This is a genomic window from uncultured Oribacterium sp. (assembly GCF_902481605.1).
Lineage (GTDB): Bacteria > Bacillota > Clostridia > Lachnospirales > Lachnospiraceae > Oribacterium > Oribacterium sinus.
The window spans coordinates 1-57671 of record NZ_CABSXI010000008.1 but is presented as its reverse complement, the minus strand read 5'-3'; the positions used below and the strand labels follow the sequence as shown (position 1 = coordinate 57671).

Sequence of the window (57671 nt, the reverse complement as noted above, 5' to 3'; positions counted from 1 at the left end):
TTTGAGGAAAGACAATGATGTGTATTCTTCTCCGACCGCATCTATTTTATCTAAGGAAGGGGGTAAAGTCTAATTTTGAATTCTTATAAAACTCTCTTTTTTATGCCTTTTTACTATAATTAATCTTTAAGGGAAATTGCATAAAATCTCCTTCCTTATGCACAGGAGCTTTTTCTTTTCTTTCCGGCTCCTTTGGGGAAAATCCTTGTATTTCCTTATAGATAGCAAAAAACCCGGCGTCTCCGTCGGGTTCTCTGCTGTATAGAGTAGTAAGGGTCGATTAAACCTGTTCGCCAATTTTTAGGTCGAATCCTTATCGATTCGAGTAAAGCAATTCTACCCCATTTCTCCCGGCTTGTCAATTCTTTTTCAATCCTATTTGGGCATTTTATCCTGTTTTCTTCATTAAAATAATTATCAATTTGAGCTTTTTGCATAAATCGGTTTTATGCATAGATATAAATGAAATATACCGTCCTTTTTTTCGCTTTAAAAGGGTATATTTTTTCGTTGCTTGCCGGCTCATTTCAAAAGTCGGTTCAGCCGGTTTTTCATCTGCCCTTAGGCATTTTCAGAAGGAGAATTAGCCAGCTTTTACCTGCTTTTAGGCATTTTCAGGGGAAAGCTTTCCGTTTTCCTTCTTCTTATACCAATCCTTTCCCAACATGATTCTACTAATCAGCATGGAAGCTACCGTATCGCCGCAGGAGTTCAACAGGGTACATCCGGCGTCAAAAAGCTGAGTCAGCATCAGCATCATAGGCAGGGCCTGTGGAGGAAAACCGAAGGCGGCAAGAATCATGGTTTCCATAGCCGCTCCACCGCCGGGGACGGAGGAAACCGCCACGCTGGCCACTACAGACACCACTATCGCATAGAGGTAATCTCCTATGCCGTGGAAGGAATGACCGAAAAGAGCGGAAACCAATAAAATCTCATACACTGTCGCAAGACACGCGCCATCCATGTGGCAGGTGGCTCCGGTGGGGATAACTACAGAGGAAATTTCTCTGGGTACCCCCAAATCATCGCAGGATTCCAGCTGCAAAGGAATGGCTGCTGCTGAGCTTCTGGTTCCCAATGCGGTTAATGCCGGAAGGAAAATTACCCGGAAGAAATTTTTCACTCCCCAGGGACCTGCTGCCAAAAATGCATAGAAGCCAAGGAAAAGGAAGAAATATACGATAACCGTGGGGTAAAAGGTAAGTAAGGCTCTTCCATAGGTTTTAATCAAGTCAATGCCGTAGGTTCCGGTTAAATCCGCAAAATAGGCTCCGATTCCAATGGGGGCCAGCTTCATTAAAAGAGAAACCATCTTATAAAAGACCTTGGACCACTGGTTCAGAAAATTGGCTACATACTCTCCCTCTTTTCCCATTAGGGATACTGCCATTCCGGTAAAGATGGAAAAGATAATCAAAGGCAGGATATGGGCACGGCTGATGACCAGGGGAAAATCGGAAACCGTAAACATATCTACGATCTGGCTGGCCATATCCGTTTTCTTCACATCCTCCACCGCTTCCGCCACTAAGTTCAGCCGGGTATCCAGCCCCACGAAGTGTACTACGGTAAACATCAAAACCGCCGCTATCGCCGCCGTACTGACAAAAATCAGAATCAGGCAAAAAAGCAATTTTCCTACCTTATTGGTATCCGATACGTTGGCAATGGAGGCGGAAATAGAGAAGAAAATCAGCGGTACCAGGAGGGTAAACAAAAGATTTAGAAAAATCTGTCCCACCGGCTTTAAAAATGCCACCTTCTCCCGAAATACCAATCCTAAAACAGCACCTATCGTTACACACAGCAGGAGAAGCAGCGGTTCCTTATAGGCTCCAAGCCTTCCCTTATTTTGCGGGTTCTGTTGCGAGCTGCCTTCTCTCTCTACATCTGCGCTGTTCTGCGACATCATTCCACTTTCCTCTACTATCTCTTTGTTTTCTCCCATAGACTCTCCCTTCTTTCAACCAATCACCCTTACACTCCACACTTACGACATTTCCGCCAAAGAAATCCTGTATTTTACTGATATGATTAGTGAAATCATTACAATTTTATACTACTTTTAATATTTTATTCAAAAAGCTTTTTTTTGCAAGATAAAATTTTCCAAAGCTTTTTCAAACATTTTCCTGCTCTTCTGCTCACAATTCTTCTCACTCTATTTCTTTTTCAAAAAATGGAGTAAGATAAGTATCGCAGTGTAAGAAAGCTAAGCACCGGCAGCAATGAAAGTAATGGCGGTAATGCTATAATAGCTTTAATGAAAGTAATGGCGGTAATAAAAGTAATGGCGGTAATGAAAGTAATGAAAGTTATGACTGTAGTGAAATACAAAAAGCGTTGAAAGGAGTTTCTATGAAAAAGGTACTTGCATTTTTTGCGGAAGGCACGGAAGAAATTGAATGTTTAATGGTGGTGGATATTTTACGAAGAGCAGGTGTTTCGGTGGAGCTTATTGCAGTTGCTCCGGATAAGCTCGTGAAGGGCTCCCACCAGATTACCGTGCTCTGTGATAAGAATATTTCCGAGCTTACGGAAAATGATTTTTCCTCCGCGGATTTACTTTTCTTACCCGGTGGAATTCCCGGAGTTCCCCATTTAGAGGAAAATAAAAAGTTGCTGGAAGCTTTGCAAAAGCAGTTCCAAGCAGGAAAGGATCTGGCCGCAATCTGTGCAGCCCCCGGCATTTTCGGGCGTCTGGGATTTTTGAAAGGGCAACACTTCACCTGCTATCCGGGCTTTGAAGAAGGCATCTCCGGCGTAGACGGCGCAAAATGGAGCGGAAAAGCCGTGGAAGTTGGAAAACAGATCATTACCGGTAGAGGAATGGGCGTCGCTTTAGACTTCGCTTTGGCACTGGTGGAAAGACTGGAAGGCGCAGAAAAAGCTGCACAACTGAAGAAAGGGGTACAGCACCCCGAATGCATTTAGACTACATTTAGAATGCGTTTAGAGCTTTCAAGTATCGTAAAAAGGCGAAGCAATAAATTCACCTAGGTTTTCTATAGGATAGGGATGAAATGAGAAAAGACACTTAACCCGCTCTACTTACTAGGTATCCAAGAGTGGAAGCAATGAAAAAACAGTGCAGTTACAGGGGTAAGCTTTCCTATTAGAGGTTCGGAATAAGGGGTAATCTGAGCCCGTCAGTTCTTAGCTTTTGTTTTGTAAAAGCTTAGAACTGCTACGTGGCGAGGTTAGCGAGAGCGTGCCCCTGTTCCGAACCTCTAATGAAGAAAGCGACTCATGAAACCTCTTTTTTCTTTGCTTCCCCCTTTTCTATCATCCGATCCACCTGTAACTTAATCAGGCTGGCGATGGGGGCGGCCAGGAAGATTCCCAAAACTCCTCCCACTGCGCCGCCGATAATTAAAGAGATAATTACCAGTAGAGGATGAATGTCTATACTATTGGAAAGGAGTCTTGGGTTAATCACGTTTCCATCAACGGTCTGAATCGCAAACAGGGCTAAGACAGCCGGTAATAATTTAGAAAAATCCCCGTAAAGGGTGCATACTAAAATGGTAGTGCCATAGGCTACAAAGGGACCCACATAGGGTATTAGATTTCCAATCCCGGTAAGAATTCCTATGGCTACGGCATAGCGTACCCCTATAAGACTTAGGCTAAAACTAACCAAAATAGCCATAATGATGCCGTCAATCATCTGTCCACGGATATAACCGGAAAAGGCTCTATCCGCATCCTTTAGAAATCCGCGAAAGGCTAAAACTCTCTTTTCCCCCAAGATTAGGCGAAAAATTCTTTCCCAATATAGCGCAATCTTTACCCCATCTGCCAGAAAATAAATAGAAAAAATAATACCAAAGAGCAGAGTGCCTATCAGGCTTCCCATATTTCCCACAGAGGATATGAAATTACTGCCCAGGTTTTGTACAAAGCTTAAAAGCTTTGCTAAAAAAGTTCGTATTCCCTCCTGCAAATCATTTCCCGCAATAGGAATCTCTGAAACTCTTTGGTTCAAGTCCTCATAAAAACTTTTTAAAAGAAGCAGTACGCTCTCCAATCCCTTAGCAAAATCTTCTCCCTGAATCAGCTGAATATTTTTGGTCAGGACGGATACAAAAAGAGAGGCAAGCAGTACCAGAAAAAGTAATATCAAGAGATAGCAAAGCAGAATGCCCAGATTTTTCCGTAGTTTCTCTTTCTTCTGAAAAAGAGGAATTTTCCCTAAGGCCCTCTCCAGTATGGTACAGAGAGGACTCAGCAAATACGCCAAAGCAAATCCCAAGAGCAAAGGAGAAGTCACTTGGGACAGCCAGGAAAAGTGCCTTGTCCATAATGAGGGAATCCCTTCCAGATGATCCACCAAACGGCTTCCCAGATGATACAGGAGTGCCGTCAGCAATACATATACCGAAATCATCAGGTATTTTTTATTCCATAAATCTTTCCAATTCATTTCTTTACTTCCCTACTCTTCTACTATCTTTGCTTTAACCGCAGTTATTGCCCTGACCGGTTGTTTTACTTTCATCGTTGTCTTTATACTCGCTACTCTTCCTTATCTCGTCCGAACAAAGATTCTGCCGTTTGCCTTTGGTACATGTCCTGCTCCTACAAAGAATACCAAGGTCAGGATGGTTACCACATAGGGAATCATGGAGAGCAAGTGAGGAGATACCATATTTCCGGATCCAAGCAATGCACGAAGACCGTTACACAGTCCGAAAATCAGGCAGCCCAGGAAGGTTCCCTGGGGCGTGAATTTTCCAAAAATCACCGCCGCAATGGCGATAAATCCCTGTCCCACGATAACGGAGGGGCGGAATTGGGATACGGTAGCCAAGGTCACAAAGGCTCCTCCCAGGCCGGACAAAAAGCCGGAAAGAATCACCGCAATGTAGCGAACCTTATAAACATTGATTCCCAAGGTTTCACAGGCCCAGGGGTGTTCTCCTGCTGCTCGGAGCCGCATACCGTAACGGGTTTTAAAGAAGATAAACCAAAGCAAAAGCACCAAAAGAAAGCTAAGATAAGCCACGGAATAGGTGCTTACCACATTATACAGGAAGGAACCTGAAGCAAACTTTCCTTCAAACATCTTCGGAAGCTTTGCGGATAAATCCAAAGCCGGTGTGTCCGAAGAATTGTCAAAAATAGCTTTGCAAAGGAAAACTGCAAAGCCCGGTCCGACAAAGTTAATGGCCGTCCCCGCAATGGTTTGATCCGCATGAAGGGACACACAAACCACCGCATGAATCAAACCAAGAAGGGCTCCGGCACAGCCTCCCGCAAAAAATCCCAGCCATCCGTTTCCGGTAAAATAGGCCACACAGGCTCCTACAAAGGCGCCCAGAGTCATCATTCCTTCGATTCCGATATTTACCACACCGGAACGCTCGGAGCAACAAGAACCAAGCCCTGCCAAGAGGAGGGGTGGCGTAGAAATCAAAACCGCATTTAACAGTAATCCCAGATCATTCAGCATGGCTCTCTCCCTTCTTTTGGAATCCTCTCTGTACAAGATTTTTAATCACCGGCGTGATGGCGATGAAAATGATGATGGTTCCCATGATAATGCTTACCACTTCCGCAGGAACATCCACCGTTGTTAATTTGTTTCCGCCATACTTCATGGCGCCATAGAAAAGACCGGAGAAAATGCAGCCAAGGGGATGGGTTCCTCCAATCAGCGCCACCGTAATGCCCTGGAAGCCATAGCCCTCCTGGGCGGCAAACATGGAGACACGCTCAGACATACCAAGGATTTGCACTGCTCCACCAAGACCTGCCAGAATACCGGATAAGGACATGGACAAAAGGAAAACTCTCTTGGAATTGATTCCCCCATACTCCGCAGCACTGCGGGAATAGCCCACCGCCCGAAGCTGATAGCCAAAAGTGGTTTTGCTCAGAATGAACCAGATTAGAAAGGCAAAAAGCAAAGCCAAAGGCACTCCGGCATGAAGCTCTGCTCCTCCCGCAAAGGGGATCAAAGCCTGGGGAATCTTCATGGAGGCGGTCGCTAAAATATTCTTACTGGCCTCTGCTCCCTGGTCGGTATGAATCGTCTTTAAATTCACCACGTAGTTGGAAAAATAGAAGGCAATCCAGTTAAACATAATATAGGAAAGCACCTCATTGATACCCTTTTTCACCTTGAGAAGGCCTACCAGAAAGCCCCAAAAAGCGCCGGCAAGAGCCGCTACCACAAGGCAGAGAAGCACATGGAGGGGCGCAGGCAAAGGAAATAAAATGCCCACCACAACAGCTACCAAACTGCCCATCACAAACTGGCCCTCTGCGCCGATATTAAAAATTCCGGTACGGAAGGAGAAAGCAACGGACAGACCTGTGAAAATCAGGGGTGCTCCGTAAATGATGCTGTAAAACATAAACTTAGGCTTACCAAAAACACCCTGGTACAATTTTCCGTAGGCCTTCACCGGGGAAACCCCGATGGCCTGCAACAAAACAGCCCCTACCAAAAAGCCGATGGCGATGGAAAGAAGGGTGTAAAGCAAGGAACTCTTTAATATTTTCTCTTTCATACTTACTCCTTTCCTCCTGCCATATATAGTCCCAAGGTATACTCATCCGCCTCATTCCCGGCGAAGCTCTTCTGAATATTTCCGGAGAAAATAACGCCGATTCTATCGGACAAGCCCATAACCTCTTCCAACTCAAAGGAAATCAAGAGAATTCCCCTGCCCTTATTTCTTTGTTCCACCAGATATTTATGCACAAACTCAATGGCTCCCACATCCAACCCTCTGGTGGGGTTAAAGGCAATGAGGAGCGACTTGTCATTTTCCACCTCTCTGGCAATAATCACCTTCTGCTGATTTCCGCCGGAAAGCTGTCCTGCTGCACGGCTTTCGCAGCCCTTCGGACGAATGTCAAATTTCTCAATCATCCTGGAGGCATGCTCTTCTATAGCTTTCTTCTGTAAAATTCCTCCCTTAGAGTAGGGCGCTTCCCCGTAATTTTGTAAAATCAGGTTCTCCGCTACGGAGAAGTCCAGTACCAAACCGTGCTTCTGCCGATCCTCCGGAATACTGGAAAGGCCCGCATCAAAGATTTCTCTTGGGCTTTTGCAGGAAATATCCTTTCCTAAAAGCTGAATTTCTCCCTCTGTAGCATGAGCCAGTCCGGTTAGTATTTCCACAAGCTCAGACTGCCCGTTTCCGTCAATGCCGGCAAGTCCCAGGATTTCTCCCGCCCGAACCTCCAGATTTAGTCCCTTTAGGATTTCCACCCCTCTATAGTCCTTGGCATGGAGATTTTTCACGGAAAGCACCACTTCTCCCGGCTCCTGAGTCTTCTTTTCCACTACTCGATTCACTTTTCTTCCCACCATCATGGCTGCCAAATCGTCCTCCGAGCAGGAACATACATCCACGGTATCAATGTACTTTCCCTGTCGGATAATCATACATTTATGGGCAATGCATTTGATTTCCTTTAATTTGTGGGTAATAATCAGGATGGACTTTCCGGCCTTGGTCAAATGGGAAATAATTTCCATTAACTCATCAATTTCCTGAGGAGTAAGGGAGGCGGTAGGCTCGTCTAAAATCAAGATGTCCGCACCTCGGTACAAAACCTTCAAAATCTCCACTCTTTGCTGCATGCCTACGCTGATGTCTTCCACCTTGGCATCCACATCCACCATCAAATGGTACTGTTCGGAAAGCTCCCGAATCCTTTTCTTCGCTCCGTTTAAGTCCACGGTAAGCCCCTGCATGGGCTCCGCCCCCAGAATAATATTTTCCGCAACGGTAAAGGGAGGAATCAGCATAAAGTGCTGATGCACCATACCGATTCCCAAGGAAATAGCCTTTTCCGGGCTGTCCATCTCTACCTTTTGTCCACGAACCAGAATTTCTCCGGAGCTTGGGCGAAGCATGCCGTAGAGAATATTCATAAGGGTAGACTTTCCCGCTCCATTTTCCCCTAAAATCGCAAGAACTTCTCCCTTATGAAGCTTTAATTGCACATGGTCATTGGCCACGAAATCTCCAAAGCGCTTCACAATGTCCCGCATTTCAATAACCGGTTCCTTCTCCCCGATTTCCAAAGAGCTTTCGGCTTTTTCGGAATCCTTCGCTTCTCCGGCATTTTCAAAATTTCCGGAAGCCTGCCCGTCTCCCGTTACTGCATTCGGAGTCCCTTCCCATGCCTTTGTCTCTTCATCTCTTTCCATCTTCCAAATGCTCTCCTTCCTCGATTTCCCTTAACTGTCTAATTAAATCAAGATAATGTCCTGCATCCCTTCCTGTTCGGCCAGCTCCTTCAAAGCCTTCAGTTCTTCCTCACCGGGACTCTCATACTGCTTATATTGCTCCCGTACCCCAAATTCTCGGTAGGCAATGATTTTGTAGCGGATTTTCTGTCCCTTCCTTACATAGGGAGACAGCTCTTTGGATACCTTCTCCACCGTATCCTTTCCGGAAAAAAGTCCCGGCACCACTACCGTCCTTACCTCAACGAGTTTATCATATTCTGCCAAAATTCGCATATTTTTTAGAATTTCCTCATTGGAAAAACCGGTAACCCTTTTATGCTCTTCCCCATTATAGGCTTTAATATCCAACATCACCCCGTCAATGTAGGGCAATAAATCTTTTTCGTCCTTGGAAAAATCATAATAGCCGTTGGAGTCCAGTAAAAATCCTATGCCCCTCTTTTTACAGAGCATCCCCAATTCTCGTAAGAATTCCGGATAAAGGGTACACTCTCCCCCGGACACGGTGATTCCCCGGATAAAGGGAAGGTTCTTGGAAGCCTCCTGAAACACCTCCTTCGCACTCATCCGGCGGATTCTGGGGCTGGCGTTATGTGTGCAAGCATGGATACATTGGTCACAGCCGATACATTTTTCCGGAGAAAAGGCCACCCTTCCTTCTTCCCAATAAATAGCCTTGGTGGGACAGCCCGGAATGCAGTCTCCGCAGTGAATACACAGGGCTCTGGTTTCCGGATTATGGCAATACTTACAGTCCAGATTGCAGGCCTGTAAAAATATTGCGGTTCGATTTCCCGGACCGTCCACAGAGCTGAAGGGGATAATCTTGTTTACCGGGACTTTGATTTCTGCCTGTCCCCCCTCGACTCTACTTTCCGGCTTTTCTCTATCTTCTTGCTTCTCTTTCTTTACTGCTAATTCTTGCATGGTACGAAATTCCTCTCTTCTCCCAGTATAACGAAAAAGAGGAAGCTTGAATACGCCTCCTCTTTCGTAAAAACATAATACAATCCATGAATGTTTAGCGAACCTTACGCTCCAAAATCTTTCCGTTTTCGGCTGCTCCCAAACCTAAAGCCACGGTGTCCTGCAAAACACTCTTTCCTTGCTTCAGCTTGTCCATCTCGGATTTCTTCACCAGATATCCGGTAATACGAATCACGTCGGAATCGTTGGAATAGAAGGAAAGGTAGCGAAGATTCTTTTGGAAAGCCCCCTTCATAATATCCAAAACATACTCCGGGTTTTGGTGAATGGTTCTGTCAATGGGGAAAAGGTCTCCTGTTCCGGAGGGGAAGTAATGGTGGAAATGAGACAGAACTTCCATTTGGTCTGCCAGATTCTCCGGTTCCTCTCCGATGGGGATTCTGGTTCCCGGGCTGATTTCCACATCTGTGGAGATCCCTACCTGGGCATGGAGGAGGAAATGTCCGTTGCTGACCTCACAATAAGGATTCTTGTGGGCTTCGTTAAAGGCAGAAATGCAATCCATAATCTCTACCCCCAGCTCCGTTGCCTCCTTGCTGTGGCCAAAGCGACAATCACCCTTTCCTTCCTTTTCCAGAAGAATATTGACCGCCTCGGCAAGTCCCACCAAGCCGAACATAGCGGAAAAACGGTCTCTATGGATAAAGCCTTCTTTCGCCAGGAAGTTATTCTCGAAAAAGCCGGACTCTTCCACGATAAAACGAATTCGCTCATCCATATAGCGCACACAAAGATCCATGATATAGGGGAGCTCTTTCTCCAGAAAATCCTTTCTGCCCTTGGCCCTCTTGGCAATATTACTTAAGATCAGGCGAACAAGGGTATAGGCTCCCCCTCCGTATGCCAAGCCGTTGTAGCAAGAAGCAATCACATAATTTCCGGAAAAATCCTTGGAATACATCCGGTGGTTGCAAAAGCTTGGCTTGGCACTGGCCATAGCACAGCGAATGGCTTCAATGGCAAAGTCATCCTCGGTAAGCTCCTCATCATATTTCAAGGTAAGATTCGGGACTGCATCCTTGGTTTCCGCCATAGCCCGAAGCAGAAGTCTTCCGGCCTTGGTAGCCTTGGGGCCAATGTTGGCATGGGCGAAGGAGTCCAGAATCGTTCTGTCCATCTGGATACAGAAAAGCTTAATCATTTTAAAGGCAAGCTCTTCGTCCATATCCTGCACAAAAGGATCCAGCAGGGTGTCCAGCTGTCCCACGTAAACCGGATAATTGGTTACGGATGGAACATGCTTATAAAAGATTTGCAGAGCGTTAATGGCTTCATACAAATCCTTGGGAGGCTCTACCTGCAAGAAAGCAGAGCCCTCCCGAAAGAATTTCTCATAATCCGGGATGATATAGCGGGGACGCATAGGAGCATTTCCTTCGAAAAGGTCGCAAATGCACTGCTTCTCCGGCTCACAACGTAAAACTTCCAAAAGTCCTTCGGGAAGGTTCAGAACAGAGAGAAGGGAGTCCGCATGATTGGCCATTGTGGCTACCTTCTGCTCGTGGGTCAAGCTCTTTGACTTTACTGTTTCCAGCATAGCCTGCCGAGCCGCTTCAACTTTTTCCATGGATATTTCTTTCATTTTCTGTCCTTTCTATTCCCCTGTCTTACTCTTTCAGAAAATTCACATCCCTGTAGTATTTTCTCTGTACCTAGTTGTCTAACTCGTAAACATCTCCGTACTTTGCTTCAAAGTCTGCCTTGTTGTTTGGCACCTTCAGCTCGCCGGAAACAATCTTCTTCTTTATTTCTTCTACTTCTTTAACCACTGCAGGATCAATGTTCTCCGTACCGGGAGCAAGGTCTACACCTTCATCAGCCAAAGTATAGGTCTTTACACCGCCCTCAACTTTTCCGTCTACCAATTCCTTAGTTACATCAAATACCGCATTGTCCACTCTCTTCATAGCAGAGGTCAAAATGGTCTCAGGAGCGATAGAGCTCTGATCACTGTCTACACCGATAGCCCAGATTTTAGCTTCCTTACAAGCATCGATTACGCCCAGTCCGGTTCCGCCGGCTACCTGGAAAATAACATCAGCTCCATTGGTTACCATGTTGTTTGCTGCAGTCTTTCCTGCTGCAGTATCTGCAAAGGAGTTGGCATTGGCCTGTAAAACCTTAGCACTTGCATTGGCATCCAAAACACCTGCTGTATAGCCGTATCCGAACTGGTTCATCATGTCGGTTGCCATTCCCAAAACGATACCTACGGTATTCTTCTTAGTGGTCTTTCCTGCAACATATCCTGCAAGGTAAGAAACCTGTGCCTGCTCGAACATCAGGGAAGTAACATTGGAAACATCCGCTAAGGAAGCATCATCCACGATGGCAAACTTTACATCCGGGTTGGAAGCGGACTCTGCCTTTAAAGCATCTGCCAAAGCATAACCGATACAAATAATTAAATCATAGTCCTCATCCACAAAGGTCTCGATATTGGGCTTATAGTCCGCATCGGTCTTAGACTCCAGATACTTTGCCTCAATACCAAGCTCCTTCTGTGCTCTCTGTAATCCTTCCCAAGCAGACTGGTTGAAGGAACCGTCATTTACTCCTCCTACGTCGGTAACAATACCAACCTTCAGACCCTTGCCGGAAGAAGCATCCTTCTTTTCCGACTTGCTCTCCTCCACCTTCTCGGAACCGGCCTCTGTACCCTTCTCGGAACCCTGCTCGGTAGCCTTTGCACTTTCTTTCTTCTCTCCGCCGGAAGCACCGCAAGCCGCTAAGCTGAATGCCATGGTCAAAGCCAGGAATGCCGCAAAGATTCTTTTCTTCATTTCTCGTCCTCCTTAGATGAAGTCTTTTCTATTCGCCGTTTCCCTCCGAAGCCCTCGGCAAATAATAAAAGACTTGTCACATGTACTCTCCCATTATAGGGAAGAAAGAATACGGTGACAAGTCAGTTCCTTTGTTTATTTTGCTTGAAAAAATAGAGAAGATGAACAAAAGCCTATTCCGGAAAATGAGAAAGCAAAAACTCTAAAAATCCTTTCAGGTTCAGATTCCCTTCCCATAAACGCCCCAGAATATAATTTAGCAGACTAAAGCCCACGAAGCAAAATCCGAAAAACAGGAATAAGCTTAGGGCGAAAACGCTGTATAAAAAGCAGATTTTCAGCACCTTTCCGCTTTGACCGTACTCTATTTTCAGAGCTGTATAATCCAACACAATGCCCAAGGGTATGCCCAAAAGAAACAGAAACAAAGAAAATAGGGGAAAGCCCAAAAGCAGGGAAAAGAAGGATAGACTTGCTAAAAGGTAGAGTGCCAACCTTCCCCTGGTAAAGAGATAAAACAAGGAGGAAAAGCTTCTTCCCTCTGAAAAAAACAGAACCAGGAAGAAGGGTAAGAGCAAAAAGCTTAAGGCATAGAGCAGGGAAAATTGAAGAGAAGCTGCCGGATTTCCGTTGGAAAGGTATAAGCCGATGAAAAACATCAGAAGCAGGCTGATAGTAAAAAGCAGAGAGGTACTTTTATGTCCTGTCTTTTCCTTCTCCTTCAGCATGGCCTCTTCCGGATCCGCCAAGTACTCCCGGATTTCTCCCCGTAAAAGCTTCGGTGCCTGCAAAAATTCCTTGATTGCTCCGGAGGAAGGAAGGGCCGGAGAAAAGAAGGAAGAACGAGCCTCTACAAAGACCGGTATCCCTTTCCTTTCGGAAGCTTCTTCAATAACAACGGTCTCCGAATCTTCTGAATGAATCGGTTTTTCCTCTTCCGAAACATTCAAATTCTCCTCTTCTAAGGCTTCCTCTTTTGCATTACCCGGGTTCTCCTTTTCTAAAGCTTCCTGCTCTTGTTCCGTATATTCTTCCGAAGCTTCCGGCAGCGTTTCACCCGCTTCTTTTACGCTCTTTTCTTCGAAGTTCGTTTCTCTTGTTCTCTCTTGTTTTTCCTGTAAAGCCATTTCTAAAGCCGCAATCCTTGCCTCCAGCGCCTGCTCTCTTTCCTGCCTTTGCCGCTTTTTCTCCGCCTTCTTTTCCGCTTTTTTAGCTAAGCTTTTTTCATGCTTAGCTAAAACTGTTTTTCCTTCCTGTTTTTCTCCTTTTTTCTTCCCCATTACAGTAAAATCCCTTCTTCCGCTCTTTTCCCAAAACTTTCTGCCCCATATTGTAGCCTAGTTCTTTTGTCTTGGAAAGAGCTTCCTCCGCCTAATCCCGGATTTCCCATTCTTCCCTTGACTCAATTTTTTCATTCAAAGGAATAGAGAATAGAATATCAAGAATCAAGAAGCAACTTTGCATTCCTTTAGCTTTCGAAACAGCAATTCATCCATTTCAACAAAAATGTGGATAAGTCCTTTGTACATTTTCCCAAAAATGGGATTTTAAGAGGACTTATCCACAAAAATTACACTTTTACACATTGCCAAGCTCTTTTTCTGCCTTTTTGCTTTTGATAAATTCAAAAAATCCGGAAAAAAAGTTACGATATTCTTACTTTCCCCATTCCATTTCTTTTAAGATCATCTCTTAGGAAAGAAGATTCTGATAATTTCCCAGGAAGCTTTTCATTCTTTCCTGCTCCGAAGAAAAGACCTCCTCCGGACTTCCCTCACAGATAACTTCTCCATCCGCCATAAAAAGGATGCGGTCGGAAATATCTTTGGCAAAGGTCATTTCGTGAGTAACAATCACCATGGCCATCTTCTGTCCCTTTAGGGAGCGAATCACGGAAAGCACTTCTCCCGTAAGCTCCGGATCCAATGCAGAGGTTGGCTCATCAAAAAATAAAATCTTCGGCTCTAAGGCCAGGGCTCTGGCAATGGCCACCCTTTGCTTTTGTCCGCCGGAGAGGGAATCGGGATACTGCTCCGCCTTTTCCAAAAGTCCCATTTGGGAAAGCACTGCTTTAGCTTTTTCTTCCGCTTCTTCCTTTGTTTTTCTCTGCACGTGAATCAGGGGATCCATCACATTTTTCAAAACCGTCCAATGGGGAAAAAGATTGAAGTTCTGAAACACCAGGCCGAAAAGCTTCTTGGCCTCTTCCTTTTCTTCCTTCGTTGCCTGCTTTTTTTGCCCTTCCGTCAACGAAAAAATCGCCTTTCCGTCATAGAAAAGCTCTCCTCCCTCCGCCTTTTCCAAGAGGGTGGCAATGCGAAGCAATGTGGACTTTCCGGAGCCGGAGGGGCCGATGATGCTGAGCACCTCGCCCTCCTTACAGGATAGAGAAATTCCTTTCAGAATTTCCTCTCCTGAAAATGCCTTTCGGATATTTTTCATTTCTAAAATCGCCATTCCGCTCTCCTATTGATTCCTCAGATGGACACTCCCACATCTGCTTTTCCATCCAATTCTATTGATAATACGCCATCTTCTTTTCCATCTGTTCCATAATAAAGGCTACCACAAAATTGAAAATGTAGTAAAGCACTCCTGCCATAATCAAGGGGAACATGGAGCTCTGGGAGGAAGACAGGGCCTTGGCCTGGGTAAACATTTCCATCACGGAAATGGAAAAGGCTAAAGAAGTATCCTTTACCAAAGAAATCACCTCATTGGTAATAGAAGGAAGAATCTTCTTCCAAACCTGGGGAAGGATAATACGGAAGAAACACTGCATTTTGCTGTAACCGAGAATTTCCGCCGCCTCATACTGCCCCCGGTCCATGGATTGAATTCCGGAACGATAGATTTCCGCAAAATATGCCGCATAATTCAGAATAAATCCGATATATACCGCTGTCATGCGGTAACCCGGATGGAGACTTACTTTGAAAATGTAATAGGGGCCGTAATACACCATAAAAAGCTGTAGCATTAAAGGTGTTCCCCGCATAAAGGAAATGTAGATTTTGATGATTCCCGATATCAAGGGGTTCTTATGCATTCTCCCAAAGGCCACCAAAAGACCTAAGGGCAAAGAAAAAAGGAGGGTTATGGCGAAGATTCCCAAACTCACAAGCAATCCTTCTCCCAGCTTCCACAGCACCACAGTCCATTCCATTTTTCTCCCCTTTTCGTCTTTCTTTTTTCTCTACTACTCTATTGATTTAGTCTTATTCTACCGATTTAGTCTTGCTCACTTGGAAAAATTCACTCTATTGCATTAGTGAATTTTCCTTACTATTTTCTTCAAGACGCGCTTTTTTGCCGTCTTAAAAATTTGTCTTTTCTATTGTAAGATAAAACCTTCCGTTGTATCAAACCATTTTTCATTGATTTTATCAATCACGCCTTCTTCCTTCATTTCCAAAAGGGTTTTCTTCACTTTATCTGCCAGTTCGGTGTTCCCCTTCTTGAAGCCAATACCGTACTGCTCCTCAGTCAGGCTTTCGGAAAGAACCTTAGCCTTCTTTTTAAAGGTCTTAATCTGATATTCCGCCACTACGGAATCCATGCAAATGGCATCACAGGCACCGGATTCCAAATCCATCATGGCATTCTGGTAGTCTCCCACCTCGGTGAGGCTGCCGAAGCTATCCTTTAAGCTCTTATTTTCCTCTCGATTTAATGCGGTAAGTCCGGTGGAATCCTTCTGCACCTCTACCGCCTTCCCTTTTAAATCGGATAGACTGCTGATATCGCTGTCCTCTCTTACCACAAAAACCTGCTTATTGGCTAAGTAAGGTCCCACAAAGGTATAGCTGTCCTCACGGCCTTCCATACCGAAGCCGTTCCAGATGCAATCAATGTTTCCGGAATTTAATTCTAAATCCTTGGCATCCCAGTTAATGGGCTTGGGTACAAAGGTCAAATCCAATCTCTTTGCCACTTCCTCTGCCAGCTCCAGGTCATAGCCGGTGTAGTTTCCATCCTCGCCTACAAAGCCCATGGGAGGGAATTCCTGGTCAAAGCCCACGGTGAAGCTTCCGTTGCTTCCCTCCACCTTGGCTTCTACCTTTTCTCCTGCCTTCTCGGTACCGGCCTGCTCGCTGCCTGCCTGCGTACTGCCCTCTTCCTTGCTTCCGGAGCTACTTCCGGTAGTGCTCTTTCCTCCGCAAGCCACCATTCCCAGTGCCAAAACTCCTGCAGTTGCCATCCATAAAAGATTTCTTCCAAACTTTTTCATACTCTTCTCCCTTTCCTTCTCTATTTTTTACTTTGATTTGCTATCATGCTAATACGTTACTATGCTAAAGTATTTTTGTCAAGATTTTTTTAGAAGCTATTACAGAGTTTCCGGCTATACGTCCGGGGCAAACGAGATATCCCACACTGGGAAAGTGGTACTCATTACGCATAAAAAAGGCCTGAAATCGGGAAACTTCCCTTTTTCAGACCTTTTTCCATAAAGCGAAACAAATTTCCGCCGCTGTCTACTACTCTTTTGCCTTGGTTTCGATGGTAGCCATTACAGAGCTTTCCTCTGTAGAAGCGACGGTCTCTTCCTTCTTCTTGGAATCGTCCTTAGCCTTGGAGGATTCTTTGCTTGCAGAGGACTCCTGCTCCTTTGCAGCCTCTGTCTCGGCTTCGCTTGCCTTGCTCTCCTTGCCCTTATCGCTGTCCTGCTCCATGATTACGGAAGGCTCTTCATTCTTAACGGTAATCTGAGACTCAATGTATTCCATTACTTTATTACGGATTGCAGCCTCTTCTACCAGCTCCTTACCGTACTGCTCAATCAGCTTCACACGGTTAGTCTTTTCTCCGGTTAAGGAAGACTCCGCCTCAGCCAGCTCATCTAATAAAGCATCCGTTACCTTAATGCCCTGATCGTCCGCCAGCTTCCGCATTAAGAAGAGCTGCTTTGCGTAATCCTCCGCTCTGGCATAGGCATCCTCTTTATACTCTGCAACGGTCTTTCCGGACATGTTGATGATATCCGCAACGGACATACCGTAGCTCTTCATCTGTTTAAGTGTTGCATCTAAAAGGTAAGCCTTTGCGTACTCCATAAGCTTCTCGGAAGGCTTAATGGTGGCTTTTTCACTAATCGCCTGAATTGCCTGATCCTGAATGTTGGAGTGGTAGTTAAAGTCTTTTCTGGCCTGAAGCTGCTCACGAACCTGATCACGGTAGCTCTCTACGGTTTCCGCAGTGGTGCCGTCATAATTCTTTACCCATTCATCCGTTAAGGTAGCGGGACGCTTTACTTCATGAATCTTTACCGCAAATTCCGCAGCCTTACCGGCAAGCTCTTCATTGCCATAGTTCTCCGGGAAGGTAACCTTAACGGTAACGTCTTCTCCGGCCTTCTTACCAATCAGCTGATCCTCAAATCCGGGGATAAACTGTCCGGAGCCAAGCTTCAAATCCTGCTTCTCCGCCGTGCCGCCGTCAAACTTCTTTCCGTCAATGGATCCGCTGTAGTCGATATTTACGGTATCTCCTTCCTTGGCAGCATCATCCACCACTGTAGGATTCTGATCCAAGGTCTGCTGGATAGCATTATCCACTTCTTCCTGGGTTACATTCTCCAATGGCGCTACCGTAACGGTAATGCTCTTTAAATCCGGGAGAGTGATGCTTCCCATCTCGGAAAGCTTGGGCTCAGCAGGAACCTTTAAATCCTCCAGCTCTTTAATCTCAGGGCTATCCTCGGTTAAAGTAGAGGAACTTACCCCACTTCCGGAAGCCTTCTCGGACTCCTTGGTCTCTGTCTTCTTGCCACAGGCTGCTGCCATAATCGCCATAGCCAGAATGGCTGCCGATGCAAATAATTTTCTTTTTCTCATAATACTCCTTAGTGTATTGGAAAAATTCTTTCCATGGTTTTCGATATTTTTGCTAACAAAGAGTTTACTCTCTATTGAAAGCTAAAAATGCCTTGTAAGTATAATAAACATCCAGCTTAGCTGTCAATTCAAATGGAGCATGCATGGAAAGAACCGCTACCCCTAAATCCACGGTGTCCACATTCATATTGCCCATATACATGGCAATGGTTCCTCCGCCGCCTTCGTCTACCTTACCAAGCTCTCCCACCTGCCAGCAAACCTTGGCATCTTCCATATAGCCGATAACCTTCTGCATGGTTTCTGCGGAAGCATCATTGGAATAGCCCTTTCCTCTGGAACCGGTGTACTTGGTGAGAACCGGACCATGGTTAAAGAAACAGGAGTTCTGCTTCTCATATACATCCGCCCAGGTCGGGTCATAAGCTGCATTTACATCGGAGGAAAGACAGATGGAATTTCTCAGGATATCCCGTACTCTCTCTCCCTCGCACTCCGCCAAATCCTCTACAAAGTGGAGAAGCGCATCGGACTGCATTCCGGTATTTCCGGTGGAACCGATTTCTTCCTTATCTACCAATGCGGTAAGGGAAGTAAATTCCGGAGTCTTGCACTCCAGCTCCGCCATCAAAGCGGTATAGGCACAAACCTTATCATCCTGTCCGTAAGCACCTACCATGGAACGATCCAGTCCCACATCGCAAGCCTTCTGTGCAGGAACCAAGGTAAGCTCAGCCCGCATAAAGTCCTGCTCCACCATGCCGTACTGCTCATGAAGAATAGAAAGAATCTTCAGCTTAAAAGCTTCCTTTACTTCCTTGTCATCAATGGGGGTAGAGCCCAAAAGGATATTTAACTCCTCTCCCCGGATACCGTCGCTAAGCTTGCGGTCGTCCTGCTTCTTGGAAAGGTGGGGAAGCAGGTCGGTAATCACCAGGATTGGATCTCCTTCTTTCTCTCCAAGGTCAAAATCCACATGCTTTCCATCCCGGAACATTACTCTTCCGTGAAGAGCCAGAGGAATGGTACTCCACTGGTACTTCTTAATTCCTCCATAGTAGTGTGTCTTAAAATAGGAAAGCTCCTCCTGCTCATAAAGAGGATTGGGCTTTAAGTCGATTCTCGGGGAATCAATGTGGGCAATGTTAAAGTGAATTCCCTGATCCAGGGGCTTCTTTCCCATGGTTACCAGGAAAATGTTCTTGCCTCTATTGATAAAGTACAGCTTATCTCCGGTCTTATATTTCACACCTCTTGTAAATTCCTTATAGCCTGCCTTCTTCGCCAGCTCCTCGCTGTACTTTACGCATTCTCTTTCAATCTTGGAATGGTCTAAGAAGGTCTTGTAGCCCTCCGCAAAGTCCATAGCCTTCTGCAAATCCTCCGGTCTTTCCTTCGCGATATGCTGAGGCTTAAAACACAACTTCTCTTCTAACTTCTGTCCCTCTGTCTTTCCCATAAAGACACCTCCTTCAATGCGTTTTTTAAGATTCTACTGTGTTCCTGTGTTGAAAATGTGAAAAAAAGCGGAGTTTCACCGCTTTTTTACTCTACTGTCTGTTCTGACTTAATGGATTAATCCTGCGCGGTTTAAAGGCCAATAGCAAATGTATACCTTTGCCAGCATTTTCTCCCGCTTTACAAACTGGTTTTCTCCCCAGAAACGGGCATCCGCAGAATTGTTTCGGTTGTCTCCCATCATAAAGTAGCAGCCCTCCGGCACGGTCACATCCACCTCGGGGAATTGGTTGCCGTCCACAATCATGGGCTCCGGCAAATAGCTTTCCGTAATGGCTTTTCCGTTAATGTATACGGTACCCACCGGCACTTTTCCGGAGGAAGACTGCACCGCAAGCTTCTTAATCATGCCGGCATCCACCTCTCCGGTCTTCTTTACTTCCACATGGTCTCCGGGCATGCCGATGACTCTCTTTACATAGTAAATAACCTGGTTTCTCTTATCCTCCCGGCCGTCATAGGGGCAGACTCCCTTATCATTTTCCCGGTAAATCTGATGGTCGTTTCGACATTGGTAGCCATACAAAAAGATAGCCACATCCCCTCTTTCCACCTGTCCGAAACGGTAATGAAGCCGGGAACCGAAAACACGACTTCCCGCCATAATGGTGTTTTCCATGGATCCTGTAGGAATGGTGGAATTGGCAATCACATAGTTGTTCAATATAAATGCGGCAATTCCCGCCACCAAAAGAATCTTCACCCACTCAAAAAGCTCTCCCAAAAAGCTTTGGGGCTTCTTCCGACTGCTCTTTTTCTTATCCTGCTCTTCCTGCATAGCTTCTCCCTTTTTTTATTTCAGTTCATGAACCGCTAAGGAACATTGATTTTACTATGGTTTTCCATAAACCGTTTATAATGAGTGCTCTTCTTTATCAATTCCTAAATAGTTCTATTGTATTTAAGAAGACTTCTCCTCATTCTGCTGCTCTTGTCTTCTCGCGGTCATATACCGGTGCTCTTCCTCCAGCTCCCTATACAGCTGCAAAAGACTCCAATCCCTATTATGCTCCGTTTCCATACATTTTAAATCTACCCGGATTCCCAGCTTCTTTAAATCCGTCAAAAATTCTCCCACCTCCTTGGGGGAAAATCCGATGAATTTCAAAAGCTCCGCATCCTCCGGCAGACTCAGTATTTCCTCTTCCGGTGCAGACAGCAGCCGAATCTTTCGGATGATGGCCACACCCCGGACCTTATTTACTTTATCGACATCTTTTCGATGGATATAGAGTATCTTTTTCTCCATTTCCTCTCCTTCCCGGTATTTTCATTCGCTTTATTTTAATTAATAAAAATCTTGTCTTCTATCCTAGTTACGTTCTTGTCTTACCTCTTCCATAAACGCCGTCATTTCCTGTAAAAGAATCGGACGTACCTCTTCATTCAAGACTTCATGCCGTAATTTGGGGAAAATATGAAGCTTAAGCTTGGGATTTCCCAGTTGCTTTAGCATAGCATAAAGACTTGCCGGACCCTTGCCGTATTCTCCCACCGGATCCGCACCGCCGGAAAAAATAAAGCAGGGAATATCCTTCAGCTTTTTGATTTCCGCATATTCATTAACCCTTACCAAAGCAGCCAAGAGGTCGGCATAGGCTCCCAGGGTAAAGCCCACTGCCAAAGGATCCCGACCATTTGCCTGACTCACCTCTTCCTTAGTGCAAATCCAAGCTGATAAACTCTTGGGATTCGGAATATGTCTGTTGAAATACTTCGCTAGTAGAATGCTTTCCTTTAGCGCATCATCCTTAGCTCCTCGAAGCTTCTTTTGAACAGCAATATAGCCCTGCACCGGAAGCAGTAGAGGGCTTCCCCCTGCCGTTCCGGAAAGTAGTAAGCCCTTTAAGTCCGCCCCATAGCTTGCCGCATAATCTCTTGCCAGGAAGGACCCCATGGAATGGCCAAAGAGAAACACAGGCAGATTCGGAAACCATTTCTTGATCTGCAAGAGGCTTCTGTGAATGTCATGAATCATACTTTCCCAGCCGGAGCTGTCCCCAAAGTAGCCGGGGATATTGGCACTTTTTCCATGCCCCTGCATATCCATACCGCAAACCACATAGCCCTGCTTCGCCATATACTCAAAAAGGTAACGATATTTTCCGATATGCCCCTGCATCCCGTGGAGCACAAAAAGAATCCCTTTCTTTTCAAGACTTTCCTCCTGCCACAGAACATTATAAATTTTCCCAAGCTCGTTGCTGGCTTCCCTTTTCCACTCTCTTCTTTCCATCCTTCTCCTTTTGCTTTCTATCGGCCTTCACGAAAACTTCATATCGACCTTCACGAAAACCTCCTATCAGGATTTTCAATATTCCCCATAATATCATGCTTTCCGCAGGAGATACAAGAAAAGAGCATCTTATCTCTTTACAATTTTTATAATTTTTTCTAAGGAAGAAAGGGGCTGTAATAAAATGGAAAAGGATAAATAAGTTTTGGAGGCATAGGTCTAGTTGGGGGCACGCTCTCGCTAACCTCGCCTCCTAGCAGTACTAACTTCAAGCATCGCCTTGCTCGCTTTCAGTAAGTACTGAGGGGCTCAGATTACCCCCTTTTAGACCTATGCCACCAAAACTTGCACCAAAATCCGATTTTATTACAGCCCCTTTCTTCCTTTTCCGCTTCTCTCTGTTCTTTTTTCTTCCTTTATGATATATTTAAAAGGTTACATTTGTTGAATTTTTTAAGACTAATGAAAGGAGGGTTTATGCTGATTTGTCCGATATGTGATTCTACCTTAGTGAATCGTGTTTGTCCGATTTGCAAAAAGATTGTGAAGAATCCCTGGGTTTTGGATGACCGGGTATTTATTAATCGTTCCCATTCTCTTCCGGATGATTTCTGTGAATATCATGGAAATGGGCGAAAAATCACCTTGCTGAATAAAGTGGATCACAAAGGTTCCTCGGTGATTTCTGCAAAGCAAAATCCCTTAAAGCAAAAGCACGATCCCAGTCAATCTCAAATGGTAGATACGGTTATGAAGAAAACAAATGTTCCGCCGAAACCAACATTTTCCTATAATAAAAAGAAAGGATAAAGAATATGCCATTTATTGTTTTTTTGGTTGTTGTAATTGTGCTGATCAGCACCACCATTCGTATCGTATCGGAGGCCTGTGCCATGGTTGTAGAGCGTCTTGGACGCTTTCATACCGTATGGCGTCCGGGTATTCACTTCCTGATTCCCTTTGCGGATCGTATCGCCAAGAGAATTAACTTAAAGGAGCAGGTAGCGGACTTCCCGCCCCAGCCGGTTATTACCAAAGATAATGTTACCATGCGAATCGACTCCGTTGTCTTCTTCGTCATCACCGATCCTAAGCTTTATGCCTACGGTGTGGAGAATCCCATCGCAGCGATTGAAAACTTAACCGCAACTACCCTTCGTAACATCATCGGTTCCATGGACTTGGATACCACTTTAACTTCCCGTGATGAAATCAACACCCAGATGCGTTCTCTTTTGGATGTGGCTACCGATCCTTGGGGTATCAAGGTGAACCGTGTAGAGTTAAAGAACATTCTTCCTCCTGAGGCTATCCGCGAGGCCATGGAGAAGCAGATGAAGGCGGAGCGTGAGAAGAGAGAGGCTATTACTCTAGCAGAGGGTAAAAAAGAAGCCGCAATTCAAACTGCACAGGGTAACAAGGAGGCTACAATCCTGAATGCAGAAGCGGACAAGAAGAAGACCATCCTTGCCGCAGAAGCCCAGAAGGAAAAAGAAATTCAAGAGGCTGAAGGTCGTGCCCAGGCGATTTTGAGTGTGCAAAGAGCGGAGGCGGAGGGTATTCGTCTTCTGAAGGAAGCCGGCGCGGATGATGCGGTACTTCGCATTCGCAGCTTAGAGACCTTTGCCAAAGTGTCCAATGGAAAGGCTACCAAAATCATCATTCCTTCCGATATCCAAAACATGGCAGGATTGTTAAGCAGTTTGAAAGAGACTCTCGTTTCCCCTTCCGCTCCGGTGACCGACTCTGCTCCGGAAGCTAAGACGAGCTCAAGCTCTACCTCTGATGCTCCTGAAGAGGTAAATGGAAATGAGGAAGTATGATAAAAATCATCTTCTTTGATATCGACGGCACTCTTCGTCCCTTTGAAACCGGAATCATTCCGGAGGATAGCAAGGCTGCCGTCAGAAGAGCCCGGGAGGCAGGAGTGCTTTGTGCCATTGCCACCGGAAGGCACTGGGTGGAAATCTATAATGAAGGTTTGGTGGAGGATATGTATTTCGATGCCTTTGTCACTTTAGACGGAGGCTATGACTATATTCTGCATCCGGAAAAGGCAAGACCTGTTTTCCAAAAGCAGGGAGCCAAGAAGCCTAAGGACTACCACTTCCTGATTGATGAGGCAGGGATTCCCCTGCCTTACTTTGACCCCAAAAACGGAGAGGTACTTTTACAAGAAGCCATCCCCGGAGAAATGGTGGAAAATGTCCTTGCTATGGCGGAAGAAGAAAGCTTCCCTATTCTGTTTTTGGAAGAGAGAAGACTCTACGCCAACTTTGTAAATGATGCCTTATTACGTTGTCTTTCGGAAATCAAATCCGGCCTTCCTCCCATTCTTCCTTTGTCGGAAGCCAGGAAAAATCCTCTTTTTATGCTGATACCGGTGCTCAATGAAGCACAAGTGGAAGAGTTGGAAAGAAGAATTCCGGACTGCCATTTGGTTCGCTGGTCCGACGGTCTATCCTTTGACGTGACCAAAAGAAATATTTCCAAGGTTTCCGGCATAGAAGCCATTTGTAAAGCTTTAGGCATTCAAAGAGAAGAATGTGCCGCCATCGGAGACGGCTGGAATGATGTGGAAATGCTCTCCCATGTAGGAATGGGCATCGCCATGGGCAACGCCAAAGAAGAATGTAAAGCAGTAGCAAACTACATCACCGCCCCCATATTGGAAGGCGGTCTCCCCCAGGCGGTGGACTACATTCTAAACTATAACGAAACGCAAAAGAAATGATGTGAAGTAAAGTCATTACTTGCTAACAAAATAGCGTATAGGGAGGCACGCTCTTAGTCCCCACCTACACGCTAAGCATAAACTTTAAAAGAAACACGAAAGAAGTGACGGTAGAACGATATCCATTAGCTTTCGCGCAGTATAGCTTGTAATAAGGGGCAATTTGAGCCCGCGGGTTCTTGGCTTTTGTTTTTTAAAAGCTTAGAACCCCTGCGAGGCGAGGTTAGCGGGAGCGTGCCCCTGCTACAAGCTATACTGCTCGAAAGCGACTATACCATTGCATTGTTTCATCACTTCCTCTGCGTTTCTTTTATTTTTTTGCTTTGCTCCTCCACCTCCTTCTTTTTCTTCTCCTCTTTTTCCTTCTTCTTTTCTTCTTTCTGGATAAAGGCGGATTCTTTGTCAATCTGTCCCAGAGAAATCATAAAGTCGGAACGTTTTTCCAGTTCTTTTTTCACGTGCTTCAGACCATACTCTTCTATAAGAGTTGGGGTTTTGGAAAATAAATTTCTGCCCAGTCCCAGCTTATCCCCCGGAATTTCTACCCCCATGGCTGCCAAAGTGGTGGGGAAGTCGTCAAAGGTACTGTATTCCCGATATTTCTTTTCTTCCACCCTGGGAACGGCATTTAAATAGGTGGTAAAAACCTTTCTTTGATAGCTTTTTTCCACATCATTACAAAAATCGTGGTCCATGGTGGGGTGATCCCCGGAAATGACTATGGTTGTATTTTCATAAAAAGGCTGCTGCTGTACCCAGTGAACAAAGTTGGATACCTGCCGGGATGTACATTGGTAAACATCCGCATACTGATTTTTCGGGTGCTTTCTTTCGCAAAGTCTGCACACATAGCCGTCCGGAAAATGAGTATCCACTGTAAGCAGAGTTAAATTAAAGGGTTGTTCCGCCTTCCCCAGATTTTCCAATTCTTCCTTCGCGTACAGAAAAAGCTTCTCGTCCTCAAAGCCCCAGTTCACCCAATAGTTTCTGGGAAATTTGCCTTTTCTCTTCCAATAAGAAAAATCCTCCACGGCTACGTTTCCATGATCCTCCATGAAAAGCTCTCTTCCGCCAAAATAGCCTACGGAGCCTAAGAGGAACTTTTGATTGTAGCCTTCCTCTTCCAAAATATCGCCCAGGGCGGTTACAGAAGGGAAAAAATGCTTCTGGCTGTCCATGGAATTTTGCTCAATAGATATTTTCAAAGGAAGACCGGTGCTCTCTCCGAAAATCGCTCCCATGGTCCAGGTGGCTCCGGGAAGGGCAATGCCCCCATTCCTTTTTTCTCCTTCTCCGGCAAAGTCCTCACCCTCTTCTCCCAAAGCCATCAGCTCGGGCAGAAGATTTTCCGGAAAATCTCCGCCGTGCTCCTTGTCCATAAAGGTAAGCTCTGTGGACTCCATATAAATATAGACAAGATTTCTTTTCTTCTCCGGAAATTTCAAGTCCACATTCTTCGGATCCACATAATGTTCTTCAATAAACTTGGAGGATTGAAACTGGGAGCTTAAAAAGGAACCGAGAGAAATGCCGTCCCAAGCTTCTGCAATGGTCACTGCCACAAGGAAAATGCTGAAAAAGCCGCAAAGAGGCAGGAAGGCCTTCTTAATTTTGAGAAGGAAATTTCGCTTCTTTTTCTTTTGGTAGAAAAAATAATAAAATACAGAGAGGGATAGCCATAAAAGAATGGCAGGGGCCAAGGCTGTGGTAATAAAAAGCTGTACCAGATGTCCGTTGGCTCCACCCATAGGAGCGAAAATATGAAAGAGAATCTCATCTACCGTAAGCTCTTCCCAGTTGCTGACCAAAAAAAGATAGGACAAGCGAAACAGGCAGCATAATCCCAGCAGAAAAAATAAAAGATAGGGAAGGAGCATTTTCCCTATTGATTTTTTGTTGTCCTTATTTTGTTCCATGAAATATTCACCTTCTCACGCAGGAAGCAAATAATCTTCTTGCTGTATAGTATTCTTTTGACGATAGAATTGTTATCCGACAATATAATATTTCTCTATGCGTATAAAAACTTTTTTCCAGAAATAAAAATACAACTTTTCCCTCTTTAGCACAAGGGTATAGCATAAAGCCGCGAATCAAAAAGAGAGTCATCGGGAAAAATTTGAATATGGGCTATAAAAAAGTCGAAAATATGGATCCATTAGAGAAAATAAAAAAATAGAACGACCTCGAAAACCGAAAGTCGCTCCATTTTTATAGCAGGAGAAAAATCTCCGAAAAATATTATTCTTCATCCTCTCTGTTCCGTACATAAACCGGTGCCTTCTTGGGAGAAAGATGCAAGATCTCTCTGAATCTGGCAAAGGCATCCACCGCATTTTGCCAAGACTCCTGCAGGGCTACGGTCTTGTCGGATAAGGTCAACAAATAGGCTATCTTGCTGTTGGGAATACGGGTAGAAAGAGGGAACATATGGGTTAAAATCGCTCTCTTCTCTGTCTCCGTTAAAGCAAAATTCTGTGCTTCGGAGTTCTCCACCGCATCCTCCGGATGATAAAAGCAGTACCAACGTCCGTTATGGGTGGTACCGTCATCCTTATGATAGTCAATCATACAAAAATCATGAAGGAAACCGATTCTGGCAGCGCTGTCCGCATCCATGCCCCAGCTTTTTGCCAAATGATACGCCATATAAGCTACTCGAACACTATGGTCGAAGGTATTGGTACTTCCATGCCGAGGCACCGCCTTTAACTTACAATATTCCTTATTTTCCGTAATTTCTTTAAACTGCTGAATAAATTCAAGATGCTCTTTCTTTAAATCCATCTGTTCCCTTTCTATCTATTTAAAATTAAGAAACGTTATTACTATACTCTTTCCCCCATGCTACTGCAATACTCTTTCGAGAATTTTAAAAAAAGAGTAGGAAATCTATACCCCATATTTCGGCGCGGAAGCAGAGATGCATAAGGCTTCTCTTCTTACTCCCTTCTCTGCAAATATCATAAATGACTTCCCTCTTTGCGCCGCTTTCCACAAAAAGTAAATCATTCTTCTTTTCGTCTCTCCGTTTTCTACAAATATCCATCAGGACTTTCTACAATGAAAAATATAGAAATACAAAGTTCTCTTAGAGCTTTTCCCGTACTTATGATAAAATAACTTTGGTCTATTTAGAAAAACTCTCCTATTTTTATAGGAAGAGTCTGGAAAAAATCACTGATTCAGGAGAAAGAGAGGACAGATTATGAAGTGGAGAGAGCTCATTAAGGAACGGAGTTCCATCCGTAGCTATAAGGATAAGAAGGTAGATGAAAAGTTGCTGGAGCAGGTACGGCAGTATATGAAGGAGCTGTCCCCACTCATTCCGGAGCAGAAGACAGAGATTCTTCTATTGGGAAAGGAAGCAGGTCCCCGTTTGGAAGGCATCGTAGGCTATATGGGCAACGCTTTTTTTGCTCCCAACTATATTCTGCTTTTGGGAGAGGATAGCGAAGAAGGCTACATTCATGCAGGTTATCTGGCTGCACAGTTAGAGTTAAAGCTTACAGAACTGAAATTAAATACCTGCTTTTTATCGATTAACGAAGCAAAGGCGGTAAAAACCGCTTTAAATATTAGTTCTCCCCTTACGGTTACCACCTGCATCAGCTTTGGACACGGTAATCCGGAGAAGGACAGCAATCGTATCGATATTAAGTCCAGATCCGATGTACGCATGGAGAAAATCAAAGGACATATTGCACCTAAGATAGCCATGGTTGAACTGGTTTCCCAGTCTGTTTTCGGACAGAGCTGTGATTTTGCCGAGGATGCCATGGATCCGAACTGGGAGAAGGCATTTTATGCCTCAAGTCTTGCACCGGCTGCATTGAATCGCCAGACCTATCGTTTCTTAATAGAAGACAATATGCTCTATCTTCTGGATCGGGAGGTTAAGCATATCACCAAGGAAGATCGGTATTTAAATGACGGTATCGTTATGTTTTACTTTCATACCGTTCTTACCGCCCACTTCCATAAGCCCGATAGCTGGACCGTGGGCACCGTAGAGAAGAAGCCTGAGTGGAAGGTTCCTGAGGAATATTTCGTAGTGGGAACATACCGCTTGTTCTAAATCACTCAGACTTGAAAGCGCTGCACTTTGCTTGCACTGGAGTTACGAGTCGCAACTCAACTTTGCTTGCGCTAGAGTTACGAATCGCAACTCAACTTTGCTTGCATTAGAGTTATGAGTCACAGCTTAACTTCTCTTTTTCTATAGTCCTTTCTCTAAAAAGCTTTTATAATAGAGCTATCTGTATATATGTCTTTAATAGAAAGGAAACTCCTATGGAAAAAGAGATTCAGATTGTTCGGGAAAATATTCGTAAGGCATGTGAAAGGTCCGGAAGAAAGCCGGAGGAGGTACTGCTCATAGGGGTTTCCAAAACAAAACCCTACGCTGCTGTGCAGGAAGCCTATAGCTATGGTATTCGGGACTTTGGAGAGAACAAGGTACAGGAAATTCGGGATAAGTTTGCTCTCTTGCAGGAGGATGCCCTTTTACAAAAGGAAGCTCCTTCTTTTCATATGATTGGTTCTCTCCAAAAGAACAAGGTAAAATATCTTCCCGGGAAGGTAAAGATGATTCATTCCATTGACTCCCTTCCTTTGGCTTTAGAGGTGGAAAAGGAATACGCCAAGAAAGAGGAAATTGCCTCCGTTTTATTGGAAGTCAATGTGGCCAAGGAGGAAAGTAAGTCCGGCTTCTTTTTAGAAGAGGTGGAACAAGCTTTGGAGGAATGTAAATCCCTCCCCCATGTCAAGCTCTGCGGTTTGATGACCGTTGCTCCCTTTACGGAGAATCCGGAGGAGAACCGGGTACATTTTCGAGCATTAAAAAGTCTCTTAACGGAATTGCAAAAAAAATACCCCGCCCTTCCCCTTAAGGAGCTTTCCATGGGGATGAGCGGAGATTATGAAGTAGCCATCGAAGAAGGAGCTACCATGGTGCGTATCGGCTCCTTTATTTTTGGGGCGCGGGACTATGGAAACGCCCATAAGTCCTAAGCAAGTCCGAAATCACAGCCTTCTTTTCTTCACTAAAGGCATTTTCCGGAAGACGCCACTGCCAGTTTCCTTCCGCAGTTCCCGGCGCATTGATTCTTCCCTCTGCCCCGCATTCCATATAGTCTCCTGCAGGGATGATGCATAAATAGGAAATGCTGGAAAGGGCAGTCTTAATCAAAAGCTCTGTCATTGCATTCCAGTCATTTTGGGAGCGGGAAAGGTAATGGTATACATTGCCCCTCTCCCAATCTGACAGAGTTTCAAACCAGTTTCTCAAAGTATCATTATCATGGGTTCCGGTATAATACACGGAATTACTATCCTGTAACATATGAGGCAGGTAAACATTTTCAAAGTCGGAAAATGCGAACTGCAAAATCTTCATACCGGGGAAGCCGGTTTTTGCAATTAACTCTTCCACTTCCTTAGTGATTACCCCCAGATCTTCTGCAATAATCGGCAGTTCTTCCTTCTGAAAATGTTTCTGAATCGCCTGAAATAGACCGAATCCCGGTCCCTCACGCCACTCTCCTACCATAGCGGTTTCCGCACCGTACTCCACCGCATAATAGGATTCAAAGCCACGGAAATGATCCACCCGCAAGAGGTCAAATTGATTCAAGCAGTATTCCATCCGCTTACACCACCAAGCGTAGCCTTCCGCCTTGTGCTTCTCCCAGTCATACAAGGGATTTCCCCAAAGCTGTCCGGTCTCGGAAAAGGCATCGGGCGGTACTCCTGCAACAGAAGAGGGGTATCCTGTTTCATCAAACTGGAACAATCCCCGATTTCCCCAAGCATCCGCACTGTCCATGGCACAATAAATGGGAATATCGCCAAATATCAGGATATCCTTCTCATGGGCATAGGCTAAAAGAGCCTGCCACTGCTTATCGTACTGCATTTGCAAAAAGGCATAATAGCCCACTTCCTGCTTGTGCTCCTCCAAAAACTTCTCTATAGTCGCCTGATCCTTATCCCGGTAGGGCTTCTCAAAGGAAAGCCAGGGGATGCCGTTAAAAAAGTCCTTCAAAGCCATAAAGAGGCAATAGTCAAAATTTTCCTTGCTTCTTCCCTCCAAAAGCACAGAAAGATTCCCCCCCTTGGAAAGCCAGTTTTCATAGGCCTTTCGGAGGATTTTGTGCTTTAGCTCATACAAAAGTCCGTAGGAAATCTTCTCTTTGGATTCCTTAAAGCGTTCCTTTTCCAAATCCGCCTCTTCCAAAAGACCTTCCTCTTTCAGGGTTTCCAAATCAATAAAGTACGGATTTCCCGCAAAGGCGGAAAAGGACTGGTAGGGAGAATCTCCGTAACCTGTTGGCCCCATGGGAAGAATCTGCCAAACCCGGTTTCCCGTCTCCGCCAAAAAGTCTACAAATGCTCTGGCTTCCTTTCCCATGGTTCCGATTCCCTCTTCTCCCGGTAAGGAAAATAAGGGAAGTAATACCCCTGCTTCTCTGTTTTTCATTTATTTTTTCTCCTTTCAAAGGACTTAATGCTTTGCAGTAATAAATGCTCTATTTTATTTCGGCGTTATTATACAGTATATATCTAAAAAAGCTGAGTTTGTTTTCTCTGCTAGTTTCCCCTGTAACAAAACAAAATTGCATTTAAATTTTTTTCACTTTACATGGAACTATGGAATCTGTCAAATAAAATGAGATTGATAGGCTTTTCTTTTTCGCCGATATACCTTTACAAGACTGCATAGGGGATTTTAAAAAGTATAAAACGGAAAAAGCTTCTCAAAGCATTTTTTGAGGACATAAATTTTAAGAAAAATCCTTCTGAGATAAAGGAGTATTGGAGACAGCATGGACTTAAAGAAATTAGAACATATCCTAAGAATTGCAGAGGAAAAAAATATCAGCAGGGCGGCAGAACGACTTTTTATCTCCCAGCCGGCTTTGAATTTACAGCTTTTAAATCTGGAACGGGAGCTGGGCACAAAGCTCTTTGTCCGTAAGGGAAATGAATGTAGCGTCACAGAGGCGGGCAGAATCTATGTGGAAACAGCCCGGAAAATGATGAATATGAAGAAGGACTGCTATGCCAAGATTGCAGAGCTAAGCCAGCTTCATAACGAAGAAATCGCCATCGGAGCCTCAGGACTTCAGGGAGACTATATGATGTGCTACATTTTCCAGAAATTCCATGAATACCATCCCAATGTAAAATTACAATTTACCTCTATGAAGGGCTTAAAAGCACAGGAATTGGTGAAAAACGGCACCATTGATTTAGGCATTGTCCTCATGGGAGACAAGCAAAGCTACCGCATGGAGTATAAGCTACTGGGAAAAGTCGAACTGCTTTTAGCCATTGCCAAAAATCATCCTTTGTTAGAGGTTTTGGAAGAAGAAGGCGAAATTACTGAAATTGATTTGGCTAAGCTTTCCGAGCTTCCCTTTGTGCTGGCACCCAAGGATTCTACAGAACGATCCGTTGCGGAAATGGCCTTCGAAGATGCAGGCATTGACCCCTATGTGCCTATGGATGTGGAAGGAATCCATTACCAGATGGCTCTGGTGGAATCTTCGGATTACTGCTCCTTTATCAGCAGCAACAACCGTGCCCATGTACCGGACAGCATCCGCCTGATTCCCTGTAAGACACATCCGAAAATGAATGCGGTGGCGGTGTATCGAAAGGACAAGCCCCTAACGAAGGCCCTGGTAGAATTGATTTCCTTAGCGGAGGAGTATTGGTCCTCCTTCTCAGAGGAAGAGTCATTCTAACTATCGCTCTACTCTTCCGGCTATGGAAAGGATATGCACTTCCTCCGCTCCGGCTTCCAGGAGCTTTCTGCTGCAGGCCTCCATGGTGGCTCCGGTGGTAAAGATGTCATCCACCAAAAGCACACGCTTTACATTCGAGGGTAATGCTTCACAGTGAATTGCTTCCAAGAGATTTAATAGTCTTTCCTCCGGGCTACAGTCCTTTAGGGCCTTTGTTTTCTTGACTCTCTGTAGATACTCTGAAACCAGAGGGATGCCGCAGACCTTTGCCAAACTTTCTCCGATGACCTCTGCCTGGTTATAGCCTCTTTCCCTTCTTCTGTTGGGATGAACCGGCACAGGAATAATAGCCTGAATTCCCAGTTCTTTTATCTTTTCCCCAAAAACTTCTCCTGCCTTTTTGCCAAAAAAGATGCCCTTATCCCTTCTGCCCTTATACTTTAGAAGCACTAAAGCATCTTCCACTTCCTCCGTTAATTCATACAGCATCATACCGGTAGAAAAGGAAAAGCCGTGTCTTTTACAGTTTCCACAGTACTCCTCCGTATCCAATAAAATTCCCCTGCCACATTTTTTACAGACCGGCTCCTCCATGATTTTTTCGTAAGCTTTGCAGGCAGGACAGATTTCTTCTTTTCCGCTTTCCGTAAGCTCATCACAAAGGATACAGCGAGGAGGAAAGAGGGCGTTGATGATGGCTTCTTTCCAGTCTTCCTTTTTTCCCATAGCTCCTCCTATTCCTCTATCTTTCGATTTCATGATATTCCTTTACCGAAGTATTCCAATACTTCCGGGCTAATAACAATCCTCCCGGACTAATACCCTTATTTCCGGGTCAATCCAATGTTTTCCGCTTCGATGCATATAAATCCCTTATTTTTTGCAAAACTCATAAGAGAAAAGATAGATATACTCAATCCCAGAATAGGCATCGGTTTTTCCTAAGAGCAAATCAAGAAGAGGTGGAGCTGTGATCTCATCCTTATCGTAAGCCCATGCTATCAATACGTCTTCAAAGTCATAAATAATTTCTGGTTCTCCCTCGATTCGACTATGTATACTGCCATAGTATTCCCTTCCCGCAACGCCTTCCATAAGAGGCAAATCTACAGAAGCCTTGGATCCATCATCTGTCCAAACAACAAGCTTTATTACTGCATGGTCATAATCCGGAACGATGATAATACCTCCATTTTTCGGGGAATCCATATTATCAAAGTCAATCTCTATCGGTTCTTTGTTTAGCAGTTTTCCCTGATGATATTCTGAATAATAAATCTTGAGTCGAGCATACTGATCAGTGGTCGTAAATTGATAAGCATCTGCTCCATCCGGTCCTGCAATCAGATTCACTGTCTGCATCTCTACACTATTCTCGTCCATCGGTGTAATAAAGTTCATCGGCCTGTCGGCACGATATAGGGAAGTAGCAATTACCGCAGTTGTAAATATGGAAAGAATCAGCAATGCGCAAATGATATATTTTAATCTTTTTTGCCTATGCTTACTGTCTGTAACAACACTGATGATATTTTCTTCCGACTTCTTTTCGATATTCTCATGGACAATATCTTCGCCGGCTAAAAACTCGTTAATACTAATGCCTAAAATGGAACAAAGGTCAAAATAAAGCGATACATCCGGAAGGCAAATGCCTCGCTCCCACTTGGAGACAGACTTATCACTCATACCTATTTTCTCGGCAAGCTGCTTTTGGGTCAGCCCCAAATTCTTTCTTTTTCCCGCAATATACTTTCCGATTTTAACAAGATCCATACAGTCCCCCTTTCCTATGATGTGATAGTATCCCATAGGTAAGAGAAATCACAGCTCTCAAAAGTAGAATTTCCTCCTATTCCTCTGAAAATGGATTTCCTCCCTCCATAGAAAAAGCGGCGGAAAAGCTTTCTCCGATATCCTGTAATTGCTTTGCTAAACCGGAGTATCGTTTTAGCTCCTGCTCGTTATGAAGCATTTCCAGAAAGACCTTGGGATGCCCCAAAAGGCAGACACAAGACTTGGCTCTGGTAATGGCGGTGTAAAGAATATTTCTGGTCATCAGCATTTTCGGTCCCGGGTACATAGGAAGCAGTACCGCCGGATACTCCGAGCCCTGAGATTTATGAATGGTAATGGCATAGGCCAGCTCCAGATTTTCCAAATCCTGGAAGCTATAGACCACCTTTCTCTCCTCAAAGAACACCGTCACCGTCTTTTGGTAGGCGTTGATTTCCGTTATCTTTCCGATATCCCCGTTAAAAACCCCTTCTCCGCTTTCTATGGGGAGGTTAAAGTTTCCGGGAATTTCCCAGGCCAACTGGTAATCATTTTTAATCTGCATGACCTTGTCTCCCAGCCGGAAAATGCTGCCGCTTCCTTCATACTCCGGCTTGTTCTTTCCGGGAGGGTTCAAGTGTTCCTGCAAAAAACGATTCAGATTTTCCACTCCCAAAAGTCCCTTTTTCTGGGGAGACATCACCTGAATGGAAAGAGGGTCGGTGGAAAGATATTTGGGCAGCTTCTCCTTCATTAAAATGGCGATATTTTCCAGAATCTGCTTCGGCTCCTGTCCCCGAATAAAGAAAAAGTCCCTGGATTTCTTTCCCAGATCCGGTTCAATGCCCTGGTTGATTTTATGGGCATTGACCACAATATCCGACTCCATGGCCTGCCGGAAAATTTTCTTCAGAGAAATGGTTTTCATGCACTGAGAAGCAATAATATCCTTCAGCACATTTCCCGCTCCTACAGAGGGAAGCTGTTCACTGTCCCCCACCAAAATCAAACGACAGCCCACGGGAACAGCACGAAGCAGGGCATCCATTAAATACAGATCCACCATACTCATTTCATCCACAATCAGCACATCATATTCCAGCGGATTTTCTTCATTTCTTTGGAACAAGGAAAAGTCCCTGTCCTCCTGCTCCTGATCCTCCCGCCCCATATATTCCAAGAGCCGGTGCAGGGTTTTTGCCGGATAGTCCGTGGCTTCTCCCATTCTTTTCGCCGCTCTTCCGGTGGGAGCCGCCAAAGCAATGCTCTTTCCCTGTCCGGTAAAGAGCTGCAAAATCGTTTTAATAGTAGTAGTCTTTCCCGTTCCCGGCCCTCCGGTAATCACCAAAACACCGGAGGAGGCCGCAAGACTTACCGCCTTTCTTTGGAGAGGATCCAAGGTGATTTTTTCTCTCTCCAAAAGCTTGTCAATGGCCTTTTCCCAGGAATCCACATGAGCCTCTTCCTCTTCCACATTTAGCTGTAAAAGCCGGGAGGCCACCCGCATTTCCCGATAATAGGTACTGGCCCGGTAGACATTTTCCCCCTTGACCTTCACCTTCCCCTGTAATTGCAGCTCCAGAAGCTGTTCTTCCAAGTCCTCCAGAGGCATCTCCAAAATCCGCTCCGCCTCTCTTTTTAAAATCGAAAAAGGAAGGTAGCAATGTCCATGCCACTCTCCCTGTAAGAGGGTATAGTTGATGCCGGCCCGCATACGGAAGGGGGATTCTTTCTCCACTCCCACCCTTTTGGCCAGCTCATCACATTTCTTAAAGCCTACTCCCTCCAGCTCCTCTGCAATGCGATAAGGATTTTCCTGTAAGACCTGCAGGGTTTCCCCTTGAAAATGCTGGTAAATCTTATAGGAAAGATTCAGGCTGATGCCATAGCCCTGTAGGAGGAGGAAAATGTCCTGCTGCTCCCGCTGGCCGGAAAGGTTCGTGGCAATATCCATGGCCTTCTGCATGGAAATGCCGTGAATTTCCGCAAGACGCTCCGGTTCCTCCTCCATAATCCGTAGGCTGTCTTCTTTGAATTTTTTCACGATTCGGGCGGCAATGGCCTTCCCGATTCCCTTAATGGCTCCCGAAGCCAAATATTGTTCAATGCCAAAAAGACTGTCCGGAACCTCCAGCTGATATTCCTCCACACTGAACTGCTTTCCGTATACCGGATGTTCCTTCCAGCGTCCCTTTGCCTTTATTTTTTCCGACACAGAAATATGGGAGAAGCTTCCCACCAAAGTGAACTCTTCTCCCTTATCCGTAATGCTGCACACGGTGTATCCCGTTTCCTCGCTGCGAAAAACGATATGGGATACATTTCCTTCTATTTCTTCCAGACTAGAAGTCATCATCATCGTTGCTTAAATCAATGGACTTTCCTGTTCCGATAGCCACCGCCGTAAGGGGATCCTCCGCCAGCATGGTGGTGATTCCGGTCTTTTCCTGCATCAGCTTGTCTAAACCGTAAAGAAGGGCTCCCCCTCCGGTCATCACGATTCCACGCTCATAGATGTCCGCCGCAAGCTCCGGCGGTGTTCTTTCCAGTACATGATGTACCGCATTGACAATCATAGTAGCCGGCTCCAGGAGGGCATCCAAAAGCTCATCAGAGCTTACTACTACCGTCTTTGGCAGAGCCGTAACCAGATTTCGCCCACGAACCTCCATGGTCACATTTTCCGGTCTCTTGCTGGCACAGCCGATATTGACTTTCATTTCCTCGGCGGTTCTTTCTCCGATAAGCAGGTTATGTTTCTTTCTCATATAGCGGAGAATAGCTTCATCAAAATCATCTCCGGCCACCTTGATGGACTCGGAAACCACCGGGCCGCCTAGCGCAATCACCGCAATGTCGGAGGTTCCGCCACCGATATCAATAATCATATTTCCCTGGGGCTTGTAAATGTCGATGCCTGCACCGATTGCTGCTGCCACCGGCTCCTCTATAATGCTTACCTCTCTGGCTCCTGCATGGCTGGCCGCATCCTGCACCGCCTTCTTCTCCACCTCTGTTGCTCCGCTGGGAATACAAACGCAGATTCTGGGCTTTCTCAGGGTTCTTCTTCCCACAGCCTTATTGATAAAGTACTTCAGCATCTGCTCGGTTCTGGTGTAATTGGAAATCACGCCCTGACGAAGAGGACGGACAGCGGAAATATTGTCCGGAGTTCTTCCCAGCATAAGACGGGCATCCTCTCCAAAGGCTACCACTTCATCATTTTCTTTATTTACCGCAATAACAGAGGGCTCTTTCAGCACGACCCCTCTCCCCTTTATATAAATCAGAATACTGGATGTTCCCAAGTCGATTCCGATATCATTTGAAATCAAGGAAAACATAAATTCCTCCATAAATAGCCACAATATATCTTTTATAGTATAACGGATTGAAAAAGAAAGGGAAAGTAGTCTAAGGGAGATATTTTTTTAATATTTTTGAATATTTTCTATTTGGCAAATGTTTTGTAATTTTAAAAAGTCTAATTGATTGAAAGCATTTTCTTTACCTCTTCCAAAACCGGAACTTCCCTTTGCGCAATCAGCCTCCCCAGCTTTGTATTACTGCATTTTTCATATTCCTTTATGGCTTCTTCATAGCTTAGCTTCAAGGTTTCCATATGAAAATCTCGGATTTCGTAGGGCATCAAGTTCTTTTCCCCAAAGGAGTGGACTTTGCACAAAAAATAATGGTTAATGTTATGCCGATGTACATGGTTGTAATAATCACTGACTATCCCAATTTCTTGGAGGATTTCCACCTCAGCTCCCAGCTCTTCCTTTAGCTCTCTTTTGATAGCCGTCTCCAAGCTTTCTCCCTTTTCCACTCCGCCGCCGGCAGTTTCAATCAAGGTGGCTTTTCCGAAAGAATCATCCCTATGGATTCTCACAAAGTAGAAATTCATCTCTTCATCAAAGACAATGCCCCGGGCAATCTCTCTGTCATGGTCAATATATTCAAAAGGAAATTCCCTATCCTGTAGTCTTAGGCTCAATTGACTTTTCTTAGATATCATTTTGATAAATATCCCTCCTATGTCCTATTCCCAATACTAAAACAATTACTTTATCCTCCTGAATTTCCGCAATGATTCTATAATCCCCTACTCTGTATCTCCATTGTCCGCTTCTATTAGCTGTTAAGCCCTTTCCATGTTTCCTGGGATCTTCACAGCCTTCTAAGTTCTTTCTAAGCCAGGCAAGGATAAGAGAAGCTGTGTACTTGTCCAGCTTTTTCATCTGTTTTAATGCCTTATCGGAAAAAACAACTCTAAAACTCATCCTAAGCCCAGCTCTTTCTCTACCTCATCAAGAGTATAGGTAATAGGATTTTCCCTATATTCTTCTATAGCCTCTTGATAGGCTTGTAAATCATATTCCTCTTCAATATGTTCAAGAACTGAGCGTCTAAGCAATTCAGAAACACTGATTCCATTCATTTCCGCATATTTTTTGAAAAGCATAGAGTCTGCTTCATTTAATCTTAAAGAGATTGTCATCTCATCCCTCCTTTCAAGTGTAATACATTGTATTATATATTGGATGATACGTCAATTTCCTCTTCTTGCTTTCCAAGAGAAAATATGGCAAGATTTTACACAGAAAAATTAGGGGGGTATAAAGATGGCAAAGCTTGTAGATTCCAAAGAAACCATTGCGGTATTGCAAAGGACGAACTTCCAGTTCAAGAAGCAATTCGGTCAGAATTTTTTAATTGATGCATCCGTATTGGATCATATTATTTCACATGCCAAGATTCAGAAAGAAGATTTGGTGATTGAGATCGGTCCCGGAATCGGAACCTTAACGGAAGCCCTTTGCGAGCATGCCGGACAGGTGATTGCCATTGAAATTGATGATAAGTTGATTCCTATTTTAGAGGAGAATCTTGCCGGCAAGGAGAATTTCCGCCTCCTGCATCAGGACGTTTTGAAGGTGGATTTTACAGAGCTCCTAAAGGAATATCCAAGCTTTTCCTCCGTCAAGGTAGTGGCAAACCTTCCCTATTATATTACCACCCCCATTTTACTCTCCTTACTGGAAAAGAAGCTTCCCCTAAGTTCCATCACCGTCATGGTTCAAAAGGAGGTGGCGGAGAGAATGCAGGCCGGCCCCGGTACCAAGGACTACGGTGCTTTATCCCTTGCGGTGCAGTACTACAGTAAGCCGGAGATTGTGCAGGAAGTTCCCCCCCACTGCTTTATTCCCCGTCCAAAGGTAAGCTCTATGGTGATTCACCTCTCCATTTACAAGGAATCCCCTGTCGAATGTGAGAATCCGGAGTATCTCTTTAAGACTATTAAGGCTTCCTTTATGCAAAGACGGAAGACTTTGGTGAATGCCCTCTCCGCCGGTCTTTCCTTAGATAAGGAAGTCATTAAAAGCGTACTCTCCGCCCTTTCCTATCCGGAAAATGTAAGAGGAGAGACCCTTAGCTTGGATGAGTTTGCAGAAATCAGTGATAACCTGGATCCGGAGTGGAGGGAAAAACAAAAGTCCGTGTTTTGCAGGTTTTGCGAGTAAATAAAAGGGATATAAGTGAACTAAATAAGCTGTATATGCATTAATAGGTCTAAAACCGGGCACGCTCTCGCTAACTTCGCCTTCGTAGTGCAGGACTGTAGAATGATAAAAGGCTACGCTTCGAAGCTGTATGGATATGAAATCGGGCACGCTCCCGCTAACCTCGCCACGTAGCGGATACTAAGCGAAAAACACAGTACCTGTGTTTTTCGCAAGTACCGACGGGCTCAGATTACCCTCTTTCATATCCATACAGCTTCCGTCGCTTTGGCTTTGAATTTCTACAGTTCTTCTTTTCGAAGGCTTGCTACATGTACCGGCGGGCTATTATAGCCCCACACTGTATTATTCGCTTCAATTATTGATTTTACAGTCCTTCACTTCACCGGCCTTTCGCAAGTATCAGGCTCAGACTACCCCATATTCAGACCTATATTGCCGAAAATTCTTTACTATTTTGATTTTACAGCTCCTTTTTTCATCCTACCCATTCAAGATGATTTTGCGCTAAGAGATATAAAAGGGGTTGTAAAATAGAAGAACAGCGTATATGCATAATAGGTCTGAAACCGGGGTAATCTGAGCCCGCGGGTACTTGCGAAAAACAAATGGAATGCAGTTTTTCGCTTAGTACCCCTGCGAAGGCGAAGTTAGCGAGAGCGTGCCCCGGTTTTAGACCTATTAATGCATATACGAAAGCTTGACTATTTTGATTTTCACAGCCCTTTTACATCTACTTCTTCAAATACCCGTAAAAGGCATTATGTACCTTCTCATATCTGGCGATGGCTTCTTCTCTACTGATATTTCTGGGTATGCTGCTGCCCCCAAGGGTGTATACGGTAATAAAGCTGTTGTTGTAGCCGCTGATTAGCTCCCATTGATCCTCCATACGAATCATCAGAGGATAGCCCTTGCCCACATAGTAGAGGGCCGCGTGCAGATCCATACCATAGAGGTTCAGAAGCACGCCGTTATCATAGTCCATGGCTCTTCGAAGCTCCGGGATCTGGGAAACAAAATTGCTGATTTCCTCTTCCTGAATCTTCAGGTTAGCGGTATTGGGACGATCCGTTCTATTCCAAACGATTCGTTCCTTCTGATCCACCACATAACCGAACTGGTCATAAATCTTCTTATAGGCCGCCTCCATGGTGGAGAACTCTCCCTGATAATGCCCCAGGCTATAGGCGGAGAAAAGTATATTCTCTTCCTTGGTATCTCCCGGAAGCTCAATAGAGCCTGCCTTTTCAATAGAGAACTTTTCCGGGTAATGCAGGCTAAACTGGCTAACCGCCTTACCTACCATGGGAAGATACTGCAGTTTTCCGATATTTCCCAGAACCTTGGATTCCAGAGAAATCTTTCTTTCATCTTTGATTTCTTTGTTGGAAAGCAGGCTGTCCTTCCCCACATACTGATATTCCCCGTCCTGAAATTGATATTCATCAAAGCGAAGCTGATTCCCTTCCAAGCTGAAATTTGCAAAGTACAGACCATCTTTTTTATAGGATAGCTTGGTTTTCATATCCTCCCCCACAATGCGAATCTCTGAAACAGGCACCTCCCCCTGGGGATTCCAAATCTGATCCTTGTCGCTATCCTGTAAGCCGTAGAGGAAATCCTCCCCCAGGAAACCGATTACCTTCAGTCGTTTTCCGTCTTCGGAAATGCTTAAATTCTTATCTCCGTGGAGATTTCGAAAGGCAATTTCCCTATGTAGTTCTCCGTCATTGTTCTTTTCTCCATAAGCAATAAACTGTTTACTGTTGCTGGAAGAAAAATCATTTTCCGAAAGTCCGGTAGCCAGAGTAATGACTTCAAAACTGTTGGTGTCCACCCCGTAAATACTGCCTGCAAAGAAAATGTAGAACATCCTGTTGTCTGCATAGTAGGAAAGGTTTTGAATATTTTCCTCCAGCTTTTCCTTGCTGGCCTTCAGGGGCAGGAAGAAATTCTCCACCACCGTATTTTCCGAATTGTCATAGGTGTAAAAGACAATGCCGGTATAGCCCTCGTGCCGGCCTCTTCGAATATAGCCGTATACCAGGAAATCCACATCCCCGTTGGTGTCCACACTCAAAATATGAATGCCGTGAGTAAAGCTTTCCTTCTCCACAGACTTCTCCCCCTCGGAATAGGAGAAAATCCGATTCATATTGCCCTTTCCCTCCCCGTCGGCACGGTAAAGGGTGTTCTTATCGGTAAAGGCATAGAAATTTTTGGTAGCGGATTGCAGGGCCTCAATATCGCTCTTTTCCCCCACACCCAGTAAAATCTTCTTATCCTTGTAACGATAATTCTGTCCGTCAAAAAGCTCCTTGGTTCTTCGGTCAAAGTCCATCAGGAAAATTCTTTGAGGATCATAACGCATTACATAGTTATCTTCATTGAAGAAACGGTGCACATTGCCGTCCTGATCCGTGGCTCTGGAGGCATACTGGATTTGCACTAATGCCATGGTGCCGTCCAGCTCCTTCAAACGAATCTCCGGCTCCCCGTCCATTTCCATGCCGCTGTCTCCCCAGGTTATCTGCTGGAAGGAGGAATGCAGATTCACATGGGCAAGAGAACTGTTGTCCATGGTATCGTCACTTTCCAGATAAGTGCTAAGGCTCTTTGCCTCCGACTTGGAAAAGCTTTTTCTGGTAAAATCCTCCGCAAGGCTCAGGATTTCCTGTCCCATATCCTCCTTCCCCAATAAAACACGGGTGTAGTAATAGACGCTGCTTTCTCCCAGGTCCAGTCGTAGACGAAGAAGGTACTCCTTTCCTTCCTTCATCAAGTTTTGGATAGGAAGGATAATGTGAACCCTTCCCCCTTCTTCCTGCAAGCTTCCTTCCTGGTCCTTTTCCAAAAGCTCCGTCCCATCCAGGGAACGAATATCATAATGCACAGACTTGGGGGCGGACTTTCCCTCCTCCAAAATCAATTCACACTGCCTGTTTTCCGGAAGTAAGGTTAAGCTGTCCCGTACAAAGGCATCATCCATTTCCTGCAAATAGCCATAGAGAGGATTGATTTCTTTTCCGGAGGAAAGCACATGAAGCACCGGTAATTTGCTTTTTCCCATGTTGGCATAAATTCTATTGTTTTGATCCATGGAACGATAAGAATGGAAGAAATAAAAAAGCAGAGCGACAAAAAAAATGCCGCCCAATACCAAAGCTCTGCTTCTTCTTTTATTCCAAAACTTCTGCTTACTTTCTCCTAGTCGTTTTAACAAAGTTTAACCCTTCTTCCTGATTTAGCTCTTTTCCTAAGTCTGGGGCTTCTTCCTATAGCCTAAGGCCTCTTCCAAGGCCAGCTTTTCCTCGGCTCCAAGCTCAACGGAAGTGCTGCCTTCCTCCACCTCTTTGATATAGAGGAAGCCTCCTTCTTTGGCATGAACGGAGTTAAAGATAAAGCCGCTGTTATCATAATTCAAAATTGCCAAGGCAAAGGAGAGGTTTCCTCCCATGCCACCATAAGCATTATAGCGAATGATACCCCATTTTTGGAAGGAACGTCTGATATTCTTATGTAAAATCTTAAGCATTTCCCGCTGTTCTTCTTCCAAGTCTTCCAGCTTTTCCACATGCCTCTGCAGCTCAATAAAATAATCCTCCAGAGTTTCCGCATCCTTCCCCCGCATGAAATAATCATACTGGCGATAAAGCTTTTTATACTTGGCCTCCGCCTTCAGGGCGATAAAGAGAGAAACGAGCGAAATCAATGTGGAAACCAGTACGAAGACCAATTTACCATGCTGTAACAATACTTCCATTTATTCTTCTCCCCTTCCCTCTAAAATCCGGGTGATTCTATCCAAATCTTCCTTCGAGTAATATTCGATTTCTACCTTACCCTTATCCTCGTTCTTTGCTGTAATTTTTACCTTGGTCCCCAGATGTTCCTTCATTTTCTCTTCCAAGCCGTGAACAATGGTTTTCCACTGAGAGCTTAAATTCTTGGGCTTTTCCTGCCTTTCCGCCGGAGTTTTTTCTTCTTTAGCCCGTCTTTCCATTTCCCGGACACTCCACTTTTTCTCAACGCATTCCTTGGCAAGAGAAATTCTTTTCTCTTTATTTTCCACAGATAGCAAGGCTCTGGCATGTCCCTCGGACAAAAGGTTCTGTCGGAGATATTCTAAAATCTCTTCCTCAAGCTTTAAAAGACGAAGACTGTTGGCAATGGTGGAACGCTTTTTCGCCACCCTTTCCGCCAACTCCTCCTGACTCAAATGATATTCTGTCAGTAGACTTTGGTAAGCCATGGCTTCCTCCACCGCATTTAAGTCTTCTCTTTGGATATTCTCAATGATAGCGACTTCCTTACTGAGCTTTTCGTCATAGTCTCGAATCAATACGGGAATTTCCGTAAGACCGGCCATCTTTGCCGCCCGGAATCTTCTTTCTCCGGCGATAATTTCATAGAGAGGGCCTTCCTTTTTTACCAGTAAGGGCTGTAATACACCAAATTGTTTAATACTCTGAGAAAGTTCCTCTAACTCTTCCTGGGAAAATTGTTTTCTGGGCTGCTTTGGATTGGCCTGGATCAGAGAAAGCTTCACCATTGCCTGCTCCTCTTTCTTCTCCCGTCCATCCTTCTTTCCGGCAAAAAGAGTATCCACCCCTCTTCCCAAACCGTGCTTTGCCATGTCCTTCCCTTCCTTTCTCTATCCGGCTGAAATCTATATTTAAGCTTCTGTTCTTTCCTGATTTTCCGATTTTTCTAAACTTTAGTAAATGATATTCTTTGCAAAAATCTCTGCTACAAGCTTTTAATACGCTTTGTCCTTCTCCAGAATCTCCGCTGCAAGTTTTTAATATGCTATATCCTTTTTCAGAATCTCCACTGCAAGTTTTTAATACGCAATATCTTTTTCCAGAATTTCTGCTGCAAGCTTTCTATAGGCCTCCGCTCCTGTAGAACTGTTGTCATACAGGGAAATAGGCAGTCCGTGGCTGGGGGCCTCTGCCAGACGAACATTTCTGGGAATAATCGTCTTGAAGATAGGATCTGAAAAATGCTCCTGCACCGCCTTAACCACCTCCTGAGACAGGAGGTTTCTACTGTCATACATGGTAAATAAAATGCCCTCGATTGTTAAATCCGGATTTAGGGCATCCTTTACCATGGAAATGGTTTCCGTCATTTGGCTAAGTCCTTCCAATGCATAGTATTCACACTGAATAGGAATCAGTACGGAATGAGAAGCCGTTAAAGCATTTACCGTAAGGGTACCTAAGCTGGGAGGACAATCAATAAAGATATAATCATAGTCCTTTTGAATATTCTCCAAAACTTCCTTTAATAAGAAATTTTTATTCTCTTCCTCTGCAAGCTCCGCATCCATGGCGGAAAGGTTCCTGTCTGCTGCAATAAAATCCAGATTTTCCAAAACTTCCCGAACAATGCCCTTTTCTATAGGAAATTCCCCGCTAAGAATCCGGTAAATACTGATTTCTTCCTCCCGGACGCCAATACCGCTTCCCGCATTTCCCTGAGGATCAAAGTCCAAAAGCAAAACTCTCTGTTTTGCCTCCGCTAAGGAAGCCGCCAAATTGACAGCGGTGGTGGTTTTCCCCACACCCCCCTTTTGGTTTGCAATTGTAATAATCTTCGCCATAAGTCCCCTTAGCCTTTCTTTTTGTGATGTTGCTATTTCCGCTTTTGTTTCACGTGAAACATTTTAGCCCAGCTCTATATTACTGTCAATTTATCTTCCCGCTACTTTTTACTATCTATTTCCTTGCTAAGCTATCTCTTTTAGCAGCTATTCCATTGCTATCCTTCTTTCAAAAATAAAAAATTCTAGCTTCTTTTTTTCCGCTTTTCCGGCAGCTGGGCATAAACCACCGCAATGGTCATGATGATGCAGCCAAAGATTTCCCGAATCCCCAAAGACTCTCCCAAAAACAACCATCCCCAAATCGCCGCATAAATGGCGGTAGTGGACATGAGAAGGGAAGCAAGAGTATCCTCCAATCTTTTTTGAGCATAGCTTTGCATAGTAAAAGCCACTGCCCCGGACATAATACCGGCATAAGCAATGGGAAGGAAGGCTGCTTTCAAACTCATTAAAGAGAACTTTTCAAAGAAAATAAAGCCCAGTAATCCCACCAAAGAGCCTGCTAAAAACTGTATGGACATATACCAGCTGATATTGACCTTCTTTACATAGTGTCCTACCTGCATAATCTGAACGGCATAAAGCACCGAGCAAAGAATGATATAAGTATCTCCTATGCCGATAGTAAATTTCGTTCCTGCCTTAATCGCAATAAAATAAACCCCGACCAAAGCCAGAATTGCACAAAACCAGACTTTCTTTTCCGGTTTTTTCCCGATAACTAAGCCAAAAATCGGAATCAGGATAATATAAAGTACCGTTAAAAAGGCTGCCTTTCCCACGGTGGTTTCTTTGACGCCAATTTGCTGAATCACGCTGGCAAATCCCAGTACGATACCGGTAATGGCTCCCCCTTTGATTCCCGCTCTTTTTTCCTCCTTAGAGCATGGCTTTAAAAAGGCAAAGGGCAATAAGCAAAGTCCGGATAAAAAGTGCCGATAAAACACAAAGGCGCAGGGACCAATCTGATCCATTGCGGTACTTTGGGCAATAAAGGCCAAACTCCAAATCACAGTCGTAATCAAAAGAATAATGATTCCCTTATTTCTCTCCCTATAGGGATGCTCTTTTTCTGTCAAAAGCCTTTCCTGTTCTTTTGGGAAAATGCTTTCTTCCTCTATTTCATTTAACTTTTCCACTTGATAATATTTCTCTAACTAAGAGGTGACTTAGCCGGAGTTCCCGCCTTTCTAGGATATTTTTTTCCGCAGGGCTCTATCTTCTGAATCAAAAGCATAGCTCTTCCCATATCGGTTTCCGGCAGGGTATAGATTTTCTTCTCCACACATTTTCCTCCTAAAAGGAAAATAGCCTTCTTTCCCTGCTCCAATTCTTCTTCCACTTCTCTGCCCTTTAAGGCCAGAAAATAGCCTCCTACCTTCACAAAGGGAAGGTCATACTCACTTAAAGTGGCAAGATTTGCCACTGCCCGGGAAACTACCAAATCATACTGTTCCCGCAAGCTCTTATCATGTCCCAGATCCTCAGCCCGACCGTGATAAAATTTTACCCCTTCTAAGCCAAGGCTTTCCACCAGCTCTTCCAAAAATCGAATCCGCTTTTGTAAGGAATCACTTAAAGAAAGCTGAATACCTGGAAAGGCAATTTTTAGAACAAGACCGGGAAATCCTGCCCCTGTTCCCACATCCATAACAGCCTTTCCCTCTATCCATTCCGAAAATGTTTCACGTGAAACATTCATTTGACAAATTGCCAGGCAATCCACAAAATGCTTAACAATTACCTCTTCTTCTTCCGTAATGGCGGTAAGATTCATTACCTTATTTTTTTCTACCAGAATCTGATAATATTGATAGAACTGTAAAAGCTGTTGTTCTGTTAAAGAAAGTCCTAAGCTCTCTGCTAAATGGGAAAGCTTCTCTCGAAAAAACTCGGTCATTTCTCTTCCTTTCTTCTTTCCTTTTCCTTCTCCAGATAAACCAAAAGCACCGATAAATCCGCAGGGCTGACACCGCTGATACGGGAAGCCATGCCCATATTTTCCGGACGAATCATATCCAGCTTCTGTCTGGCTTCCAGACGGAGATTATGAATATCATGATAGCAGATATCCTTTGGCAGCTTTTTCCGCTCCATCTTCTTAAAAGCTTCCACCTGCTGAATCTGTCTCTTAATATAGCCCTCATATTTAATTTCGATTTCCACTTCTTCCTGTATAAAAGGAGAAAGGGAAGGTCTTTCCGGATCCAAAGGAGCAATGTTTTGATAATTACACTCCGGTCTCTTACAAAGTTCTCTCAGAGAGATGCCGGACTGGATAGGAGAAGAGTGAATGCTTTCCAAAATCCTGTTATTTTCCGCATTTGCTCCGATATAAGTATTTTCCATACGGCGAAGTTCTTTTTGGATGGCTTCCTGCTTTTCCCTGGTAGCCTTGATTTCCTCCCGGGAAACCATACCCAGCGCATAGCCCTTTTCCCGAAGGCGAAGGTCTGCATTGTCCTGTCGAAGCAGAAGACGATACTCGGCTCTACTGGTCATCATTCTATAGGGCTCTTTGTTTTCCTTTGTCACCAGGTCATCAATCAAAACGCCGATATAGGCCTCGGAACGATCCAATACAAAGGGCTCTTTCCCCTCAATCTTTTGTACCGCGTTGATTCCCGCCATAAATCCCTGTACCGCCGCCTCCTCATAGCCGGAGGAACCGTTCATTTGTCCTGCAAAATACAGGCCGGAAATCTTCTTGGTTTCCAAGGTATTTTCCAATTCCAAAGAATTTAAGCAGTCATATTCAATGGCATAGCCGCACCGAACCATTTCCGCCTTTTCAAAGCCCGGCATAGTACGAAGAATTCTCATTTGCACGTCTTCCGGAAGAGAAGAGGAAAGACCGGAAAGATACATTTCGTTGGTGTATCTTCCCTCCGGCTCCACGAAAATCTGGTGCCGATTTTTCTCCGGAAACTTCATCACCTTATCTTCTATAGAAGGACAGTATCTGGGGCCGGTTCCCTGGATTACCCCGTTATACATGGGGGAACGGTCAATATTTTCCCGAATCATCTCGTGACCTTCTTCACAGGTATAGGTCAGGTAGCAATCCTCTTGAGGAATCTGAACACTGGCAGGATCTGTGGAAAAGGAGAAGGGCACCACAGGTACATCTCCCTTCTGTACCTCCATCTTACTGAAATCCAGAGACCTTCTGTCCACTCTGGCAGGAGTTCCGGTTTTAAAACGCTGCAAACGAAAGCCTAAATCCAAAAGGGCCTGACTCAGCTTTGTAGCTCTTCGAAGACCGTTTGGCCCGGTTTCTTCAGAAACCTCTCCATAAATGCAGCGGGCGTTCAAGTACACTCCGGTGCAAATCAGCACTGCCTTGGCATAGTATCTGGCTCCGGTACTGCTCACAACGCCACGGATTTCCGTCTTTTCCTCATTGCACAGTAGAGAAACGATTTCTCCCTGACGAATATGAAGATTCTCCTGATTTTCCACAAGATGACGCATATTCTGAGAATAGACCTGCTTATCAGCCTGGGCTCTCAGGGAATGTACCGCCGGACCCTTGGATTGATTTAACATCCTGGACTGAAGAAAGGATTGGTCGCAGACCTTTCCCATCATTCCCCCCAAAGCATCCAATTCTCTGACCAGATGCCCCTTGGAGCTTCCGCCGATATTGGGGTTACAGGCCATCATGGAAATACTGTCCGGACTCAGGGTAAAAAGAAGGGTTTTATGCCCCCGCTTAGCAGAAACAAGGGCTGCCTCCACTCCGGCATGCCCTGCTCCCACCACTACAATATCTACCTGTTCTTCTAAAAATGCCATATTCCCTCTTTACTATTTTCCCATGCAAAACTTTGCAAAAATCTCATTGATCAAATCCTCGGAAACATCCTCTCCCAGAATTCTTCCTAAGGCACTGTATGCCCCCATTAAATCTATACTTAAGAAATCCTCGGACAATTTAAGACGGATTCCCTCCAAAACCAATTCCAAAGCGGACTTTGCTTCTTCCAATGCAGCAATCTGCCTTTCACTATGGATATACGTTTCTGTGGAAAAGGAAAGACTTCCGGTATAGAAAAGCTCTTCCAACTTTTGGCCAAGCTCCTCCATGCCCCTTCCCTCCTTGGCAGAAATAGGAAGCACAGGAAAACCGCTAAGCTTTTCCAGCTCTTCTTTTTGTAAAATACTTTCCTTATCCATTTTATTGAGAAGCACCACAGCCTTTTTTCCCTCTAAAAGGGCTAAAATCTTTCGGTCCTCCTCCTCTAAAGGAAGACTTCCGTCCAAAACCAGAAGAACGCAGTCCGCCTTTTCGATTCCTTCCTTTGCCCGATTCACGCCGATTTCTTCCACAATATCCTCGGTTTCCCGAATTCCTGCGGTATCTATCAAATGAAGGGAAAGGGAACCGATACGAATATCCTCCTCCACCGTATCTCTGGTGGTTCCCGGAATATTGCTCACAATGGCCTTATCCGCCTTTACCAAACAGTTTAAAAGAGAAGACTTTCCCGCATTGGGCTTTCCCACAATAACGGTTTGAATTCCCTCCTTTAAAAGTCTTCCTTCCCTTTGATGCTTTAGAAGTTCTTGAATGTCGGAAAGAATCTCTTCCACATGTCCTTGACACTGCTCCGAAAATCCCTCCAAGGAAATATGCTCCGGATCATCCAATGCCGCCTCAATAAAGGCGGTATCCTCCAAGATTCTACTCCGCATTCTCTTGATTTTCTCTTTCAATGAACCCTGTAGGAGAGAAAGAGAGGAGCGAATACTGTCCTCACTTTTGGCAGCAATTAAATCCGCCACTGCCTCCGCCTGAGAAAGATCGATTCGTCCGTTTAAAAAGGCACGTTTACTGAACTCTCCCGGCTCCGCCGGTCTTGCTCCGGCCTTAAGAGTGACCTGAAAAACCTTTTGCATCAAAAGGATTCCGCCGTGACAGTTAATTTCCACCGTATCTTCTCCGGTAAAGGATTTGGGTGCTAAAAAAGTGGAAACCAAAACCTCATCAATTTCCTTTTCGCCATCAAAAACAAAGCCATAGCGAATCCGGTGGCTTTCCTTGATATCTAAAGGTCTTCCCCCCTTAGTTCTTAAAATTTTTCCGGCAATTTCCACAGCCTGATTTCCGCTAATCCGGATAATGCCGATTCCGCTTTCTACTAATGCAGTGGCAATTCCGCTAATGGTACTTTCCAAATCCTCACCTCCTCAGCAATTCTGTATTTTACTAAGATTTGCACTACAATGCAATGAAAAGCCCAGGAAGGAAATGATAAATAAAGCTAAATAGCTTTATATACTCGATAAACAATAAAGGCCCGAAATAAGGGTAGAACTAACTCTCCCTATTTCAGACCTCTACTGCTTAAATATCACACAATTCTTTAAATTACACTTGATGACTTCTTTTAACGACTTCTTCTTACTGAATATGTTCCCCTTATCGAATGAATTTTCTTACTAATTATTCTTCTTATTTCTTCCATGGGGTGCAAGAAAATCTTATGCTTCGCCCTTCTCTTCTCTCTTTTCTTCTTTCCTGTCCTCTCTTCTCATCCGGTTTCCCTTATGGCGGAAATCCTTTTGGAACTTTCCTCCATTTTTACAGAAAATCACCACATGACGGAAGGGATCTTCTCCCTCGGATTTTGTGGAAACCTGACTGTCACTTTGCAGTGCGGCATGGATAATTCTTCTTTCGTAAGGATTCATTGGCTCCAAATGAACAGATTTCCGATTTTTCTTTACCTTGTAGGCAATGTTTTTAGCCAGACTTCTCAAAGTCTGCTCTCTTCTCTTACGGTAATCCTCCGTATCCAGCTTTACCCGAAGATACTCATCTCCGTGGTTTTTATTCACCACTAAAGAACAAAGATACTGTAAGGAATCCAGGGTTTGTCCTCTTTTTCCGATAAGGATGCCCATATCCGGTCCTATAAGGTTTATGTAAAGCTCATTGCTGCTGTTTCTAAATTCTGTCTGAAGCTCCACTTCCATTTCCATACCCTGAAATACAGAGTTTAAGAAATCTAAAGCAGCCTTGGTTACCGCTGCAATCTCCTCTTCGGAAAGGGGCGTAAGTTCTCTCTTCTCAGAACTTCTTCCTTCAAAGGACTTTTCCTCTCTCTTTACGGGAGCGGAAGACATAGGCGCAGGGATAGGATCGTAGCCTCCTCTGCTAAAGCCCTTAAAGCCTTCCCTCTTTTCAAACTTCTTCTCTCTTTTTTCCTGAGAAGAATTATGGGAAAATGTTTTATTTTCCTCGTAAGCTTTTTCTTCTTTTTTCTCGGAAGACTGCATTTTTTCATCTACAGAAGAGCTTTCCCTCTTTCCTTCCGCTTCCTTCTTTTCAAATGTCGCTTTCTCTACTGCCACCGGCTTTTCCACTGCAGCTTTTTCTTTTGCGATTTCCGCTTCATCCTTTTCCCAGGCTTCAATAATCCAGGGCTTTGCCCCGATACCAAATAAGCCGTTGCTTCCCTGTACGATTACATTGTAGGAAATTCTGTCTGATGTACAACCTAAAGAGATGGTTGCCTTCGTAATCGCTTCTTCTACCGTCTTTGCAGAAACTCTAAACTTGTCCATAGCTTTTCTCCCTAAGCTTTTTACTTTTTCTCTTTTTTCTCATGCTTTTCATTGTAAAGCTGTACCATGTTTGCCTTGCTGGCTAATGATCCCTCTTTCGCATTTTGATTGTAATAGTCTGTAGATTCTTTTGTCTTCAGATTTTGCTTTGCAATCTTTTCCATACGATTCTTTTCTTCAGAATCTTCCTTAGCCTGCATAAGCTTTAATCTGTTTTCCACGGTCTTTTCATCAATGGGAGGTAAGCCTTTTTTTGCTCTTTTTTCATTGGCCTTAGCCATAGCATCCTGTAAAAGCTCTTCATTGCTCTTCTTTCCGAAGTACCAGTTTAAAATCAACTGCTGTAAGAGCATAAATACGGAAGAAGCAATCCAGTATAAACCGATTCCGGAAGCGAAGCTGAAGCAGAACCACACAGACATCAAAGGCATCATAACGTTCATGCTCTTCATCATCTGCTGGGACTGATCTCCCTCCTCTGTTGCTGTAGGCATGGTTTGCTTCTGCATCAGCAGGGTAGAAGCCCATTGGCTTAAGCCTGCCAAAATAGGAATTAACCAGTAAATATTGGGGGTAAATCCATAGGCAGAGGGGGCAGTGGAAAGGTTTAAGCCTAAAAAGCTGTTAATCTCTGTAGACTTTGCTGCAGCCTGCTGAATTACCTGGGTAGCAGAGGGGAAAATTTCCGGAAGCTTGGCCCACTGCGCAGGATTTAACTTATACAAAAAGTCAATTACGAAGTTATGAACTGCATCTGCATTATACTTACTGGGGTCATCCAGACCTAAGTTGTGTAAGGTCTTTAAAATAGATTCCATGCCATTAGCTTTTCCGAAGTCCAGAAGACTTTGTGCCGCAGAAGAACCTCCGATAGCAGTGGAAACACTTTCATAAACTGCCTTTACGGAAGGAACATAAGCAGGAATGTTCATAATAATACGATACAGGGCGAAAATAATCGGCATTTGTAAAAACAAAGGCAGGCACCCTGCAGTCATAGAAGTGCCGTACTTTTCATAAATGGCTTTCATCTCAGTTTGCTGCGCCATCATGGAAGCGTTATCCGTCTTATTCTTATACTTTTCCTGTACAGCACGAATTTCCGGTTGCATAATCTGCATCATTCTGGAGGATTTTTGCTGTTTTAAAGAAGTCGGGAACAGCAAAATACGAGTTACCAAAGTAAAAAGAATGATGGCTAATCCAATGTTTGGAATACCGATTCCGTCTAAGAAAAGGTAAATCCAGTTCATAATCCAACCTAAAGCACTTACGATTAAGTTCCAGATAGGCCCGAACAAGGGTAGATTGGATGTATTTTTGGTTAAAATAATCAGATTTTGAATCAAGTTTTTCTCCCTTCATCTCTAGGGAACAGGATCATATCCGCCTTTAGCAAAGGGATTACAACGCAGTAATCTCCAGATTGCCAACAATAGTCCTTTCACACACCCGTGCTTTTGTATGGCCTCATAGGCGTATTGAGAACATGTGGGTGTGTATTTACAATGAGAATGTCCCTTCATAGGAGATAAAAATTTTTGATAAAAACGAATCATCTTTAACATCAGTTTTTTCATCAAAGCTCTCCTTCGGAATAAGCTGCTTCGCAATTTCTATCAACTTATTTCCTGATAAAACGTATTTTCTATCCGAGTTTCTTCCTATTATAATAGGGATTTCTTTTCCCTTTGAAAAAATCAGAATTTCAGAACTTCTCTCCATTACTAAGTATATGATGCCTGCTACATAAATCGAGATAAGCAATCTCCAATTCCGAATAGCTTGCAAAAGCTACCTTCTGTCTTACGACTAAAACGATGTCTAACCCCTCTTTGATTTCTTTGTGTAATCGAAATATCTCTCGAAGCTTTCTACTGATTCCATGACGAACTACAGAATTCCCCACCTTCTTGGAACAGGATATTCCCAGCCGGGAATAGTCTAAACCGTTTTCCACTATCAACATCACAAAATAAGCATTGGCATAGGATTTTCCTTTTTTATAACAATGCTGAAACTCTTCATTTGACTTCATGGAAGGAAAACGCTTCATAAATTATCTCCAAGGTTGAAGAAAGACCGCTTTCCAGCGGCCTCATTTCTGTATTCTACAGGGTAGTTTTTATTACCCGTAAAGCTTTTCAAGAAAGCTTCCTTTATGTTTCTGCATTATGCAGATAATCTTGCTCTACCTTTAGCTCTTCTAGCAGACAAAACCTTTCTACCGTTGGCTGTGGACATTCTCTTTCTAAATCCATGCACTTTTGCTCTCTGTCTTGTCTTTGGCTGATAAGTCATTTTTCCCTTATGCATACGGACACCTCCCTTTTTTTAGTGTATGGCCTGAAGCCACCGATCGTTTCTCCGGGAATTATTCGTCCTTATCCGAAAGGTCCCGAATAAACTCCTAATTTTGGGTAAACATCGCAGACTATTATATAGAAAGGGCTATAAATCGTCAATACCCTTTGAAAAAAACTTATTTTTCGAAAGGAATGTGTATATCTTACCCTCTTTATCCCCTAAATAAAGCCGGAAAATCCTGTAAAGACAGGATTTATCCACAAAATTATGCACTTATCCACAAATTCTATCCACAAAAACATCTGTTCACCTTATCCACAAACTGTTTATAAACTGTGGATAAGTGTATAATTTTTCTTTTTTCCTATGGTAAAAGGCTTCTTTTAGCTTTCTTCTGTGGACAGCTTTTATTTTTATACTCCATTTATACTCTTTTTCGCTATTTTTTTATTCTTTACTCCAATAATTCTTCTGTCTTTTTTCTATATTTTTTGAAAAGAATTATTCTTCTTTCCTTAGGGATGTGAACTTGCGAAAGAGGCTCTCTTGCTGTAAAATAAAAAGAACTGTCTTTTCAGAAAAAAGCTACTTTTTTTTTGAAAAAATAACGAGAAACCCCTTGTCGTTGATTTTAAGGAGTCTGGGAATGGCAAAAGACTTTAACCTCATAAAAGAAAAATGGGAAGAAATCCTCCTACATACCAGAGAAATAAATGAAATGCCGGATGTAACCTATGATCTCTGGATTGCTCCCTTAGAGTTATACGATTCTATCGGGGATCAACTGATTATACTGGTAAAGATGAAACAATTTCTCAGTATGATTCGGAAGCGCTATACCGATACTCTAAAGATTTCTATCTTAGAAATTACCGGCATCTACACCGAGATTCTCTTCACCGACGAGGACGGTTTAAAAGAACTCTATCCAAAGAAAAATCAGGAAGAACAGCCTGGACTGGAGGAGGCCTTAAAAAATGCCAACCTGAATTCTCGCTATACCTTCGACAGCTTTGTAGTAGGTTCCTCCAACGCCTTAGCCCATGCTGCCTGTGTGGCAGCGGCGGAAATGCCCGGAGAACAGTATAACCCTCTCTATATTTACGGAGGAGCAGGTTTGGGGAAAACCCACCTGATGCAATCTGTGGCCCATTATATTTTACAACAAAACAAAAATGCCAAGATTCGCTATGTTACCTCCGAAACCTTTATTAACGAATTTGTCGACAGTATCCGTAATAAAAATAACATTTCCCCGGCGGAATTCAGAAGAAAATATAGGGAACTGGATGTTCTTCTCATAGACGATATTCAGTTTCTTATCGGTAAGGAAGGAACCCAGGAAGAATTCTTCCATACCTTCAATGCCCTCTATGATAATAGAAAACAGATTATCATCGCCTCCGATAAGCCGCCGAAGAAGATTGACAATATTGAAGAACGACTCCTCTCCCGCTTCGAGGTGGGACTCACCGTGGATATCCAGCTTCCGGATGTGGAAACCAGGATGGCGATTCTTCGGAAAAAGGAAGAACTGGAAGGCTACAACATTGACAACGAAGTCATCAAATACATTGCAGACAATATTAAGTCCAATGTCCGGGAACTGGAGGGAGCCTTAACCAAGGTGGTGGCAAAGTCCCGCCTGATTAAACAGCCCGTTACCCTAAGTCTTGCCGAGGAACTTTTAAAGGACAATATTACTCCGGCGGAGAAAAAGGAGCTTACTCCAAAATGGATTATCGAGGTGGTGGCGGAGCATCACGGCCTGAGTCTTTCCGACCTTGTTTCCAAAAGAAAGAATAAGGAAATCGTGATTCCCAGACAGATTGCCATGTACCTTTGTCGAGAAATGACCAGTATTCCCTTAAATACTGTGGGAGAGCTACTGGGAGGAAGAGACCATTCCACCATCATTCACGGTTGCGACAAGATATCCAAGGAATTGTCCACAAATGAACAATTACAATCCACAATAGAGGTTTTACGGAAAAAAATCTCTCCCTAATCCCCAATTCATCCTTTCCCTTTCCACAGAAAAAAAGAAGGCTTGGAGGATTGAAAAATCAAGAGATTTTGGCAATTACACATTTCCACAGACCCTAATAACACTACTAGAGAAAAAGAAAGAACAAAAACAAAATATCGCGAGGCTCAAAAGCGATATTTGTGAAGAATAAAATTTAGCGGCTTTTTAAAAAGCTTCTACAGAATAAAAAGAAAGGACTCCTATGAAATTATCTTTTCAAAAAAATGATTTGCTTTCCACCCTGCAAGTGGTAGGGAAGGCTGTTGCTTCCAAAACCACCCTGAGCATTATGGAGTGCATCCTGGTGGATGCCACTGAGGGGCAGATTCGTTTAACAGGAAACAAAAATGATTTTGGAATAGAAAGCATTTGTCCGGGAGACATACTGGAGCCGGGAAAGATTGCCCTGGAGGCAAGACTTTTCCAAGAGATTATCAAGCGTTTGCCCCAGACGGAAGGAAAGAATATTCTTCTTAGTACGGAGGAAAACGGAAATTGTACCATTCAGTGTGAAAAGTCCGTCTTTAAAATCATGGGCAGAAATCCTGAAGAATTTACCTCCCTTCCTTCCGTAGAGAAACAGGAAATTGTAGAGATTTCTCAACTGAGTTTAAGAAACATGATTAATCAGACTATTTTTTCCACCGCTTCGGGGGAGAATAATAAGAAGATGACAGGAGAATATTTCGAAATTATCGACAATCAATTCTCCATTACCGCCTTGGACGGACATAGAATTGCCATTCGAAAGACCGAGCTTTCCGAGTCCTATGACAACTGCTCCGCCATTGTTCCCAAGGAAGTTCTGTCCGAGCTTTCCAAGATTATCAGCGGAGGGCTGGAGGATAAGGTGGAGATTTGCTTTTCCAAGCAGTATCTGCAATTTTCCTTTGAAGACACCATCGTGGTAACCCAGCTGGTGGAGGGAGAATATTTCCATGTTCGCCAGATGTTGTCCTCCGATTACGAAACCAAGATTCGCTTAAATCGTAAGCAATTTTTGGAAAATATCGACAGAGCCAGAATCCTGGCCAGAGACAATGATAAGCAGCCTTTGATTTTAAAAATTGAAGACCAGAGCCTATCTTTGAAAATTGTTTCCGACATCGGAAGGATGGATGCGGAAATGCCGGTACAGCAGGAAGGAAAGGATCTACTCATCGGCTTTAATCCTACTTACCTGATGGATGCTCTTCAGAATATTGAAGAGGAAGAGGTGGATTTGTACTTTACTATTTCCCGCTCTCCCGTCTTTATTCGGGATCAGGAGGAAAGCTACAACTACATGATTTTACCGGTTAACTTTAATGCGGAAGCCGTAGGATGATTATCGAATCCATAGAATTACAAAATTATAGAAATATAGAAAAATTGAAGCTTCCTCTGGGAGAGAAGAACAATATCCTTTACGGAGATAATGCCCAGGGGAAGACCAATCTTTTGGAGGCCATTTTCTTTGGCAGCACCGGAAAGTCCTTTCGCTTTTGTAAGGATAAAGAATTGATTCATTTCGGGGCGGAGGAAGCCCATTTAAAAATGATCCTGAAGAAAAAGGGAATTTCCCACCGGATAGACATTCACCTAAAGAAAAATAAAAGTAAGGGAGTGGCTATAGACGGATTTCCGGTGAAGAAAAGCTCCGAGCTTTTCGGTCTGGGAAATATCATTATTTTTTCTCCGGAGGATCTGTCCTTGATTAAAAACGGGCCAAAGGAAAGAAGAAGATTTATTGATTTGGAGCTTTGTCAGCTGGATAAGATTTATCTCTACCACTTATCCATGT

General features: G+C 44.2%; 51 protein-coding genes. 11 read left to right on the top strand and 40 right to left on the bottom strand.

The features are described 5' to 3' along the window. Positions 1-604: 604 nt before the first annotated feature. A complete protein-coding gene (locus tag RDQ32_RS02830; protein WP_308579050.1) occupies positions 605-1951 on the bottom strand; it encodes a dicarboxylate/amino acid:cation symporter in 1347 nt (448 codons plus the stop codon). A gap of 410 nt (positions 1952-2361) precedes the next feature. Between RDQ32_RS02830 and RDQ32_RS02825 the strand changes: the two genes are divergently transcribed. Next, on the top strand, positions 2362-2937 hold the full coding sequence (locus RDQ32_RS02825; RefSeq protein WP_308579049.1) for a DJ-1 family glyoxalase III: 576 nt from the start codon (positions 2362-2364) through the stop codon (positions 2935-2937). A gap of 313 nt (positions 2938-3250) precedes the next feature. On the opposite strand, the gene RDQ32_RS02820 is transcribed toward RDQ32_RS02825, so the two are convergent. The 16 genes from RDQ32_RS02820 to RDQ32_RS02745 form a co-directional block, all read right to left on the bottom strand. Continuing rightward, positions 3251-4429 (bottom strand): AI-2E family transporter, encoded by a 1179-nt coding sequence (locus RDQ32_RS02820; protein WP_308579048.1) that lies wholly within the window; start codon positions 4427-4429, stop codon positions 3251-3253. A 102-nt stretch (positions 4430-4531) separates the two neighbouring features. Then, positions 4532-5458, bottom strand: a complete 927-nt coding sequence (locus RDQ32_RS02815) for an ABC transporter permease (protein ID WP_183683480.1) — start codon at positions 5456-5458, stop codon at positions 4532-4534. Beyond that, positions 5448-6521 carry an ABC transporter permease gene (locus RDQ32_RS02810; RefSeq protein WP_308579047.1) on the bottom strand — a complete coding sequence of 358 codons (1074 nt, stop codon included), beginning with the start codon at positions 6519-6521 and terminating at the stop codon, positions 5448-5450. The genes RDQ32_RS02815 and RDQ32_RS02810 overlap by 11 nt, the downstream gene beginning before the upstream one ends. Before the next feature lie 2 nt (positions 6522-6523). After that, on the bottom strand, positions 6524-8017 hold the full coding sequence (locus RDQ32_RS02805) for an ABC transporter ATP-binding protein (protein ID WP_308579054.1): 1494 nt from the start codon (positions 8015-8017) through the stop codon (positions 6524-6526). A gap of 201 nt (positions 8018-8218) precedes the next feature. Further along, the gene (locus RDQ32_RS02800) at positions 8219-9145 is read right to left on the bottom strand and encodes a YjjW family glycine radical enzyme activase (protein WP_308579046.1); all 927 of its coding nucleotides are present in this window, start codon (positions 9143-9145) and stop codon (positions 8219-8221) included. A gap of 94 nt (positions 9146-9239) precedes the next feature. Next, complete coding sequence (locus tag RDQ32_RS02795) at positions 9240-10787, bottom strand: YjjI family glycine radical enzyme (protein ID WP_308579045.1); 1548 nt, start codon at positions 10785-10787, stop codon at positions 9240-9242. 70 nt (positions 10788-10857) lie between these two features. Further along, entirely contained in the window at positions 10858-11988 is a 1131-nt protein-coding gene (locus RDQ32_RS02790) for a BMP family ABC transporter substrate-binding protein (RefSeq protein WP_304070609.1), read from the bottom strand. A gap of 173 nt (positions 11989-12161) precedes the next feature. Further along, positions 12162-13268, bottom strand: coding sequence for a hypothetical protein (locus RDQ32_RS02785; protein WP_308579044.1), 1107 nt, complete (start codon positions 13266-13268; stop codon positions 12162-12164). A gap of 412 nt (positions 13269-13680) precedes the next feature. Beyond that, positions 13681-14445 (bottom strand): amino acid ABC transporter ATP-binding protein, encoded by a 765-nt coding sequence (locus RDQ32_RS02780; protein WP_308579043.1) that lies wholly within the window; start codon positions 14443-14445, stop codon positions 13681-13683. A gap of 58 nt (positions 14446-14503) precedes the next feature. Beyond that, a complete protein-coding gene (locus RDQ32_RS02775) occupies positions 14504-15154 on the bottom strand; it encodes an amino acid ABC transporter permease (protein WP_007158279.1) in 651 nt (216 codons plus the stop codon). A 168-nt stretch (positions 15155-15322) separates the two neighbouring features. After that, entirely contained in the window at positions 15323-16219 is an 897-nt protein-coding gene (locus RDQ32_RS02770) for an amino acid ABC transporter substrate-binding protein (RefSeq protein WP_308579042.1), read from the bottom strand. 250 nt (positions 16220-16469) lie between these two features. Beyond that, positions 16470-17825 carry a trigger factor gene (gene tig, locus RDQ32_RS02765; RefSeq protein WP_308579041.1) on the bottom strand — a complete coding sequence of 452 codons (1356 nt, stop codon included), beginning with the start codon at positions 17823-17825 and terminating at the stop codon, positions 16470-16472. A 64-nt stretch (positions 17826-17889) separates the two neighbouring features. Beyond that, positions 17890-19284, bottom strand: a complete 1395-nt coding sequence (locus RDQ32_RS02760; RefSeq protein WP_308579040.1) for an aminopeptidase — start codon at positions 19282-19284, stop codon at positions 17890-17892. A 108-nt stretch (positions 19285-19392) separates the two neighbouring features. Then, the gene (gene lepB, locus RDQ32_RS02755; protein WP_308579039.1) at positions 19393-20121 is read right to left on the bottom strand and encodes a signal peptidase I; all 729 of its coding nucleotides are present in this window, start codon (positions 20119-20121) and stop codon (positions 19393-19395) included. 123 nt (positions 20122-20244) lie between these two features. Next, positions 20245-20592, bottom strand: coding sequence for a DUF3783 domain-containing protein (locus RDQ32_RS02750; protein WP_308579038.1), 348 nt, complete (start codon positions 20590-20592; stop codon positions 20245-20247). A 63-nt stretch (positions 20593-20655) separates the two neighbouring features. Next, positions 20656-21579, bottom strand: coding sequence for an alpha/beta fold hydrolase (locus RDQ32_RS02745; protein ID WP_308579037.1), 924 nt, complete (start codon positions 21577-21579; stop codon positions 20656-20658). 477 nt (positions 21580-22056) lie between these two features. Between RDQ32_RS02745 and RDQ32_RS02740 the strand changes: the two genes are divergently transcribed. Genes RDQ32_RS02740 through RDQ32_RS02730 form a run of 3 tightly spaced genes read left to right on the top strand, consistent with a single transcriptional unit; the run spans position 22057 to position 24313 of the window. Continuing rightward, the gene (locus RDQ32_RS02740; RefSeq protein WP_308579036.1) at positions 22057-22389 is read left to right on the top strand and encodes a hypothetical protein; all 333 of its coding nucleotides are present in this window, start codon (positions 22057-22059) and stop codon (positions 22387-22389) included. Positions 22390-22394: 5 nt separating this feature from the next. Next, the gene (locus RDQ32_RS02735) at positions 22395-23402 is read left to right on the top strand and encodes an SPFH domain-containing protein (protein ID WP_308579035.1); all 1008 of its coding nucleotides are present in this window, start codon (positions 22395-22397) and stop codon (positions 23400-23402) included. Next, on the top strand, positions 23399-24313 hold the full coding sequence (locus RDQ32_RS02730) for an HAD hydrolase family protein (protein ID WP_308579034.1): 915 nt from the start codon (positions 23399-23401) through the stop codon (positions 24311-24313). The genes RDQ32_RS02735 and RDQ32_RS02730 overlap by 4 nt, the downstream gene beginning before the upstream one ends. A 290-nt stretch (positions 24314-24603) precedes the next feature. Here RDQ32_RS02730 and RDQ32_RS02725 read toward each other — a convergent pair whose 3' ends face one another. Both RDQ32_RS02725 and RDQ32_RS02720 read right to left on the bottom strand, forming a co-directional pair. Further along, positions 24604-26229 carry a sulfatase-like hydrolase/transferase gene (locus tag RDQ32_RS02725; RefSeq protein WP_308579033.1) on the bottom strand — a complete coding sequence of 542 codons (1626 nt, stop codon included), beginning with the start codon at positions 26227-26229 and terminating at the stop codon, positions 24604-24606. Positions 26230-26554: 325 nt separating this feature from the next. Next, a complete protein-coding gene (locus tag RDQ32_RS02720) occupies positions 26555-27100 on the bottom strand; it encodes an HD domain-containing protein (protein ID WP_308579032.1) in 546 nt (181 codons plus the stop codon). 421 nt (positions 27101-27521) lie between these two features. On the opposite strand from RDQ32_RS02720, the gene RDQ32_RS02715 reads away from it, so the two are divergent. Then, a complete protein-coding gene (locus tag RDQ32_RS02715; protein ID WP_308579031.1) occupies positions 27522-28391 on the top strand; it encodes a nitroreductase family protein in 870 nt (289 codons plus the stop codon). A 215-nt stretch (positions 28392-28606) separates the two neighbouring features. Next, entirely contained in the window at positions 28607-29326 is a 720-nt protein-coding gene (locus RDQ32_RS02710) for a YggS family pyridoxal phosphate-dependent enzyme (RefSeq protein ID WP_308579030.1), read from the top strand. Here RDQ32_RS02710 and malQ read toward each other — a convergent pair. Continuing rightward, complete coding sequence (malQ, locus tag RDQ32_RS02705; RefSeq protein ID WP_308579029.1) at positions 29283-30794, bottom strand: 4-alpha-glucanotransferase; 1512 nt, start codon at positions 30792-30794, stop codon at positions 29283-29285. The two genes, RDQ32_RS02710 and malQ, sit on opposite strands and share 44 nt — an antisense overlap. A 346-nt stretch (positions 30795-31140) precedes the next feature. Between malQ and RDQ32_RS02700 the strand changes: the two genes are divergently transcribed. Further along, the gene (locus RDQ32_RS02700) at positions 31141-32064 is read left to right on the top strand and encodes a LysR family transcriptional regulator (protein ID WP_308579028.1); all 924 of its coding nucleotides are present in this window, start codon (positions 31141-31143) and stop codon (positions 32062-32064) included. On the opposite strand, the gene RDQ32_RS02695 is transcribed toward RDQ32_RS02700, so the two are convergent. From RDQ32_RS02695 to relB, 7 genes are all read right to left on the bottom strand, one after another. After that, complete coding sequence (locus tag RDQ32_RS02695; RefSeq protein WP_308579027.1) at positions 32065-32790, bottom strand: ComF family protein; 726 nt, start codon at positions 32788-32790, stop codon at positions 32065-32067. Between the two features lie 147 nt (positions 32791-32937). Continuing rightward, positions 32938-33840: a helix-turn-helix transcriptional regulator gene (locus RDQ32_RS02690; protein WP_308579026.1), complete on the bottom strand. Its 903-nt coding sequence runs from the start codon at positions 33838-33840 to the stop codon at positions 32938-32940. A 76-nt stretch (positions 33841-33916) separates the two neighbouring features. Then, positions 33917-36196, bottom strand: coding sequence for an ATP-dependent RecD-like DNA helicase (locus tag RDQ32_RS02685; protein ID WP_308579025.1), 2280 nt, complete (start codon positions 36194-36196; stop codon positions 33917-33919). Then, the gene (locus tag RDQ32_RS02680; protein ID WP_040649639.1) at positions 36183-37184 is read right to left on the bottom strand and encodes a rod shape-determining protein; all 1002 of its coding nucleotides are present in this window, start codon (positions 37182-37184) and stop codon (positions 36183-36185) included. Before RDQ32_RS02680 ends, RDQ32_RS02685 begins: the two co-directional genes overlap by 14 nt. Before the next feature lie 140 nt (positions 37185-37324). Beyond that, positions 37325-37858, bottom strand: a complete 534-nt coding sequence (locus tag RDQ32_RS02675) for an NUDIX hydrolase (protein ID WP_304072344.1) — start codon at positions 37856-37858, stop codon at positions 37325-37327. Further along, positions 37848-38123, bottom strand: coding sequence for a type II toxin-antitoxin system RelE/ParE family toxin (locus RDQ32_RS02670; RefSeq protein ID WP_009428423.1), 276 nt, complete (start codon positions 38121-38123; stop codon positions 37848-37850). Before RDQ32_RS02670 ends, RDQ32_RS02675 begins: the two co-directional genes overlap by 11 nt. Further along, a complete protein-coding gene (gene relB, locus RDQ32_RS02665) occupies positions 38120-38341 on the bottom strand; it encodes a type II toxin-antitoxin system RelB family antitoxin (protein ID WP_009427917.1) in 222 nt (73 codons plus the stop codon). The genes RDQ32_RS02670 and relB overlap by 4 nt, the downstream gene beginning before the upstream one ends. Before the next feature lie 124 nt (positions 38342-38465). Here relB and rsmA point away from each other — a divergent pair, with 124 nt between their 5' ends. Beyond that, positions 38466-39365, top strand: a complete 900-nt coding sequence (rsmA, locus tag RDQ32_RS02660; protein ID WP_308579024.1) for a 16S rRNA (adenine(1518)-N(6)/adenine(1519)-N(6))-dimethyltransferase RsmA — start codon at positions 38466-38468, stop codon at positions 39363-39365. 733 nt (positions 39366-40098) lie between these two features. Here the strand turns inward: rsmA and RDQ32_RS02655 are convergent. The 13 genes from RDQ32_RS02655 to rpmH all read right to left on the bottom strand — a co-directional run bounded on the left by RDQ32_RS02655 (position 40099) and on the right by rpmH (position 53868). Further along, entirely contained in the window at positions 40099-42591 is a 2493-nt protein-coding gene (locus tag RDQ32_RS02655) for a hypothetical protein (RefSeq protein WP_308579023.1), read from the bottom strand. Positions 42592-42624: 33 nt separating this feature from the next. Continuing rightward, the gene (locus RDQ32_RS02650) at positions 42625-43131 is read right to left on the bottom strand and encodes a DUF4446 family protein (RefSeq protein ID WP_183683415.1); all 507 of its coding nucleotides are present in this window, start codon (positions 43129-43131) and stop codon (positions 42625-42627) included. Beyond that, on the bottom strand, positions 43132-44004 hold the full coding sequence (locus RDQ32_RS02645) for a ParB/RepB/Spo0J family partition protein (RefSeq protein ID WP_308579022.1): 873 nt from the start codon (positions 44002-44004) through the stop codon (positions 43132-43134). It abuts the gene before it with no gap. 207 nt (positions 44005-44211) lie between these two features. Then, positions 44212-44976: an AAA family ATPase gene (locus RDQ32_RS02640; RefSeq protein ID WP_308579021.1), complete on the bottom strand. Its 765-nt coding sequence runs from the start codon at positions 44974-44976 to the stop codon at positions 44212-44214. A gap of 185 nt (positions 44977-45161) precedes the next feature. Then, entirely contained in the window at positions 45162-46118 is a 957-nt protein-coding gene (locus RDQ32_RS02635) for a DMT family transporter (protein WP_308579020.1), read from the bottom strand. A gap of 14 nt (positions 46119-46132) precedes the next feature. Continuing rightward, a complete protein-coding gene (rsmG, locus tag RDQ32_RS02630) occupies positions 46133-46879 on the bottom strand; it encodes a 16S rRNA (guanine(527)-N(7))-methyltransferase RsmG (RefSeq protein WP_308579019.1) in 747 nt (248 codons plus the stop codon). Beyond that, positions 46876-48777, bottom strand: coding sequence for a tRNA uridine-5-carboxymethylaminomethyl(34) synthesis enzyme MnmG (gene mnmG, locus RDQ32_RS02625; RefSeq protein ID WP_308579018.1), 1902 nt, complete (start codon positions 48775-48777; stop codon positions 46876-46878). The genes rsmG and mnmG overlap by 4 nt, the downstream gene beginning before the upstream one ends. 12 nt (positions 48778-48789) lie before the next feature. Further along, positions 48790-50160, bottom strand: a complete 1371-nt coding sequence (mnmE, locus tag RDQ32_RS02620; RefSeq protein WP_308579017.1) for a tRNA uridine-5-carboxymethylaminomethyl(34) synthesis GTPase MnmE — start codon at positions 50158-50160, stop codon at positions 48790-48792. Between the two features lie 306 nt (positions 50161-50466). After that, positions 50467-51552 carry an RNA-binding cell elongation regulator Jag/EloR gene (jag, locus tag RDQ32_RS02615; RefSeq protein ID WP_308579016.1) on the bottom strand — a complete coding sequence of 362 codons (1086 nt, stop codon included), beginning with the start codon at positions 51550-51552 and terminating at the stop codon, positions 50467-50469. Positions 51553-51572: 20 nt separating this feature from the next. Continuing rightward, positions 51573-52898: a YidC/Oxa1 family membrane protein insertase gene (locus RDQ32_RS02610; protein WP_308579053.1), complete on the bottom strand. Its 1326-nt coding sequence runs from the start codon at positions 52896-52898 to the stop codon at positions 51573-51575. Positions 52899-52919: 21 nt separating this feature from the next. Next, the gene (yidD, locus tag RDQ32_RS02605; RefSeq protein ID WP_040649643.1) at positions 52920-53132 is read right to left on the bottom strand and encodes a membrane protein insertion efficiency factor YidD; all 213 of its coding nucleotides are present in this window, start codon (positions 53130-53132) and stop codon (positions 52920-52922) included. A gap of 128 nt (positions 53133-53260) precedes the next feature. Continuing rightward, entirely contained in the window at positions 53261-53608 is a 348-nt protein-coding gene (gene rnpA, locus RDQ32_RS02600; RefSeq protein ID WP_007158317.1) for a ribonuclease P protein component, read from the bottom strand. A 116-nt stretch (positions 53609-53724) separates the two neighbouring features. Then, the gene (rpmH, locus tag RDQ32_RS02595; protein WP_007158318.1) at positions 53725-53868 is read right to left on the bottom strand and encodes a 50S ribosomal protein L34; all 144 of its coding nucleotides are present in this window, start codon (positions 53866-53868) and stop codon (positions 53725-53727) included. Between the two features lie 637 nt (positions 53869-54505). Here rpmH and dnaA point away from each other — a divergent pair. The 3 genes from dnaA to RDQ32_RS02580 all read left to right on the top strand — a co-directional run. After that, on the top strand, positions 54506-55867 hold the full coding sequence (gene dnaA / locus RDQ32_RS02590; protein ID WP_308579014.1) for a chromosomal replication initiator protein DnaA: 1362 nt from the start codon (positions 54506-54508) through the stop codon (positions 55865-55867). Positions 55868-56090: 223 nt separating this feature from the next. Further along, complete coding sequence (dnaN, locus tag RDQ32_RS02585; protein ID WP_183683397.1) at positions 56091-57215, top strand: DNA polymerase III subunit beta; 1125 nt, start codon at positions 56091-56093, stop codon at positions 57213-57215. Continuing rightward, positions 57212-57671 (top strand): AAA family ATPase (locus tag RDQ32_RS02580; RefSeq protein ID WP_308579013.1); only part of this gene is annotated, 460 nt, incomplete at its 3' end. The genes dnaN and RDQ32_RS02580, both read left to right, overlap by 4 nt.

Excerpts from the sequence above, each read along its gene's own strand:
- RDQ32_RS02830 (WP_308579050.1), bottom strand. The coding sequence starts at position 1,951 with ATGGGAGAAAACAAAGAGATAGTAGAGGAAAGTGGAATGATGTCGCAG.
- RDQ32_RS02825 (WP_308579049.1), top strand. The coding sequence starts at position 2,362 with ATGAAAAAGGTACTTGCATTTTTTGCGGAAGGCACGGAAGAAATTGAA.
- RDQ32_RS02820 (WP_308579048.1), bottom strand. The coding sequence starts at position 4,429 with ATGAATTGGAAAGATTTATGGAATAAAAAATACCTGATGATTTCGGTA.
- RDQ32_RS02815 (WP_183683480.1), bottom strand. The coding sequence starts at position 5,458 with ATGCTGAATGATCTGGGATTACTGTTAAATGCGGTTTTGATTTCTACG.
- RDQ32_RS02810 (WP_308579047.1), bottom strand. The coding sequence starts at position 6,521 with ATGAAAGAGAAAATATTAAAGAGTTCCTTGCTTTACACCCTTCTTTCC.
- RDQ32_RS02805 (WP_308579054.1), bottom strand. The coding sequence starts at position 8,017 with ATGCGGGACATTGTGAAGCGCTTTGGAGATTTCGTGGCCAATGACCAT.
- RDQ32_RS02800 (WP_308579046.1), bottom strand. The coding sequence starts at position 9,145 with ATGCAAGAATTAGCAGTAAAGAAAGAGAAGCAAGAAGATAGAGAAAAG.
- RDQ32_RS02795 (WP_308579045.1), bottom strand. The coding sequence starts at position 10,787 with ATGAAAGAAATATCCATGGAAAAAGTTGAAGCGGCTCGGCAGGCTATG.
- RDQ32_RS02790 (WP_304070609.1), bottom strand. The coding sequence starts at position 11,988 with ATGAAGAAAAGAATCTTTGCGGCATTCCTGGCTTTGACCATGGCATTC.
- RDQ32_RS02785 (WP_308579044.1), bottom strand. The coding sequence starts at position 13,268 with ATGGGGAAGAAAAAAGGAGAAAAACAGGAAGGAAAAACAGTTTTAGCT.
- RDQ32_RS02780 (WP_308579043.1), bottom strand. The coding sequence starts at position 14,445 with ATGGCGATTTTAGAAATGAAAAATATCCGAAAGGCATTTTCAGGAGAG.
- RDQ32_RS02775 (WP_007158279.1), bottom strand. The coding sequence starts at position 15,154 with ATGGAATGGACTGTGGTGCTGTGGAAGCTGGGAGAAGGATTGCTTGTG.
- RDQ32_RS02770 (WP_308579042.1), bottom strand. The coding sequence starts at position 16,219 with ATGAAAAAGTTTGGAAGAAATCTTTTATGGATGGCAACTGCAGGAGTT.
- tig (WP_308579041.1), bottom strand. The coding sequence starts at position 17,825 with ATGAGAAAAAGAAAATTATTTGCATCGGCAGCCATTCTGGCTATGGCG.
- RDQ32_RS02760 (WP_308579040.1), bottom strand. The coding sequence starts at position 19,284 with ATGGGAAAGACAGAGGGACAGAAGTTAGAAGAGAAGTTGTGTTTTAAG.
- lepB (WP_308579039.1), bottom strand. The coding sequence starts at position 20,121 with ATGCAGGAAGAGCAGGATAAGAAAAAGAGCAGTCGGAAGAAGCCCCAA.
- RDQ32_RS02750 (WP_308579038.1), bottom strand. The coding sequence starts at position 20,592 with ATGGAGAAAAAGATACTCTATATCCATCGAAAAGATGTCGATAAAGTA.
- RDQ32_RS02745 (WP_308579037.1), bottom strand. The coding sequence starts at position 21,579 with ATGGAAAGAAGAGAGTGGAAAAGGGAAGCCAGCAACGAGCTTGGGAAA.
- RDQ32_RS02740 (WP_308579036.1), top strand. The coding sequence starts at position 22,057 with ATGCTGATTTGTCCGATATGTGATTCTACCTTAGTGAATCGTGTTTGT.
- RDQ32_RS02735 (WP_308579035.1), top strand. The coding sequence starts at position 22,395 with ATGCCATTTATTGTTTTTTTGGTTGTTGTAATTGTGCTGATCAGCACC.
- RDQ32_RS02730 (WP_308579034.1), top strand. The coding sequence starts at position 23,399 with ATGATAAAAATCATCTTCTTTGATATCGACGGCACTCTTCGTCCCTTT.
- RDQ32_RS02725 (WP_308579033.1), bottom strand. The coding sequence starts at position 26,229 with ATGGAACAAAATAAGGACAACAAAAAATCAATAGGGAAAATGCTCCTT.
- RDQ32_RS02720 (WP_308579032.1), bottom strand. The coding sequence starts at position 27,100 with ATGGATTTAAAGAAAGAGCATCTTGAATTTATTCAGCAGTTTAAAGAA.
- RDQ32_RS02715 (WP_308579031.1), top strand. The coding sequence starts at position 27,522 with ATGAAGTGGAGAGAGCTCATTAAGGAACGGAGTTCCATCCGTAGCTAT.
- RDQ32_RS02710 (WP_308579030.1), top strand. The coding sequence starts at position 28,607 with ATGGAAAAAGAGATTCAGATTGTTCGGGAAAATATTCGTAAGGCATGT.
- malQ (WP_308579029.1), bottom strand. The coding sequence starts at position 30,794 with ATGAAAAACAGAGAAGCAGGGGTATTACTTCCCTTATTTTCCTTACCG.
- RDQ32_RS02700 (WP_308579028.1), top strand. The coding sequence starts at position 31,141 with ATGGACTTAAAGAAATTAGAACATATCCTAAGAATTGCAGAGGAAAAA.
- RDQ32_RS02695 (WP_308579027.1), bottom strand. The coding sequence starts at position 32,790 with ATGGGAAAAAAGGAAGACTGGAAAGAAGCCATCATCAACGCCCTCTTT.
- RDQ32_RS02690 (WP_308579026.1), bottom strand. The coding sequence starts at position 33,840 with ATGGATCTTGTTAAAATCGGAAAGTATATTGCGGGAAAAAGAAAGAAT.
- RDQ32_RS02685 (WP_308579025.1), bottom strand. The coding sequence starts at position 36,196 with ATGATGACTTCTAGTCTGGAAGAAATAGAAGGAAATGTATCCCATATC.
- RDQ32_RS02680 (WP_040649639.1), bottom strand. The coding sequence starts at position 37,184 with ATGTTTTCCTTGATTTCAAATGATATCGGAATCGACTTGGGAACATCC.
- RDQ32_RS02675 (WP_304072344.1), bottom strand. The coding sequence starts at position 37,858 with ATGATATCTAAGAAAAGTCAATTGAGCCTAAGACTACAGGATAGGGAA.
- RDQ32_RS02670 (WP_009428423.1), bottom strand. The coding sequence starts at position 38,123 with ATGAGTTTTAGAGTTGTTTTTTCCGATAAGGCATTAAAACAGATGAAA.
- relB (WP_009427917.1), bottom strand. The coding sequence starts at position 38,341 with ATGACAATCTCTTTAAGATTAAATGAAGCAGACTCTATGCTTTTCAAA.
- rsmA (WP_308579024.1), top strand. The coding sequence starts at position 38,466 with ATGGCAAAGCTTGTAGATTCCAAAGAAACCATTGCGGTATTGCAAAGG.
- RDQ32_RS02650 (WP_183683415.1), bottom strand. The coding sequence starts at position 43,131 with ATGGAAGTATTGTTACAGCATGGTAAATTGGTCTTCGTACTGGTTTCC.
- RDQ32_RS02645 (WP_308579022.1), bottom strand. The coding sequence starts at position 44,004 with ATGGCAAAGCACGGTTTGGGAAGAGGGGTGGATACTCTTTTTGCCGGA.
- RDQ32_RS02640 (WP_308579021.1), bottom strand. The coding sequence starts at position 44,976 with ATGGCGAAGATTATTACAATTGCAAACCAAAAGGGGGGTGTGGGGAAA.
- rsmG (WP_308579019.1), bottom strand. The coding sequence starts at position 46,879 with ATGACCGAGTTTTTTCGAGAGAAGCTTTCCCATTTAGCAGAGAGCTTA.
- mnmG (WP_308579018.1), bottom strand. The coding sequence starts at position 48,777 with ATGGCATTTTTAGAAGAACAGGTAGATATTGTAGTGGTGGGAGCAGGG.
- jag (WP_308579016.1), bottom strand. The coding sequence starts at position 51,552 with ATGGACAAGTTTAGAGTTTCTGCAAAGACGGTAGAAGAAGCGATTACG.
- yidD (WP_040649643.1), bottom strand. The coding sequence starts at position 53,132 with ATGAAAAAACTGATGTTAAAGATGATTCGTTTTTATCAAAAATTTTTA.
- rnpA (WP_007158317.1), bottom strand. The coding sequence starts at position 53,608 with ATGAAGCGTTTTCCTTCCATGAAGTCAAATGAAGAGTTTCAGCATTGT.
- rpmH (WP_007158318.1), bottom strand. The coding sequence starts at position 53,868 with ATGCATAAGGGAAAAATGACTTATCAGCCAAAGACAAGACAGAGAGCA.
- dnaA (WP_308579014.1), top strand. The coding sequence starts at position 54,506 with ATGGCAAAAGACTTTAACCTCATAAAAGAAAAATGGGAAGAAATCCTC.
- dnaN (WP_183683397.1), top strand. The coding sequence starts at position 56,091 with ATGAAATTATCTTTTCAAAAAAATGATTTGCTTTCCACCCTGCAAGTG.